The 55598-nt window shown below is 59.5% G+C and carries 63 protein-coding genes and 1 tRNA gene (1 of these 64 running past the window's edge); 37 read left to right on the forward strand and 27 right to left on the reverse strand.

The features are described from left to right. Positions 1-455, reverse strand: partial view of an acyl-CoA carboxylase subunit beta gene (locus tag FY152_17285; GenBank protein UXS33920.1) — the beginning only. The gene continues 1078 nt to the left of window position 1, outside the view; 455 of the gene's 1533 nt are visible here — the first part of the coding sequence; the start codon lies at positions 453-455; the stop codon falls past the left edge of the window. Between the two features lie 118 nt (positions 456-573). Here FY152_17285 and FY152_17290 point away from each other — a divergent pair, with 118 nt between their 5' ends. Continuing rightward, complete coding sequence (locus tag FY152_17290) at positions 574-1992, forward strand: XRE family transcriptional regulator (GenBank protein UXS33921.1); 1419 nt, start codon at positions 574-576, stop codon at positions 1990-1992. A gap of 6 nt (positions 1993-1998) precedes the next feature. Here FY152_17290 and FY152_17295 read toward each other — a convergent pair whose 3' ends face one another. Beyond that, entirely contained in the window at positions 1999-2655 is a 657-nt protein-coding gene (locus FY152_17295; GenBank protein ID UXS33922.1) for a DNA-3-methyladenine glycosylase 2 family protein, read from the reverse strand. 38 nt (positions 2656-2693) lie between these two features. On the opposite strand from FY152_17295, the gene FY152_17300 reads away from it, so the two are divergent. Then, positions 2694-3593, forward strand: a complete 900-nt coding sequence (locus tag FY152_17300) for a tRNA glutamyl-Q(34) synthetase GluQRS (GenBank protein ID UXS33923.1) — start codon at positions 2694-2696, stop codon at positions 3591-3593. Here FY152_17300 and FY152_17305 read toward each other — a convergent pair. Next, positions 3561-4478 (reverse strand): YihY/virulence factor BrkB family protein, encoded by a 918-nt coding sequence (locus FY152_17305; GenBank protein ID UXS33924.1) that lies wholly within the window; start codon positions 4476-4478, stop codon positions 3561-3563. The two genes, FY152_17300 and FY152_17305, sit on opposite strands and share 33 nt — an antisense overlap. Before the next feature lie 180 nt (positions 4479-4658). Between FY152_17305 and FY152_17310 the strand changes: the two genes are divergently transcribed. The 7 genes from FY152_17310 to FY152_17340 all read left to right on the forward strand — a co-directional run bounded on the left by FY152_17310 (position 4659) and on the right by FY152_17340 (position 9979). After that, entirely contained in the window at positions 4659-5492 is an 834-nt protein-coding gene (locus FY152_17310; protein ID UXS33925.1) for an SDR family oxidoreductase, read from the forward strand. 16 nt (positions 5493-5508) lie between these two features. Beyond that, positions 5509-5706 carry a twin transmembrane helix small protein gene (locus FY152_17315; GenBank protein UXS33926.1) on the forward strand — a complete coding sequence of 66 codons (198 nt, stop codon included), beginning with the start codon at positions 5509-5511 and terminating at the stop codon, positions 5704-5706. A gap of 1 nt (position 5707) precedes the next feature. Beyond that, positions 5708-6289 carry a cob(I)yrinic acid a,c-diamide adenosyltransferase gene (locus tag FY152_17320; GenBank protein ID UXS33927.1) on the forward strand — a complete coding sequence of 194 codons (582 nt, stop codon included), beginning with the start codon at positions 5708-5710 and terminating at the stop codon, positions 6287-6289. Between the two features lie 32 nt (positions 6290-6321). After that, entirely contained in the window at positions 6322-7092 is a 771-nt protein-coding gene (locus FY152_17325; GenBank protein UXS33928.1) for a rhomboid family intramembrane serine protease, read from the forward strand. A 186-nt stretch (positions 7093-7278) separates the two neighbouring features. Then, positions 7279-8025, forward strand: coding sequence for an electron transfer flavoprotein subunit beta/FixA family protein (locus FY152_17330; GenBank protein ID UXS33929.1), 747 nt, complete (start codon positions 7279-7281; stop codon positions 8023-8025). A gap of 25 nt (positions 8026-8050) precedes the next feature. After that, positions 8051-8980 carry an electron transfer flavoprotein subunit alpha/FixB family protein gene (locus FY152_17335; GenBank protein ID UXS33930.1) on the forward strand — a complete coding sequence of 310 codons (930 nt, stop codon included), beginning with the start codon at positions 8051-8053 and terminating at the stop codon, positions 8978-8980. A 117-nt stretch (positions 8981-9097) separates the two neighbouring features. Beyond that, positions 9098-9979 carry a 3-hydroxybutyryl-CoA dehydrogenase gene (locus FY152_17340; GenBank protein ID UXS33931.1) on the forward strand — a complete coding sequence of 294 codons (882 nt, stop codon included), beginning with the start codon at positions 9098-9100 and terminating at the stop codon, positions 9977-9979. A 69-nt stretch (positions 9980-10048) separates the two neighbouring features. Here FY152_17340 and FY152_17345 read toward each other — a convergent pair whose 3' ends face one another. After that, entirely contained in the window at positions 10049-10717 is a 669-nt protein-coding gene (locus FY152_17345; protein UXS33932.1) for a TlpA family protein disulfide reductase, read from the reverse strand. Between the two features lie 24 nt (positions 10718-10741). Here FY152_17345 and argH point away from each other — a divergent pair, with 24 nt between their 5' ends. From argH to FY152_17365, 4 genes are all read left to right on the forward strand, one after another. Then, a complete protein-coding gene (gene argH / locus FY152_17350) occupies positions 10742-12142 on the forward strand; it encodes an argininosuccinate lyase (protein UXS33933.1) in 1401 nt (466 codons plus the stop codon). A 94-nt stretch (positions 12143-12236) separates the two neighbouring features. Next, positions 12237-12440, forward strand: a complete 204-nt coding sequence (locus FY152_17355; protein UXS33934.1) for a hypothetical protein — start codon at positions 12237-12239, stop codon at positions 12438-12440. Between the two features lie 13 nt (positions 12441-12453). Beyond that, complete coding sequence (lysA, locus tag FY152_17360) at positions 12454-13722, forward strand: diaminopimelate decarboxylase (protein ID UXS33935.1); 1269 nt, start codon at positions 12454-12456, stop codon at positions 13720-13722. A gap of 178 nt (positions 13723-13900) precedes the next feature. Beyond that, entirely contained in the window at positions 13901-16588 is a 2688-nt protein-coding gene (locus FY152_17365; GenBank protein UXS33936.1) for a TIGR02302 family protein, read from the forward strand. Positions 16589-16851: 263 nt separating this feature from the next. Here the strand turns inward: FY152_17365 and FY152_17370 are convergent, their stop codons facing one another. The 3 genes from FY152_17370 to FY152_17380 all read right to left on the reverse strand — a co-directional run bounded on the left by FY152_17370 (position 16852) and on the right by FY152_17380 (position 18636). Then, entirely contained in the window at positions 16852-17211 is a 360-nt protein-coding gene (locus tag FY152_17370; protein UXS33937.1) for a response regulator, read from the reverse strand. Between the two features lie 142 nt (positions 17212-17353). After that, on the reverse strand, positions 17354-17896 hold the full coding sequence (gene hpt, locus FY152_17375) for a hypoxanthine phosphoribosyltransferase (GenBank protein UXS33938.1): 543 nt from the start codon (positions 17894-17896) through the stop codon (positions 17354-17356). A 68-nt stretch (positions 17897-17964) separates the two neighbouring features. Continuing rightward, positions 17965-18636, reverse strand: a complete 672-nt coding sequence (locus tag FY152_17380; protein ID UXS33939.1) for a DUF3426 domain-containing protein — start codon at positions 18634-18636, stop codon at positions 17965-17967. A gap of 200 nt (positions 18637-18836) precedes the next feature. Between FY152_17380 and ftsE the strand changes: the two genes are divergently transcribed. The 4 genes from ftsE to FY152_17400 all read left to right on the forward strand — a co-directional run bounded on the left by ftsE (position 18837) and on the right by FY152_17400 (position 22254). Next, complete coding sequence (gene ftsE / locus FY152_17385) at positions 18837-19496, forward strand: cell division ATP-binding protein FtsE (protein UXS33940.1); 660 nt, start codon at positions 18837-18839, stop codon at positions 19494-19496. Further along, positions 19489-20496: an ABC transporter permease gene (locus FY152_17390; protein UXS33941.1), complete on the forward strand. Its 1008-nt coding sequence runs from the start codon at positions 19489-19491 to the stop codon at positions 20494-20496. Before ftsE ends, FY152_17390 begins: the two co-directional genes overlap by 8 nt. 127 nt (positions 20497-20623) lie before the next feature. Then, positions 20624-21340: a YdcF family protein gene (locus FY152_17395; protein UXS35092.1), complete on the forward strand. Its 717-nt coding sequence runs from the start codon at positions 20624-20626 to the stop codon at positions 21338-21340. A gap of 116 nt (positions 21341-21456) precedes the next feature. Beyond that, positions 21457-22254 (forward strand): 1-acyl-sn-glycerol-3-phosphate acyltransferase, encoded by a 798-nt coding sequence (locus tag FY152_17400; GenBank protein ID UXS33942.1) that lies wholly within the window; start codon positions 21457-21459, stop codon positions 22252-22254. Here the strand turns inward: FY152_17400 and FY152_17405 are convergent. Further along, positions 22227-22778: a gamma-glutamylcyclotransferase gene (locus FY152_17405; GenBank protein ID UXS33943.1), complete on the reverse strand. Its 552-nt coding sequence runs from the start codon at positions 22776-22778 to the stop codon at positions 22227-22229. The genes FY152_17400 and FY152_17405 overlap by 28 nt on opposite strands. A gap of 49 nt (positions 22779-22827) precedes the next feature. Between FY152_17405 and FY152_17410 the strand changes: the two genes are divergently transcribed. Then, on the forward strand, positions 22828-23829 hold the full coding sequence (locus tag FY152_17410) for a DUF2125 domain-containing protein (GenBank protein ID UXS33944.1): 1002 nt from the start codon (positions 22828-22830) through the stop codon (positions 23827-23829). A gap of 181 nt (positions 23830-24010) precedes the next feature. Here the strand turns inward: FY152_17410 and FY152_17415 are convergent, their stop codons facing one another. From FY152_17415 to FY152_17425, 3 genes are all read right to left on the reverse strand, one after another. Further along, positions 24011-24940: a prephenate/arogenate dehydrogenase family protein gene (locus FY152_17415; protein ID UXS33945.1), complete on the reverse strand. Its 930-nt coding sequence runs from the start codon at positions 24938-24940 to the stop codon at positions 24011-24013. Then, on the reverse strand, positions 24940-26046 hold the full coding sequence (locus FY152_17420) for a histidinol-phosphate transaminase (GenBank protein ID UXS33946.1): 1107 nt from the start codon (positions 26044-26046) through the stop codon (positions 24940-24942). The genes FY152_17415 and FY152_17420 overlap by 1 nt, the downstream gene beginning before the upstream one ends. Before the next feature lie 84 nt (positions 26047-26130). Next, positions 26131-26892, reverse strand: a complete 762-nt coding sequence (locus FY152_17425; protein UXS33947.1) for a methyltransferase domain-containing protein — start codon at positions 26890-26892, stop codon at positions 26131-26133. A gap of 106 nt (positions 26893-26998) precedes the next feature. Between FY152_17425 and gloB the strand changes: the two genes are divergently transcribed. Beyond that, the gene (gene gloB / locus FY152_17430; protein UXS33948.1) at positions 26999-27769 is read left to right on the forward strand and encodes a hydroxyacylglutathione hydrolase; all 771 of its coding nucleotides are present in this window, start codon (positions 26999-27001) and stop codon (positions 27767-27769) included. Beyond that, positions 27769-28209, forward strand: a complete 441-nt coding sequence (locus tag FY152_17435; GenBank protein UXS33949.1) for a cupin — start codon at positions 27769-27771, stop codon at positions 28207-28209. Before gloB ends, FY152_17435 begins: the two co-directional genes overlap by 1 nt. 208 nt (positions 28210-28417) lie before the next feature. Here FY152_17435 and FY152_17440 read toward each other — a convergent pair whose 3' ends face one another. Next, on the reverse strand, positions 28418-29191 hold the full coding sequence (locus FY152_17440; protein ID UXS33950.1) for a DUF3108 domain-containing protein: 774 nt from the start codon (positions 29189-29191) through the stop codon (positions 28418-28420). A 252-nt stretch (positions 29192-29443) separates the two neighbouring features. Between FY152_17440 and rpmB the strand changes: the two genes are divergently transcribed. The 3 genes from rpmB (at position 29444) to FY152_17455 (ending at position 30962) form a co-directional block, all read left to right on the forward strand. Beyond that, positions 29444-29734 carry a 50S ribosomal protein L28 gene (rpmB, locus tag FY152_17445; protein ID UXS33951.1) on the forward strand — a complete coding sequence of 97 codons (291 nt, stop codon included), beginning with the start codon at positions 29444-29446 and terminating at the stop codon, positions 29732-29734. A gap of 157 nt (positions 29735-29891) precedes the next feature. Further along, positions 29892-30536, forward strand: coding sequence for a queuosine precursor transporter (locus FY152_17450; protein ID UXS33952.1), 645 nt, complete (start codon positions 29892-29894; stop codon positions 30534-30536). 90 nt (positions 30537-30626) lie between these two features. Then, positions 30627-30962 (forward strand): pentapeptide repeat-containing protein, encoded by a 336-nt coding sequence (locus tag FY152_17455; GenBank protein UXS33953.1) that lies wholly within the window; start codon positions 30627-30629, stop codon positions 30960-30962. A 2-nt stretch (positions 30963-30964) separates the two neighbouring features. Here the strand turns inward: FY152_17455 and FY152_17460 are convergent, their stop codons facing one another. The 4 genes from FY152_17460 to FY152_17475 all read right to left on the reverse strand — a co-directional run bounded on the left by FY152_17460 (position 30965) and on the right by FY152_17475 (position 35685). Then, entirely contained in the window at positions 30965-31990 is a 1026-nt protein-coding gene (locus FY152_17460) for a hypothetical protein (GenBank protein ID UXS33954.1), read from the reverse strand. After that, positions 31980-33884, reverse strand: a complete 1905-nt coding sequence (gene cobT / locus FY152_17465) for a cobaltochelatase subunit CobT (GenBank protein ID UXS35093.1) — start codon at positions 33882-33884, stop codon at positions 31980-31982. Before cobT ends, FY152_17460 begins: the two co-directional genes overlap by 11 nt. Before the next feature lie 107 nt (positions 33885-33991). Then, positions 33992-34981 (reverse strand): cobaltochelatase subunit CobS, encoded by a 990-nt coding sequence (cobS, locus tag FY152_17470; protein UXS33955.1) that lies wholly within the window; start codon positions 34979-34981, stop codon positions 33992-33994. Between the two features lie 68 nt (positions 34982-35049). Further along, the gene (locus FY152_17475) at positions 35050-35685 is read right to left on the reverse strand and encodes a J domain-containing protein (GenBank protein ID UXS33956.1); all 636 of its coding nucleotides are present in this window, start codon (positions 35683-35685) and stop codon (positions 35050-35052) included. Positions 35686-35799: 114 nt separating this feature from the next. On the opposite strand from FY152_17475, the gene FY152_17480 reads away from it, so the two are divergent. Next, entirely contained in the window at positions 35800-36081 is a 282-nt protein-coding gene (locus tag FY152_17480) for a BolA family transcriptional regulator (GenBank protein UXS33957.1), read from the forward strand. A 25-nt stretch (positions 36082-36106) separates the two neighbouring features. Here FY152_17480 and FY152_17485 read toward each other — a convergent pair whose 3' ends face one another. Further along, positions 36107-37240, reverse strand: coding sequence for a 3-dehydroquinate synthase (locus FY152_17485; protein ID UXS33958.1), 1134 nt, complete (start codon positions 37238-37240; stop codon positions 36107-36109). Between the two features lie 5 nt (positions 37241-37245). Then, entirely contained in the window at positions 37246-37827 is a 582-nt protein-coding gene (locus FY152_17490) for a shikimate kinase (GenBank protein ID UXS33959.1), read from the reverse strand. 189 nt (positions 37828-38016) lie between these two features. Here FY152_17490 and FY152_17495 point away from each other — a divergent pair, with 189 nt between their 5' ends. The 5 genes from FY152_17495 (at position 38017) to FY152_17515 (ending at position 41918) form a co-directional block, all read left to right on the forward strand. After that, the gene (locus FY152_17495; protein UXS33960.1) at positions 38017-38190 is read left to right on the forward strand and encodes a histidine kinase; all 174 of its coding nucleotides are present in this window, start codon (positions 38017-38019) and stop codon (positions 38188-38190) included. After that, complete coding sequence (xerD, locus tag FY152_17500) at positions 38187-39182, forward strand: site-specific tyrosine recombinase XerD (protein ID UXS33961.1); 996 nt, start codon at positions 38187-38189, stop codon at positions 39180-39182. The genes FY152_17495 and xerD overlap by 4 nt, the downstream gene beginning before the upstream one ends. A gap of 62 nt (positions 39183-39244) precedes the next feature. Further along, positions 39245-40198, forward strand: coding sequence for an acetyl-CoA carboxylase carboxyltransferase subunit alpha (locus FY152_17505; protein UXS33962.1), 954 nt, complete (start codon positions 39245-39247; stop codon positions 40196-40198). Between the two features lie 191 nt (positions 40199-40389). After that, positions 40390-41685, forward strand: coding sequence for a hypothetical protein (locus FY152_17510; protein ID UXS33963.1), 1296 nt, complete (start codon positions 40390-40392; stop codon positions 41683-41685). Beyond that, positions 41682-41918 carry a sulfurtransferase TusA family protein gene (locus FY152_17515; GenBank protein UXS33964.1) on the forward strand — a complete coding sequence of 79 codons (237 nt, stop codon included), beginning with the start codon at positions 41682-41684 and terminating at the stop codon, positions 41916-41918. Before FY152_17510 ends, FY152_17515 begins: the two co-directional genes overlap by 4 nt. Before the next feature lie 241 nt (positions 41919-42159). Here the strand turns inward: FY152_17515 and FY152_17520 are convergent, their stop codons facing one another. Beyond that, positions 42160-43317: a GTP-binding protein gene (locus tag FY152_17520; protein UXS33965.1), complete on the reverse strand. Its 1158-nt coding sequence runs from the start codon at positions 43315-43317 to the stop codon at positions 42160-42162. Positions 43318-43507: 190 nt separating this feature from the next. Beyond that, a complete protein-coding gene (locus FY152_17525) occupies positions 43508-44566 on the reverse strand; it encodes a D-alanyl-D-alanine carboxypeptidase (GenBank protein UXS35094.1) in 1059 nt (352 codons plus the stop codon). Positions 44567-44790: 224 nt separating this feature from the next. Between FY152_17525 and FY152_17530 the strand changes: the two genes are divergently transcribed. From FY152_17530 to FY152_17565, 8 genes are all read left to right on the forward strand, one after another. Then, positions 44791-45954, forward strand: a complete 1164-nt coding sequence (locus tag FY152_17530) for an amidohydrolase (protein ID UXS33966.1) — start codon at positions 44791-44793, stop codon at positions 45952-45954. 312 nt (positions 45955-46266) lie between these two features. Next, a tRNA-OTHER gene (locus FY152_17535) sits at positions 46267-46363 on the forward strand. Between the two features lie 235 nt (positions 46364-46598). Further along, positions 46599-46838, forward strand: a complete 240-nt coding sequence (locus FY152_17540; GenBank protein UXS33967.1) for a hypothetical protein — start codon at positions 46599-46601, stop codon at positions 46836-46838. 265 nt (positions 46839-47103) lie between these two features. Continuing rightward, on the forward strand, positions 47104-47583 hold the full coding sequence (locus tag FY152_17545; GenBank protein ID UXS33968.1) for a hypothetical protein: 480 nt from the start codon (positions 47104-47106) through the stop codon (positions 47581-47583). Between the two features lie 2 nt (positions 47584-47585). After that, positions 47586-48248, forward strand: a complete 663-nt coding sequence (locus tag FY152_17550; GenBank protein UXS33969.1) for an SOS response-associated peptidase — start codon at positions 47586-47588, stop codon at positions 48246-48248. A 12-nt stretch (positions 48249-48260) separates the two neighbouring features. Further along, positions 48261-48674 (forward strand): hypothetical protein, encoded by a 414-nt coding sequence (locus tag FY152_17555; GenBank protein ID UXS33970.1) that lies wholly within the window; start codon positions 48261-48263, stop codon positions 48672-48674. Between the two features lie 322 nt (positions 48675-48996). After that, positions 48997-49752, forward strand: a complete 756-nt coding sequence (locus FY152_17560) for a DNA-processing protein DprA (GenBank protein ID UXS33971.1) — start codon at positions 48997-48999, stop codon at positions 49750-49752. 162 nt (positions 49753-49914) lie between these two features. Then, positions 49915-50424, forward strand: a complete 510-nt coding sequence (locus tag FY152_17565; GenBank protein ID UXS35095.1) for a phosphoribosyltransferase — start codon at positions 49915-49917, stop codon at positions 50422-50424. A 111-nt stretch (positions 50425-50535) separates the two neighbouring features. On the opposite strand, the gene FY152_17570 is transcribed toward FY152_17565, so the two are convergent. From FY152_17570 to FY152_17600, 7 genes are all read right to left on the reverse strand, one after another. Then, positions 50536-52185 (reverse strand): hypothetical protein, encoded by a 1650-nt coding sequence (locus FY152_17570; GenBank protein UXS33972.1) that lies wholly within the window; start codon positions 52183-52185, stop codon positions 50536-50538. Next, the gene (locus tag FY152_17575; GenBank protein ID UXS33973.1) at positions 52182-52853 is read right to left on the reverse strand and encodes a hypothetical protein; all 672 of its coding nucleotides are present in this window, start codon (positions 52851-52853) and stop codon (positions 52182-52184) included. The genes FY152_17570 and FY152_17575 overlap by 4 nt, the downstream gene beginning before the upstream one ends. A gap of 83 nt (positions 52854-52936) precedes the next feature. Further along, on the reverse strand, positions 52937-53215 hold the full coding sequence (locus FY152_17580; GenBank protein ID UXS33974.1) for a hypothetical protein: 279 nt from the start codon (positions 53213-53215) through the stop codon (positions 52937-52939). Between the two features lie 100 nt (positions 53216-53315). After that, positions 53316-53651 carry a hypothetical protein gene (locus tag FY152_17585; protein UXS33975.1) on the reverse strand — a complete coding sequence of 112 codons (336 nt, stop codon included), beginning with the start codon at positions 53649-53651 and terminating at the stop codon, positions 53316-53318. Next, positions 53626-54096: a hypothetical protein gene (locus tag FY152_17590; protein ID UXS33976.1), complete on the reverse strand. Its 471-nt coding sequence runs from the start codon at positions 54094-54096 to the stop codon at positions 53626-53628. The genes FY152_17585 and FY152_17590 overlap by 26 nt, the downstream gene beginning before the upstream one ends. A gap of 138 nt (positions 54097-54234) precedes the next feature. After that, complete coding sequence (locus FY152_17595) at positions 54235-54489, reverse strand: hypothetical protein (protein ID UXS33977.1); 255 nt, start codon at positions 54487-54489, stop codon at positions 54235-54237. After that, the gene (locus FY152_17600; GenBank protein ID UXS33978.1) at positions 54489-55490 is read right to left on the reverse strand and encodes a glycoside hydrolase family 19 protein; all 1002 of its coding nucleotides are present in this window, start codon (positions 55488-55490) and stop codon (positions 54489-54491) included. Before FY152_17600 ends, FY152_17595 begins: the two co-directional genes overlap by 1 nt. Positions 55491-55598 lie beyond the last annotated feature (108 nt).

The following is a 55598-nucleotide window of genomic DNA, read 5'->3' on the forward strand; positions in this document are numbered from 1 at the left end:
ATGACATTGCGCTTGAACACATCGGCATAACCGCCAAGCGACGCCACGCCCTCCTGAATACGCGCGCCGCCGCTGTCGTTGAGGCCGATCACCGGCGCCCCGTTGCGCACCGCCATATCCATGATTTTGCAGATTTTCTGGGCATGGGTTTCCGAGAGCGAACCGCCGAGCACGGTGAAATCCTGCGAAAACACATAGACCTGCCGGCCATTGATGGTGCCCCAGCCGGTAACGACGCCGTCGCCCGCCACCTTCTGCTCCGCCATGCCGAAATCCACCGCACGGTGGGTGACGTACATGTCGTATTCTTCAAAGGAACCTTCATCCAGGAGCACATCGATACGCTCGCGCGCCGTCAGCTTGCCCTTGCCATGCTGCGCTTCGATGCGCTTAACGCCGCCGCCGAGCCGCGCTTCGTCGCGGCGCGTCTGCAATTGCTCCAGAATGCTGGGCATGTTTCCTCCATGCGTTTCCCCAAAATCAATAGCTTAGAAAACATTCGCCTAGAAGCCTTGATCGTGCGCGTATGCGTGCCATAAATATTTGCAATGTTTAATTTTGCAAAGTTGCAACATGGCGACGGAAAAACTCTTCATCGGCCGCAAGGTTCGCGGCCTTCGCGAAAACGCCCGCGCCACGCAGGCGCAATTTGCTGAACGGCTTGGCATTTCCGCGAGCTACCTGAACCAGATCGAGAATAACCAGCGCCCGGTTTCGGCGAGCGTTCTGGTGACCCTGGTGGAAAAATTCCAGCTCGATATGGCGGAACTGGCGACCGGTGAAAGCGACCGGCTGGTTTCCGCCGTGCGCGAGGCGCTGAAAGACCCGCTGTTCCTGAATTACGAGCCGGGGCTTCAGGAGTTGAAGCTGATTGCCCAGAACGCGCCGGGTTTTGCCCATGCCCTCCTGCGCGCCCATCAGGCCTATCGCCAGAACAGCGAGCAGCTGGTGCAGCTGGATGACCGGCTGGGCCGCGGCACCGCGCAGGTGGAAAGAACCCCCTATGAGGAGGTGCGCGACTTCTTCCACTTCGTCGACAATTACGTTGCCGAGATCGATCTTCTGGCCGAGGAGCTGGCGGAAGAACTGGAGATAGAAGGCGGCGAGACATACGGCATTCTGGCGGCGCATCTGAAGAGCCGTTACGGCATCCATATCACCCGAACCGAGGCGGCGGGCGGTCTGATCCGGCACTTCGATCCTGCCAGCAAGACGCTCGCCCTCAGTTCCTACATGGCCGCGCCGACCCGCTGTTTTCAGCTTGCATTGCAGATCGCCCAGCTTCACGCCAGCGCAACGGTGGACAGAGTGCTGGCCGGTGCCGGTTTCCGCAATGCGGAAGCCGCGGAAATCTGTCGTATCGGGCTGCACAATTATTTCGCCGCAGCCCTTATCCTGCCCTATGGCCGCTTTCACCGGGCGGCGCAGGAACTGCGCCACGACCTCGAACTTCTGGCCGTTCGTTTCGGCGCGAGCCTTGAGCAGGTGGCCCACCGGCTGAGCACCTTGCAGCGGCCGGGCATGAAGGGCGTGCCGATCTTTTTCGCCAAAATCGACCGCGCTGGCAACATCACCAAACGCCACAGCGCCACGCGGCTGCAATTTGCCCGTTTCGGCGCGGCCTGTCCGCTGTGGAATATCCATCAGGCCTTCGAAAGCTCCGACAGGATCGTGAGGCAGCTCGCCGAAACGCCTGACGGCGTACGCTATCTTTCCATCGCCACGCAGATCGAAAAGGCCGGCGCCGGTTTCAACACGGAGAGACCGCGTTATGCCATCGCGCTCGGCTGTGAAATTTCCCATGCGCAGAATTTCGTTTATGCCGATACGCTCGATCTCGGCAATGCGGCCTCCTTCAAACCGATCGGCATTTCCTGTCGGGTCTGCGAGAGGGTGGATTGCGTGCAGCGCGCCGTGCCGCCGCTGAAACGCAAGCTGCATTTCGACCATCTTTCGCGCGGAGCGCTGCCCTACAGTATCGCCGATTTTTGACCCCGCTCAGGGCAGCGGCACCATGGCGCGCCGCATGATATTGGCATAATAGCCCCAGAAAAGCCGGGCGGCCACGGAGCGCCATGGCGACCAGAGCGCCGCGCGTTCCGCCAGCCATTTCGCTTCCGGCCTGACCTCCAGGGCAAGCGCATGAGCCACCGCCGATCTCAGCGCCACATCGCCGACGGGAAAAATATCCGGATGCCCGCCGCAGAACATCAGATAGACCTCCGCCGTCCACGGGCCGATACCGCGAAGCGCAACCAGCTCGGAAAGGGCCGCGCGCCCCTCCTTGCGCACCACGCCGTCAAGATCGATCTGCCCTTCCGTGACGGCGCGCGCCAGCCCTTCCAGCGTCGTCGCCTTGGCGCGCGAAAGACCGAAAGTGGCACGCGATTCCTCCGGGACGCCGAGATAATTTTCCGCCGTGACCACGCCGCCGGTGCCGGCAAGGATACGCGCCCATATGGCATTGGCGCTGGCGCGCGACACCATCTGCGAAACGACGATATGGGCAAGGCCGGAAAAGCCGGGCTCATGAATGCGCAGTTCCAGCGGACCGGCTTTTTCGATGACGAGGCCGAGAGCCGGATCGAGTTGGGCGAGATGCTCCAGCCCTTCGCTGATGTCATCCATCCCGGTAATGATTTTCATGTCCGTCATTCCATATGCCGCCAGCCGCTGGCGGGGTGCTTTAAAACATGGCAGAAGAAACCATGCCTTCGCCTCTCCGTCAAAAACCGGTTTACCGTTTTGCGCCAAGCCCCAATGGCCTGCTGCATCTCGGCCACGCGCTTTCCGCCTTCCTGAACCACGATATGGCGCGAGACAATGACGGCCGCTTTCTGCTGCGTATCGAGGATATCGACCAGACGCGCTGCACACCGGAGCTGGAACAGGCGATCTATGACGATCTTGGCTGGCTGGGTCTCGACTGGGAGAAACCGGTGCGGCGGCAATCGGAGCATTTCGATGAATACCGCATGGCGTTGGACAGGCTGATCGAGGCAGGGCTCGTTTACCCTGCCTTTTTGAGCCGTGGAGAAACCAAGGCAATCGTTCGTATTTTCGAGGCGGAGGGAGGGCTCTGGCCGCGCGATCCCGATGGCGCGCCGCTTTACCCGGCCATCGACCGGAAGAGGCCAAAGGCGGAGCGGGATGCGCTGCTCGCCTCCGGCCGCCCGCACGCCTGGCGGCTCGACATGGAAAAAGCAATCCGCGCCGCCGGCATCCCTCTGTTCTGGGAAGAGAGTGGCGATGGTAAGTCGGGGCAGATCGAAGCCCTGCCCGCGCTTTGGGGCGATGTGGTACTGTCGCGTTCCGACGCGCCTTCGAGCTATCATCTTTCCGTTGTGGTGGATGATGCGCTGCAGGGCATAACCCACGTGGTACGCGGTATGGATCTCTACCACGCCACCGCCATTCACCGGCTGCTGCAGCACCTGCTGGACCTGCCGCAACCGGCTTACCACCATCACCGGCTGATCTTGGGCGCGGACGGACGCAAGCTCTCGAAAAGCGAAGGCAGCACCGGGCTTTCCGCGCTTCGTTCGGAAGGTGAAGCGCCCTCAGATATCCGCCGGCTTGTCGGGCTCCTCTAGAACCTGCTCGCGACGCGCGCTGTTGCCGCCGATATTGCGGCGGATGATCTGCCGGACCTTGTATTTCATCAGGGCGGCATTCATCTCAGCCCCCAGCATGAAGATGACGCCGACCATATAAAGAAACACCAGTACCACCATCACCGAGGCGAGACCGGCATAGGTCGCGGCATAATTGGCGAAGGTGGAGAGGTAATAGGCGAATATGGCCGCACCGATGACCCAGAAGATCATCGTCAGCAGAATACCGGGCCAGACATCCCAGATGCGGCGCTTGCCGGCCGGAAGCCACAGATGCGCCGCCACCAACCCCGCCGTCAGAACCACGATGGTGCCGTAAAGACCGAGGCTGGAGACGGTGTTCAGAACATCCGTCAGCCAGGGAAACTTCTCCTCCGCAAAGGACATGGCGACCGGCACCGCGACAAGCACGATACTGATGCCGGTGAAGACCACAACGGCGATCAGCACGTAAAGCAGGCTGAGCAGACGGGTGACATACCACCAGCGCGTTTCCGTGACTCGATAGGCGCGGTTCAGCGAAATACGCAGCGCTTCCACACCATTGGACGCAAAATAGGCGGCCGCCAGCACCGAAATCGTCAGCAGCCCGCCGCGCGGAATGGTCAGCACCTGCTGCACCTGCGCCGCGAGCGGCCCGGCAATCGCTTCCGGCCAGGTGTCGAAAATCAGATGCACCGCCGTTTCGGAAAACTGATCCGCTCCCAGAAAACCGGCGAGAGCCGTGCCGAAGATCAGGAACGGAAACAGGGCCAGCAAAATGGACAGCGCCATATGGCTCGCCATCGCCCAGCCGTCATCCTCGGCGAAATGGGAATAGGCATCGAAGGCAACCTTGCCTGCCAGGCGCACTGCGGCAACCATGTCACCTCCATTCATCGGCATTTCATTTGTAACTTCGAGCCGAATATGGGAAATCAGCTTCGCTTTGTACAGCGCGCAAGGTCGGCTTTCGGTTCCGTCACCGAGAAGGATTTTGCGCAATGCGATTTTCACGGACCGGTCAACCGGGCCAGAGCAATAGTCGGTTTCCCGGAGCGGCATATGTCTGAAAAGCCCGTCATCATCATCACAGGCTGCTCCTCGGGCATCGGCGCCCATTGCGCCGGCGCCCTCCACCGCGACGGTTGGCGGGTCTTCGCCACCGTGCGGCGCATCGTTGATATGGCCGCGCTGGAAAATCAGGGCATCGAAACACTGATCATGGACTATACCAAGCCGGAAACCATCGCCGCCCTGGTGGAGACGGTGGCAACGCGCACGGGAGGCCGTATCGACGCGCTCTTCAACAATGGCGCCTATGGCCAGCCGGGAGCGGTGGAAGATCTGCCTGTCGAAGCGCTGCGGGCGCAGTTCGAAACCAATGTCTTTGGCTGGCACGATCTGACACGGCAGGTCATTCCCTTCATGCGTGCCCGCGGCGCAGGCCGGATCGTGCATTGCTCCTCCATTCTCGGCCTCGTCCCCTATCGTTATCGCGGCGCCTATACCGCATCGAAATTCGCGATCGAGGGGCTGGGGGTGACGCTGCGGATGGAACTTCAGGGCAGCGGTATTCACGTGAGCCTGATAGAACCGGGGCCGATCACCTCTAAATTCACGGCGACCGCGCTTGCCCATATCAAGGGGAATATTGATCTCGAGAATTCTGCCCATGCGGCGGAATACAAACGGCAGCTGGCGCGGATGGACGGTTCCGGCCCTGTCAGCCGCCACAAGCTTGGCCCCGATGCCGTCTACGCCGTACTGAAACACGCCTTGACCGCACCAAGACCGAAGCCGCATTATCCCGTTACCGTTCCCGCCAAACAGGGGCTCCTGCTGAAACGGCTCTTGCCTGCCGGACTGTTCTATCGTCTGTTGCGCAGGTTCGATTGAGGAGGAATCACCCCGCATGTCCGGCTTCACCACCGTTCTCGCCCTTATTGTCATGGGCCTTGTCGTCATCGTGCTGATACGCGGCCTATTCAACATGCTGAAGGGGCAGGACGCCAACCGTTCCAACAAGCTGATGCAGCTTCGCCTTCTCCTGCAGGCCATCGCGATCGCGCTGATCATGCTCACCCTCTGGCTCACCGGCGGCGGCCGTTGACATGGTGAAGCTGAACAAAATCTACACCCGCACCGGCGACAAGGGCACGACGGCGCTGGTGTCCGGCCCGCGGCGCCTGAAGCACGATCTTCGCATCGAGGCCTATGGCACGGTGGACGAGACGAATTCGGCCATCGGCGTGGCGCGGCTTCACACAAGTGGCCTTGATAAGAAGCTGGATGAGATGCTGTTTCGCATCCAGAACGACCTCTTCGATCTGGGCGCCGATCTCGCCACGCCGGATAGCGGCGAACCACTCTCCTATGAACCGCTGCGTATCGTTGAAAGCCAGGTGACCCGGCTGGAAAACGAAATCGACGAACTCAACGCCACACTCGAACCGCTGACCTCTTTCGTGCTGCCGGGCGGCAGCGCCGCGGCGGCCAATCTGCACATGGCGCGCACCATCTGCCGCCGGGCGGAACGGCTGATGGTGGAACTTTCGGTCTCCGAAAACGAGATCGTGAGCGCGGCTGCCCTGAAATATGCCAACCGCCTGTCTGACTTCCTGTTCGTCGCCGCCCGTTTTGCCAATGATGCGGGCAAGGCCGACATATTGTGGATTCCCGGCAAGAACCGCTAAAGCGCGTCAATTGCGCAACCAAAGGGCATTCGATGTTCATACCGCTGCACGATGCGAATTCCCTCAAACACATCCGGCTGCAATATGTCACGATCGGCCTGATTGTGGTGAATGTGCTGGTCTGGTTGTTTACCGGTGTGCTTGCCAGCGACACGCAGGCCAATGCCGCCGCACTCGGCCTCGGCTTTATTCCTGCGGTGGTTTTCGATTACGCCTATCTCGAGCCGGCCCTGCAGGTGGTGCCAGACGATGTGACAGTGATCACCTACGCGTTTCTGCATCTGGATTTCTGGCATCTGGCCGGCAACATGCTGTTTCTCTGGGTTTTCGGTGACAATGTCGAAGATGCGCTCGGCCATTTCCGTTTCCTGATCTTTTACATCGCCTGCGCCATTGCCGGTGCGCTGTTACACGGTTTTGTCGCTCCCACTTCGGAAGGGCCGCTGATCGGCGCATCCGGTGCGGTTTCCGGCGTCGTCGCGGCCTATTTCCTGCTGCACCCAAAGGTGCGTGTCTGGGTGCTGGTCTTCATGCGCATTCCGCTTCCTCTGCCCGCCTTCATTCCGCTGGCGCTGTGGATCGGCCAGCAGTTTCTGATGCTGGCGCTCGGGCTGGAAGAGAACGTATCCTGGGGCGCGCATGTCGGTGGCATAGTAGCCGGCGCAATCATGGTGATTTTCATGCGCAGGCCCGATGTTCCGCTGTTTGACCGCACCATTGTTCCGCCCAAGGCGGCGCAGTTCAAGAATCCGTCGCAAACGGCAGGGTTGTCGCAAATCGAACGGGGCTATGACGGGAGCTGATGAGCCCATGGCGAAGAGATAACGTATTTACGTTAACGTCAACGTAAGATATGCCTTGCGTGCATGTGATAATGAACATTGCTCCGTTGTAATTGCGGGAAAAATGCTTATCCATGTCGCCAACCTGTTTTTGGAGGTCCGCGCGGTCTACTTATCTCGCGGACAGGAGTTTGAGGAAAGCCGCCGATGAAGATCCTTGTCCCCGTCAAACGAGTCGTCGATTACAACGTGAAGATCCGCGTGAAATCGGACGGTTCTGGCGTTGAGCTTGCCAATGTGAAGATGTCGATGAACCCGTTCGACGAAATCTCCGTGGAAGAGGCGCTGCGCCTGAAGGAAGCCGGCAAGGCCGAAGAGGTTGTGGTGGTCTCCATTGGCCCGGCCAAGGCGGAAGAAACGCTGCGCACCGCGCTCGCCATGGGCGCCGACCGCGCCATCCTGATCGAGACCGACGAGACGGTCGAGCCGCTGGCCGTCGCCAAGCTTCTGAAGGGCGTGGCGGAAGCCGAACAGCCCGGCCTCGTCATCGTCGGCAAGCAGGCGATCGACGACGATTCGAACCAGACCGGCCAGATGCTGGCAGCATTGCTCGGCTGGGGCCAGGGCACCTTCGCCTCCAAGGTCGAGCCTTCCGACGGCAAGGTCGCAGTCACCCGTGAAGTCGATGGCGGTTTGCAGACCGTTGAGCTGAAGCTCCCCGCCGTCGTCACCACCGATCTTCGTCTCAATGAGCCGCGTTATGCTTCGCTGCCGAACATCATGAAGGCGAAGAAGAAGCCGCTCGACAAAAAGGCTCCGGCCGATTTCGGTGTCGATGTTTCGCCGCGCCTGAAGGTATTGAAGACCGAGGAGCCGGCAGGCCGCAAGGCTGGCATCAAGGTCGGTTCGGTTGCCGAGCTGGTCGAAAAGCTCAAAGCCGACGGCGTCCTCTAAGGTTTCGGAAAAGGGAGATATTTTTATGGCCATTCTTCTTCTGGCAGAACACGACAACGCAACCCTTTCCGACCTGACGGGCAAGACGCTGACAGCGGCAACCCAGATCGGCGGCGACGTCCACATTCTGGTTGCCGGTTCCGGTGCCAAGGGTGCCGCCGACGCTGCCGCGAAACTCTCCGGCGTTTCCAAGGTGCTGCTCGCCGACGACGCATCCTATGCCAATGCGCTCGCCGAGCCGCTGGCGGCGCTGATCGTCTCGCTTGCCCCTTCTTATGACGTCATCATCGCGCCGGCGACCGCCTCCGCCAAGAACGTCACGCCGCGCGTTGCGGCCCTCCTCGACGTGGCCCAGGTCTCGGAAATCATCGAGGTCGTCAGCCCTGATACCTTCAAGCGCCCGATCTATGCCGGCAACGCCATCCAGACGGTGCAGGCGACCGATGCGAAGAAGGTGATCACCGTGCGTCCGACCGCCTTTGCGGCCGCAGCCGAAGGCGGCTCGGCAGCAGTTGAAACCATTGGCGCTGCCGCAAACCCCGGCCTTTCCAGCTTCGTTTCCGACGCGCTGGCCTCGTCCGACCGTCCGGAACTGACATCGGCCAAGATCATCATCTCGGGCGGCCGTGCACTCGGTTCGTCGGAAAAGTTCAAGGAAGTCATCCTTCCCGTCGCCGACAAGCTGGGTGCAGCCGTCGGCGCCAGCCGTGCGGCCGTCGATGCGGGCTATGCGCCGAACGACTGGCAGGTTGGCCAGACCGGCAAGGTGGTTGCGCCGCAGCTTTACATCGCCGCCGGTATTTCCGGCGCCATCCAGCACCTGGCCGGCATGAAGGACTCGAAGGTCATCGTCGCCATCAACAAGGACGAGGAGGCGCCGATCTTCCAGGTCGCCGATTATGGCCTCGTCGCAGATCTGTTCGTGGCGCTGCCGGAACTCGAAAAGGCGCTGTGATTTTCAACAGCTATCGGGGGCGGTGCGTTTTTTAAACGCACCGCCTTCTCTTTTGCGGCGATATGCGTAACATCGCCGACCAGAACGCAGATGAAATCCCCAAGAGGAGACCAGCATATGACCGCCCCCTTTAAGAATATCGGTGTCATCGGAGCCGGTCAGATGGGTTGCGGCATCGCGCATGTTTCCGCCTTGGCGGGTTACAAGGTTCATATTTACGACCTTTCCAAGGACGGCATTGAAGCCGGTCTTGCCACGATCAATGGCAACCTCGCCCGCCAGGTTACCAACGGCAAACTTTCGGACGACGCCCGAAAAGAGGCGCTGGCGCTCATCAGCGGCTCGACGGATATCAACGACCTCGCACCGATGGATCTCGTCATCGAGGCGGCAACCGAAAACGAAGAGATCAAGCGCAAGATTTATGCGCAGGTCTGCCCCGTGCTGAAGCCCGAGGCGCTTTTGGCCACCAACACCTCGTCCCTCTCCATTACCCGCCTTGCATCCGCCACCGATCGCCCCGAACAATTCATGGGCATCCACTTCATGAATCCGGTGCCGGTGATGAAGCTGGTGGAACTGGTGCGCGGCATCGCCACCAATGAAAAGACCTTCGACGCGGCCAAGGATTATGTGCGGACGCTGGAAAAGGCGATCACCGTCGCCGAGGATTTCCCGGCCTTCATCGTCAACCGTATCCTGCTGCCGATGATCAACGAGGCGATCTATACGCTTTATGAGGGCGTCGGCTCGGTGGAGGCCATCGATACCGCCATGCGGCTCGGTGCCAACCACCCGATGGGACCGTTGCAGCTTGCCGATTTCATCGGTCTCGACACCTGTTTGTCGATCATGCAGGTGCTGCATGACGGCCTCTCCGACAGCAAATATCGCCCCTGCCCGCTGCTGGTCAAATATGTCGAGGCAGGCTGGCTCGGCCGCAAATCCGGCCGCGGCTTCTACGACTATCGCGGCGAGACGCCGGTTCCGACGCGCTAAAACCCAAGGGACACGTCTTGAAGGCCGCCGGATGAGGGAGGGAGCCCCCTCCCCTACGGATCAGCAAATTTATTTGGCCTTCATTGCCGACACCAGCGCCTTGGCATCTTCACTGTCCCAGGCGGCCGGGCCATTCATGGCGGCAAGCAGACAGCCGTTTTCGTCCAGAAGCATGGTCGCGGGCAGGCCGAAAGCGAGGCCTTCTTTTTTCAGCGTATTGAAGACGCCCATGGAACTGTCGCGGTAGAGCTTCAGCGCGTCGATCTTGTATTCGTCCATGAAGGCCTTCGGCTTTTCGTCCGCGCCAATGTCGATATTGACGGCCACCACCTCGAAATCATTGCCGCCCTTTTCATGTTCCAGAGCGTTCAGCGCCGGCATCTCTTCCCGGCAGGGTACGCACCATGTGGCCCAGAGGTTGAGCAGAACCGTCTTGCCCTTGAGATCGGCAAGCGTCATCTCCTGTGCCTCCGGCCCCTTGAAGGAAATCGGTATGACGCGCGGCCTGTCTGTGCCCGACATGGCCGCAACCTGCCCTTTCAGAAACGGCTTCAGCGAGGCAATGCGGTTTGCCGCGCCCTCACATAAACCGGCGTCAGTCACCGCTGCCCCTTGAACCGGGCTCTCAGACCCAATATGCCTGAACCAGACCGCGCCCGCGCCGCTTAAGACACCGGCAACGGCAGCAATTGCAACCAACTTGGCGGAAGGAAGCCTGAACGGCCTTTTTTCTGTCATCGAATACTCCAGGGCACTGCGAACATGGCTGACGGCACAGATCAGAAATCCTCCAACCAGATGTGGGGCGGGCGTTTCGCTTCCGGGCCGTCTGCCATCATGGAAGAGATAAATGCCTCCATCGGCTTCGACAAGAAGCTTTACGCCCAGGACATCCGCGGCTCTATGGCGCATGCCGCCATGCTGGCGGAAAAAGGCATTATTTCGCAGGAAGATAAAGACAAGATCACTCACGGCCTGAACACGATCCTGTCAGAGATCGAAGCCGGCACCTTCGAATTCTCGCGCAAGCTCGAAGACATTCACATGAACATCGAGGCGCGGCTTGCAACCCTCATCGGCACGGCCGCCGGCCGCCTGCACACCGCCCGCTCGCGCAACGACCAGGTGGCGCTCGATTTCCGCCTGTGGGTCAAGGAAGAACTGCAGAAGACCGAGGGTATGCTGACGGCCCTCATCGCCGCCTTCCTCGACCGCGCCGAAGAAAATGCCGATACCGTGATGCCGGGCTTCACCCATCTGCAGACGGCGCAGCCGGTGACCTTCGGCCATCATTGCATGGCCTATGTGGAAATGTTCGGCCGTGACCGCGCCCGCGTGCGCCACGCCATCGAGCATCTGGATGAAAGCCCGATCGGCGCAGCCGCACTCGCCGGCACCGGTTATCCCATCGACCGCCATATGACGGCCAAGGCGCTCGGTTTCCGCGAACCGACCCGCAACTCCATCGACACTGTCTCCGACCGCGATTTCGCGCTGGAATTCCTGTCGATCGCTTCCATCTGCGCCACGCATCTGTCGCGCCTCGCCGAAGAAATCGTCATCTGGTCGACGCCGCAATTCGGGTTCATCCGCCTCTCGGATGCCTTTTCCACCGGCTCATCGATCATGCCGCAGAAGAAGAACCCTGATGCCGCCGAGCTGGTGCGCGCCAAGACCGGCCGCATCAACGGCTCGCTGATCGCTCTTCTGACGGTCATGAAGGGCCTGCCGCTCGCCTATTCCAAGGACATGCAGGAAGACAAGGAACAGGTTTTCGACGCCGCCGAGAGCCTGGAACTGGCGATTGCCGCCATGACCGGCATGATCCGCGACCTTGAAGTGCGCAAGGACCGCATGCGCGCCGCCGCCGGTTCGGGTTATTCCACCGCCACCGATCTCGCCGACTGGCTGGTGCGCGAAGCGGGCCTGCCCTTCCGCGATGCCCACCATGTGACCGGCAATGCCGTGGCGCTGGCGGAGAAGAAGGGCTGCGACCTCGCCGATCTTTCGCTTGAGGAATTGCAGGCCATCCACCCCGGCATCACCAAGGGTGTTTTCGACGTTCTTTCGGTGGAAGCATCGGTTGCCAGCCGCACCAGCTTCGGCGGCACCGCACCTTCGGAGGTGAAGAAGCAGATCGCCTGGTGGCGCGGACGTAACTGATAAAATCGCGTTACGCTGCGATCACAAGAAACAGGGTGCACAAGCGCCCTGTTTTTCGTTATCAGAGAGGCACATATTTCCTTTGGACAGGCCCATGCTTTCAAAAACCGCGCGCAAACTTATCGTTCCCATCGGCATGACGCTCGCCGTCAGCCTTGTTCTCAGCGCCTGCGGGCGTAAGGGCGACATCGACCCGCCGAGCACGCCGGTCGAAATGCGCAACAAGCGCAATGCCGACGGAACGGAGACAAAGCCGGCGACGGCGGAACGGCCGTTCATTCTCGACAAGCTTCTCTGACGGATAAAAGCCTGTGAACCATTTTGGCTATATCGACGGCGTGCTGCACGCCGAAAACGTGCCCGTGCCTGAGATCGCCCAGGCGGTCAGCACGCCTTTCTACGTCTATTCGACCGCGACGCTGGAGCGCCATTATAAGGTGTTTTCCGGCGCCTTTGCGGATGTGGACGCCATGGTCTGTTACGCCATGAAGGCCAATTCCAACCAGGCAGTGCTGAAGACGCTGGCAAAGCTCGGCGCTGGCATCGACGTCGTCTCGGGCGGCGAATTGCGCCGCGCACTCGCAGCCGGCGTTCCGGCAAGCCGCATCATGTTTTCCGGCGTCGGCAAGACGGTGGCGGAAATGGATTACGCGCTGGAAGCCGGCATCTACTGTTTCAACATCGAATCCGAACCTGAACTGGAAGTCCTCAACCTGCGCGCCGTGAAAGTGGGCAAGCGGGCGCATGTCTCCTTCCGCATCAATCCGGATGTGGATGCGCGCACCCACGCCAAGATTTCCACCGGTAAGAAAGAGAACAAGTTCGGCATTTCCTATGAGCGCGCCCGCGCGGTCTATGCCCATGCCGCCACCCTGCCCGGCATCGAAGTCACCGGCATCGACATGCATATCGGCAGCCAGATCACCGAATTGCAGCCTTTCGAGGACGCCTTCCGGCTGCTGCGCGAACTTGTCGAGGCGCTACGCACCGACGGCCACACGATCAGCCATGTCGATATTGGCGGCGGCCTCGGCATTCCCTATCGCGAGGACAATAATCCGCCGCCGCTGCCGGATGCCTATGCCCATATCGTCAAGAACGAGCTGAAGAGCCTCAACTGCAAGATCGTCACCGAGCCGGGCCGCCTGATCGTCGGCAATGCCGGCATTCTGGTGACGGAAGTGATCTATGTGAAGGACGGCGGCGAAAAGACCTTCGTGATCGTCGACGGCGCGATGAACGACCTCATCCGCCCGACGCTTTACGAGGCCTATCATGGCATCCGTCCGGTGGTGCAGCCCGCCGCAGACGCGCCGCGCATCAAGGCCGATATCGTTGGACCTGTCTGCGAGACCGGCGATTATCTGGCGCTCGACCGGGAGATGGCCGCGCCGCAGCCGGGCGACCTGATCGCCGTCAGTTCCGCCGGTGCTTATGGCGCGGTGCAAGCCGGCACCTACAACTCGCGCCTGCTGGTGCCGGAAGTGCTGGTGAAGGATGACAAATTCCACGTCATTCGCCCGCGCGGCACCTATGAAGAGCTGATCGCGCTCGATTCCGTGCCCGCCTGGCTCGATTGATCTCGCCCGCATCACCGGTTGGTCGATCACAATCAAGCGAAGCTGCCTAAAAAATGGGGGTGAGGGCTTAGGTGCCCTCGTCTTCGCCACAAAGAATGTTATCCTTGCTCCGTGACATGAAACAGCTCGCCGTTCCGGGAATGGCGTTCGACGTGGCCAGAACCGGGAGAACGGATTGATGACCACAGCCGGAGAGGACAGGACAGGCAGAAAGCGCCCGACCGGCGCGTTCGCGCAGCGGCCGGACCTTGCCCGCCGGGTTGCCGCCAAGCGCTTCTTCGCTAAAATCGTACTGCTTTCGGAAAAAATTGCGCCGAAAACGCTGTGGCCGCTCTCCATCGCCGCCGTGTTTCTGGCGCTTGCCTGGTTCGGTCTCTACCGGCACATGCCGGATTTCCTGCGGCTCGGCGTTGTTTTCGTGCTGGTTTTCAGTTTCATCGCCACGCTTTTGCCAATCCTGCGGCTGAAATGGCCGACGGATAATGATGCATCCCGCCTGCTTGAAGATCGCAACGGTCTGGCGCACCAGCCGGTTGGCGTGCAGGAGGACGAACCGGCCTTCGATACGCCCTTTTCGCGAACGCTGTGGAAAGAACATCAGATCCGCATGGCGGAGCGCATCGCCGCGCTGAATGCCGGCCTGCCGAAACCCGATATCGCCCGTTATGACCGCCTCGCGCTGCGCGCCCTTCCCGCCCTTCTTCTGGCGGCCGCCTTCGGTTTTTCCTATTCCAACGGTGCGGGCACGATTGCCGATGCCTTCCGCAGCCGACCGGCCGTCGGTCCCCTCAATCCCGATATCCGTCTCGATGCCTGGGTCACGCCGCCATCCTATACCGGCCGCGCGCCGATTTTCCTGACCGGACGCGACGCAACCAACCGTGACGCGGTTTCCGTGCCGCAGTCCTCCAAGCTGACGATCCGCATGACCGGCGGCGATGGCGGCGAGGAAGTGACTTTCGAGCCTGAAATGGCAGGCGCGCTGCAAAAGCTTGCGCCGGAAGCGGCGCGTGCCGATAGCGCAAGCGGCGATATCGCCGTTCAAACGCCGGTTCGTTCGGCAGACCAGCCCGTCGCGCCGCGCACTTTCGCCATGGATGTTACCGAAAGCGGTATGATCACCGCCAATGGCGAACAATGGGTGTTCAACGTCATCCCCGACCAGCCGCCCAGCATCGCCTTCGACAATATGCCGCGCCGGGCCGTTAACGGCGCGCTGGAAATCGGCTTCACCGCCAAGGACGATTATGGGCTGAAGGAAGCTCACGCCATCATCGAGCCGATTGGCGTTGCGGAAGGTGCGACCGCGCTTTATCCGCCGCCGGAATTCAAGCTCGATCTGCCGCGACAGAATAATCGCGAGATCAAGGGCCTGACCAGCCGCAACCTGACCGAACATCCGATGGCGGGAAAACGCGTGCGCATCACGCTGGTGGCGACTGACGGCGCCGGCCAGACCGGCCGCAGCCCCGCGCATGAAATGGTGCTGCCGGGCCGCAACTTCTCCGAACCGCTGGCGGCCTCCATTGCCGAGCAGCGGCAGATTTTCTCGCTCGACACACGCCAGATGCCGAAGGCGATTGCCTATAACGAGGCGGTGGGCATGCGCCCCGAAGAGACCATTCCCAACACCACCCATTATCTCCTGCTGCAATCGGCGCAGACCCGCATGCGGCTCGCCTATAATGAGGAAATGCTGAAGGACACGGCCGATTATCTCTGGGAAATCGCGCTCGGCATTGAGGATGGCGACCTTTCGCAGGCCGAAAGACGCCTGCGCGATGCGCAGACTGCGCTTTCCGAAGCGCTTCAGCGCAATGCCTCCGACGAGGAAATCGCCAAGCTGATGCAGGAATTGCGGGAAGCCATGCAGCAATTCATGAGCGAGCTAGCGCAGCGCATGCAGAATGCGCCGCAAGCCAACATGAACAGCCAAGCACAAAACGTGCTGCGCCAGCGCGATCTGGAAAACATGATGAACCAGATCGAAAACCTCGCCCGTTCCGGCAATCGCGACGCGGCGCAGGAAATGCTCTCGCAGCTGCAGCGCATGATGAACAATCTACAGGCCGGCCGGCCGCAGCGTCAGGGTCAACAGGGGCAGCAGCAGAGCAGCAAGATGCGCCAGCAGATCGACAAGCTGGGCGAAATCCTGCAGCAGCAGCAAAAGCTGATGGACGAAACCTTCAAGCTCGATCAGGCGCTGCGCGACCGGATGCAGCGCGGTGACCCGCAGCAGGGCGACGACGAGCAGCAGATGGGTGAAAACGGCCAGCAACCGCAAGAGGGACAGCAGGGTCAACAAGGCGAAAATGGCCAGCAGGGCGGACAGCCAAGTGACCAGATGACCGCCGAACAATTGCGTGAAGCGCTGAAAAACCTGCGGGCGCAGCAGGATGCGCTCGGCAAGCAGCTCGGCGAATTGCAGCAGGGGCTACGCGATCTCGGCATGGAACCGGGCGAAAACTTCGGCAAGGCGCAGCAGGAAATGCAGGGCGCCGGCGAGGCGCTGGGCAAGGGCCAGGGCGAGCAGGCTGTCGAAGGTCAGGGCAATGCGCTCAATGCGCTGCGTCAGGGCGCGCAGGACATGATGGGCCAGATCATGCAGGCCATGCGCCAACAGGGCCAGCAGCCCGGACAGGGTCAGGAGGGCATGGCGGGCCAGGGCGGCCAGAACGGCCGCGACCCGCTCGGCCGTCCGCGCAGCACCACCGGCCCGGATTTCGGCGATCAGGTGAAGGTGCCTGATGAGATCGACGTGCAGCGCGCCCGCGAAATCCTCGAAGCCATCCGCGAAAAACTCGGCAACAATCCGCCCGGTGAAATCGAACGGCGGTATCTGGAGCGATTGCTGGACATACAGTGAGGGTTACGCACAGGCAATGCTGCGGCTCATTATGTCTTCAACGCCTGAACTTTTCCGTCATGCCGGACTTGATCCGGCATCCAGTCGACGCGCGTCTGCGCGGCGGAAAGAATCCTTTCAGCCCAAGGACTTGGGCTGGCTATATTCCGGCTCAAGGCCGGAATGACGGAAGGTGGGAATAGCGCAACGACGACTGCGGTGATGTCCGGCCAACAAAAAAGGCGGCCCGAAGGCCGCCCTTTAAATCTCTTCAATCTCGACACTCAGGCTGCAAGCGCCCGCGCTACAGCCTTGCGGATATCCGGAAGCGCAAAGGGTTTGGAAACCACATCGACGATCTTCTCCGCAAGATCGTCAGCCCGTTCTCGCTGCTCGGCATAACCCGTCATCAGCAGGATGCGCATGGCCGGGAAGCGTTCAGCGGCGCGGTGCGCCAGCTCGATGCCATCCATGACCGGCATGCGGATATCCGAAAGAAGAAGATCGAAACTGGTTTCCTGAAGCTTTTCCAGCCCCTGCTCGCCGTCTGCCGCCTCATGGGTCTCATGACCGTCGAGACGCAGCGCGCGGGCGACGAAAGCCCGCAATGCATCCTCGTCTTCGGTAATCAAAATCTTCGCCATCAATCATTGCTCCTGGGCATCATTTCCAGCCGTGAGCAACATCGCAGGCTCCTCTTTTCAAGAGGTAAACACCCAGCCTTTCGCTGGGTGGATGGTTAACGAGGCGTCTCCGCAATGTGCCATCCCGGCACGGCGAAAAAGCTCAGGCGTCGCCGGTCACGACGCCGACGAAAGGCAGTTCGCGGAAGGCATAAGCCACATCCATGCCGTAACCCACGACGAAATAGTCCGGACATTCGAAACCGACATAATCGGCCTCCAGATCTTCCTTGCGCTTGACCTTCTTGTCCAGCAGCACGGCGATGGTGACGTTGCGGGCGCCGCGTTCGTAAAGCAGTTCCTTGGCGAAACGCAAAGTGCGGCCGGATTCGAGAATATCGTCGATCAGGAGGACATCGCGGTCTTTCACATCGCTGTCGATATCCTTGACGATCCGCACCCCTTGCGAAACCGTGCCGGCGCCATAGCTCGACAGCGTGATGAATTCGACTTCGGGCGCAAGACCGCTGTCATGCAGCGCGCGGATAAGATCGGCCGCGAAAATGAACGATCCCTTGAGCACGGCAATGACCAGCAAATCCTTGGTCGGGCCGCTGGCGATGTGCCTGGCCATGTCGCGATTGCGCTCGGCGATCTGCTCGGCGGTGTAAAGCGGCTCGATATTTTTTCCACGGACGACGGGCATTCTTACTCCTGTGCTACGCCTTGCCGATTTTACCTTTCAGTAAAAATACAGGAGACGCGTTAGCACAGTCAGCGTTCGGACGCACCCGCCTCGACGAAGGAAAGCTTGATGTCAGGCATTTTTCCACCGGGATGGCGCAACTTTGCCGAAAAACCATGGCTGAAGCCAGGCTGCATCTGCCTGACCGGCGGCTCGATGACCATGCTGGCCAAGAGCTGTCCCTTGGCAATGAAGAGGTCGGCGCGAAGCGCGGGCACGTCCTCAACCGCTGTTCCGTTGTTTTCAACGATGCCGTTGATGAGCAGGACCTCCATGCCGCCCGCCTCCTGCGGGGTAACGGTGACATGGGAGATGGCAAGCGGGTTAACAGGCGCGGCAACAGCCGATTTTTCCGGCACGACGACCGACAGGCCGCCCGAGCAGATGAAAACAAAAATGGCGAGCCCCGCGACCAGCGCCGAATAGGCATCCGCAGACAGTCGCGACAATTTGCGATCCACCCAGCCGACGAATGCCAAACCGAGCACGCCCGCGGTGACGGGTGGTTTTTGCTTCTGCCGACGCGCCGCACCACGGTTGTCGTTTCCGGGCCGAGGCGAACGGTTTTCCTTGATGGTGACAAATTCCGCGTCTACCACATCGCGATCGGGATTTGCTGCGCGCGCCGAGCGGCGCACCGGCGTTTCCGGCATCAGGAGGTCGAAATCGAATGCCGCTTGCCGGCGAGATGAACGGAACATAGCCATAGAATTCCCCGGTCAGGTTTTCCGGCCCGCAAAACTGGGCATTGCAACGAATCCTGCCAAGTTTTAAATTTAAATGGTTAATGCTTCGCAAAAACGGCTCGCGCAGGCCACCGGATCCGGGTTAGACCCCGACATCCGAACCCCACGCGCCAGCGGCTTGCGAACCACCACGAAACGAAGAGACTGGAAGTCCGTTGATCCATTTCGAAAATGTCGGGTTGCGTTACGGCATGGGACCCGAGATCCTGAGGGACATGACCTTCGACATTCCCAAGGGCTCGTTCCAGTTTCTGACCGGCCCTTCTGGTGCCGGCAAGACCACGCTGCTCCGCCTGCTTTTGATGTCGCTGCAGCCGACCCGTGGCAATATCCGCATGTTCAACCGCGATGTGTCGCGCATTCCGCGCAGCGAGCTGCCGATGCTGCGCCGCCGCGTTGGCATCGTGTTTCAGGATTTCCGGCTGCTCGATCATCTGACGACCTATGAAAATGTCGCCCTGCCGCTGCGCGTGCGTGGCAAGGAAGAGAGCGCCTATCGCAACGACGTGATCGAGCTTTTGAAATGGGTCGGGCTCGGCGAGCGTATCAACGTGCTGCCGGCCATCCTCTCCGGCGGGGAAAAGCAGCGTGCCGCCATTGCCCGCGCGCTGATGGACCAGCCGGAAATATTGCTGGCCGACGAACCGACCGGCAATGTCGATCCGCCAATGGCCAAGCGCCTTCTCAACCTCTTTCTGGAACTCAACCGGCTGGGCACGGCCGTCGTCATCGCCACCCATGATTTTGGCCTGATGGACCAGATCGATGCGCGCCGGATGATCCTGACCGAAGGGCGGCTCGATATCTATGAATGAGATCAACCGCAAACCGTTGAAGCCTGAAGCGGCACAGCCGAAGCGCCCACCCATGCGCATCCGCCCCATGGCGCCCATCCTGCCGCCCTCCAACATTCAGGGCAATGCGCTGATGGTGGTCATCGCCATCATGGCCTTTCTTGCGTGCCTCACACTCGGTGCGGTCTCCATGGTGCGCGCCACCGCCGCCACCTGGCAGAGCCAGATTTCCCGCGAGATCACCATCCAGATCAAGCCCGAGGACGGGCTGGACATGACGGCGGCACTTAACAAGGCGCGCAATCTGGCGCTCACCTTCGTCGGCACGCGCGACGGTACGATCCTCGACGATGCCGCCACCTCACGCCTGCTGGAACCGTGGCTCGGCAGCGGTCTCGACCTTTCCGAACTGCCGATCCCACGCCTCGTCGTCATCACCATCGACGAAAACAACCCGCCCGATTTTCAGGCAATGCGCGACATGCTGAAGGCCGAACTTCCGCAGGCGTTTCTCGACGACCACCGCACATGGGTGGACAGGCTGGTCTCCATGGCCAGAACCACGGTCATGATCGGCGTCGGCGTTTTGATTCTCGTCTTCACCGCCATGGTGCTGACGGTGGTTTTTGCAACCCGCGGCGCACTTTCCGGCAACCGGCACATCGTCGAGGTCCTGCATTTCGTCGGTGCCGAAAGCAGCTTCGTGGCGCGGGAATTCCAGAAGCACTTCCTGAAAATCAGCCTCAAGGGGGCAGCGGCGGGCAGCGCGCTGGCGGCGACGGTTTTTCTTGCAGCCGGTTTCTGGCAGTCGAGCACTGTCGCCACACCGCAGAGCGATCAGGCAAGCGCGCTTTTCGGCTCTTTCTCGGTCGGTCTCGGCGGTTATATCGGCATCGCGACAACCATGATCATCATCGCGCTTCTCACCACCATCACGGCGCGCGTAACAGTTATTCGCACGATTGACGATATCGACCGGGTGCGTTCCGATCCGTCGAAAAGCGATGGTCTTGCGTCTTAAATGCCGGACCGGATTTCCCGAGTAAACTGAAACCGTTGCAAGCCGGATGTAACCTGCGGACGGTGGACAAAAATGCCTGTTCCTTGCCTTAATCGGCGAGTATTCAGGAGGAATGTTTGTGAGTCGGATGGACCAGGATCAGACAGGCACGCGACCGGCAAAAAAGAGCCTGCTGTCGCGGCGCGGTCGTTTGCGCCGTTTTATTCGTGGCCTCATCTTGCTTTGCGTCATCGCCCTCGGCGCTTTTTCCGGCGGCTTCCTGTGGTTTGCCGATTCCGTTGCCTCCATGCGCCCACCGGAAGGCGCGAAGGGCGACGCGATTATCGTTCTGACCGGTGGTTACCAGCGCATTGAACAGGCAGTCGGCCTGCTGCGCGACGGCGTGGGCAAGCGCCTGCTGATCTCCGGCGTCAACCCAGCGACCACCCGTTCGCAAATCCGCAAGATGACCCAGGGCTCTTCGGACATGTTTTCCTGCTGCGTGGATATGGGCTATAAGGCCATGGATACGATCGGCAACGCCAATGAGGCGGCAAGCTGGATACGCGATCACAACTATTCCGCCATCATCGTCGTCACCAACAATTACCATATGCATCGCAGCCTGCATGAATTGCGCAATGCCAGCCCGCAAACGGAGTTCATTCCTTATCCCGTCATCAGCGCGGACCTTGCCCGGACCAACTGGTTCTCCGAGCCGGATGTGGTCAGAACCATGCTTTATGAATATTTGAAGTTCGTAGCGGCGGCGGGACGCGACCTGACCGGCTTCGGCAAGGGTGACGGCCTGCGCAAGGCCTCTGCCGATCATTCCGCGATGAAGGCTGCGAGCACTTCGCCCTGAAAGGGGAGAGAAACGCGCTTGCTGCTTGGCCTTGTTTTCGTGTAGGCGTCTGGCATCGGCATCCGGCATCGAGGCGCTCAAAGTTTCGGAACGGCTGCATCCCGGGAAGGCTGTTGATGCTCAAGCTGCGCTCTTTTCTTTTCAATACGCTGTTTTATCTCAATCTCATTGTCCGCATGATCGTGCTGACGCCGATCTATTTCATCCTGCCACGCAAGATCGCCTTCGAAATTCCCAAGAACTGGGCGCGATCCAACCATTGGCTGATGAAAACCATCGTCGGCACCACCTTCGAGATCGAAGGGCTGGAAAACATTCCCGAGACCGGCTGCATCTTTGCGCCCAAACATCAGTCCTTCTGGGATACCTATGCGCTGCTGCCCAATCTGCCAGACCCCGTCTACATTCTGAAACGGGAGTTGATGTGGATTCCGCTGTTCGGCTGGTATGTGATGAAACAGCGCATGATCCCGGTCAACCGCGCCGCACGCGGCAAGGTGATGCTGAAGGTCATGGAGCGGGCGAAGGAGGAAATGGCAGCCGGCCGCGAGCTCATCATCTATCCCGAAGGCACACGCCGTCCACCTGGTGCCGAACCCGAATATCGTTATGGCATTGCCCGGCTTTACCGCGATCTGCAGGTTCCGGTCATTCCCGTCGCCATGCATCCCGGCCTCTTCTGGCCACGCCGCTCGACCATGCGCTATCCCGGCCATTTCAAGGTGCGTATCCTGCCGGCCATCGAGCCGGGGCTGGACCCCGACGTGTTTTTCAAGCGCCTGATCGACGTGACGGAAAAGGCGAGCGACGAGTTGCTGCTGGAAACCGCGCGCAACAACCCGCACCTGCCGCTGCCGCCGACCGCCATCAAGCGCATCGCCGAACTTCAGGGCAAGGATACAATCGCCGGCTGAGCCGCGAGCGTGCCGACATTGGCGGCAATGCTTTCCAGCAGCGAGTCGCGAATGCCCATATCCTGCAGATGCTGCACGGTATTGAAGACGTAGTCCGTATTCGGCCCGGACCGGCCCGATGCGGCCGCGACGATGACCGCCGCCTCGGTCACGCCCAGACCGCCAATATATTGCTCATGCGCGGGATCGGCCACATAGGTCACCGCGCTGCCGCGCCGGCCATCGGCAAAGGCAATTGCAACAACACGTTCCTTGTAGACATTCGTTATGAGTTCACGTTCACGCAGATAGGTCATGACGGGGTCGTAGTCTTTTCCCCTGACGCGGAAGGCGACGCCAAGGCAGGAACCGCCGCGCTCCAGCCCCAGCACGAGGCCCGGCTTTTCCTCCGTGCCGCGATAGACGCTGGAACTGATGCAGAGCGAGCGACGATAGCCATGCAGCCGCGCCTGCTGCCTCTCCTCAAAGGCGAAGCCGGGGTTCCACATCAACGAACCGTAGCCAAAGACCCAAAAATCGTCCATATCCCAAGCCAAATCAAAATTACCTGAAGTCTGTTCATCGGAGATCAATATGGCAGCGTCAAGCCAATCCGGCACCTCCAAAAAATTCCTCTGGCTTGGCATCGCCATTGTGCTGGTCATCGGACTTTACACGGCCGGGTGGTTTTATGCCGCCGACAGGCTGAAGCAGACGGTGCTGAACGCGATATCCCCCTCACAGGCCAGAAATGTCAGCGGTGAATGCGGCGATATCGCCTTCAAGGGTTATCCCTTCCGCATCGGCCTCTTCTGCTCGAAGGTGATGGTGGACGACAAGCAGAACGGCGTTTCCGCTTCCTTTGGCGAATTGCGCTCGGCAGCGCAGGTCTACAATCCCGGCCACATCATCTGGGAACTGGATTCGCCCGCGGAAATCCGCACCGCCCATGGCCTGACGGTTTCTGCCGCCTGGCAGAACATGCAATCGAGCATTGTCACCAAGCTGAAGGGCATCGATCGCACATCGCTCGTCATCGACGGACTGAAAGCGCAGGCCATTTCTTCCGTCACCGGCCAGACCATCGACTTCGATGCCGTAAAGACGGAAATGCACCTGCGCCAGAACGGCGCCGATCTCGACGGTGCAATCACGCTTACCGACTCGGCGACCGTCATCAAGGACTGGCCGCAGGTTCTTCCCCGCCTCGACGCCATCGTTGATGTCACACTTGCGGGCAAGGCGGGCATGGTCGACGGCAGCGACAGTTCCGGCCTGTACGGCGCAAGCGGCGAGCTTCGCCGGCTGGTGGCCGATATCGGCGAGGGCCGCACGATGCGCATCAGCGGCCCCTTCTCCTTCGACAATGAGGGTTATCTCTCCGGTCAGTTCAAGCTGGAGATCGAAAAACTCGGCGCCTGGTCGGACAATGCCAAGCAGGCGTTCCCACAGCTGCAATCCACCATCGACACGGCCCGCAAGCTGCTCGGCGCGCTTGCCGGCGGCGGCGACAGGGCGTCCGTCGATCTCGTGGTCGATCGCGGTCGCGCCACCGTCAGCGGTTTCATTCCGCTTGGCAAGATCCCGCCGATCTGAGCGGGTGCCCCATATTCAACGTCATCCTCGGGTTTGTCCCGAGGATCTGCAACCGATTGATTGTATCGACGTGTTTAGATCCTTGGGACAAGCCCAAGGATGACGAAGGAAAGAGTTGGTAATTTGCCAGCGAGTCCGATGGCCGGATCAAATCCGGCCATGACGGTACGTCAGAAGCGACTTACTTCTTCTGATCCAGAGCATGCCGTCCAAAGTCCGGCGCGTCGACGTCCTGACCGGCCTGGACGATGGAGCGGCGGATGGCGCGGGTGCGGGAAAACAGCTCGAACAGCTTGTCGCCTTCGCCCCAGCGGATTGCCCTTTGCAGGGAGGCGAGGTCCTCGGAAAAGCGCGCCAGCATTTCCAGGATGGCATCCTTGTTATGCAGGCAGACATCCCGCCACATAGTCGGATCGGAGGCCGCCAGACGGGTGAAATCGCGAAAACCGGAGGCCGAATATTTGATGACTTCCGATTCGGTCACCGTCTCCAGATCATCCGCCGTGCCGACGATGTTGTAGGCGATGATATGCGGCAGATGCGAGACGATCGCCAGAACCTTGTCGTGATGTTCGGCATCCATTTCATCCACGCGCGAACCAAGCGCCCGCCAGAAATCCTTCAGCTTCTCCAGCGCCTCGGCGTCCGTGCCGGGCAGCGGCGTGAAGATGCACCAGCGCTCGCGGAAGAGGCCGGCAAAACCGGCATCCGGGCCGGATTTTTCCGTACCCGCCAGCGGGTGGCCGGGAATGAAATGCACATTGTCAGGCATATGCGGCGCCATCTGCGCGATGACGGAGGCCTTGGTGGAGCCTACATCGGTAACGATGGCGCCGGGCTTCAGATGCGGCGCGATCTGCTGCGCGACGCTTTCCGAAGCCCCGACCGGCACCGAGACGATGACGAGATCGGCATCCTTCGCTGCCTCCGCCGCCGAGACCGTGTAATCCGTGCCGAGCGCCAGTTCCTCCGCCCGTTTCAGCGTGTCTTCGCTGCGGGTGGAAATCGTCACATGCCGGGCAAGTCCCAGTTCCCTGATATCGCGAGCAATCGACGAGCCGATCAGGCCGATGCCGATCAGCGCGATGCGGTCGAACATGATTTCACCCATCACGCCTGCCCCATAAACTCGCCAAGCGCCGCGATGACGCCGAGATTGGCTTCTTCCGACCCGACGGTCATACGCAAGGCATTGGGGAACCCGTAACCGCGTACCGCGCGCAGAATGTAACCGCGGCGGCTCAGGAACTCATCCGCATCCGCCGCACGCCTGCCGTCCTGATCCGGAAAATGGATGAGGATGAAATTGGTGACAGAGGGTGTGACGCTAAGGCCGAGACCGGTGAAGGCGGTCACCAGCTTTTCCATCCACAGGGCATTATGTGCCACGGCCTTTTCCACGAATGCCTGATCACGAATGGCAGCGGTGCCCGCCGCTATTGCCGGCGCACTCATGTTGAACGGTCCGCGAACACGGTTCAGCGCATCGATGATGGCGGCCGGAGCATACATCCAGCCGACGCGCAGCGCCGCAAGACCATAGACCTTCGAGAAGGTGCGGGTCATCACCACGTTGCGGTTACCGGAAACCAGTTCGAGACCAGCCTCGTAATCGTTCTTGCGCACATATTCGGCATAGGCCGCATCCAGCACCAGCACGACATGTTTCGGCAGACCGGCTTGAAGGCGACGGATTTCCGCAACAGGAACATAGGTGCCGGTGGGGTTGCCGGGATTGGCAACAAAAACCATCTTCGTCTTGGGCGTGACGGCGGCGAGGATCGCATCCACGTCCACCGCGCAGTCCTTTTCCTTCACCGTCACCGGGGTCGCGCCTGCGCCCATGATCTGGATCTTGTAGACGAGGAAACCGTGTTCGGTGATGATCGCCTCATCGCCTGCACCGAGATAGACATGGCAAAGCAGGCCCAGAAGCTCATCCGAACCGTTGCCGCACATGATGTTTGCGATGTTGAGACCATGCACATCGGCAATAGCCTGGCGCAGCGCGATGGCCTGACCGTCCGGATAGATTTCCAGATGGCTGGCAGCCGTGCCGAAGGCTTCAATCGCCTTCGGGCTCGGGCCGAGCGGTGTTTCGTTGGAGGAGAGCTTATAGACCTTCGCAACGCCGTCCACATGTTCCTTGCCGGGAACATAAGCGGCGATATCCAGGATACCCGGACGCGGAACAGGTTGGCTAAGCTCTGCACTCATTTGATCGACCTTTGGAAAAACGCCGGAGAACCCGGCAACAGCAATGCCGGAGGCATTAGACCGGAATGGGCGTTTTGTCGAGGGTCAGCGCGGCTTTCCGTGCTTTGCGGCGGTGCGGGTGGTGGGAACACCCTGCGGCGCGAGCACGGGTACAAAAACCCGGCGCGATGCGCGCTGGGTGACGGGCAATCCCTGATAGAGACGTTTCTGCGCCTCCACCACGATGACGCCCGAGAACAGGGGCCACAGCCTGCGGCCGGTGAGTTCGAGGTAACGACGGAATTTCAATACCGGGCGGCTGGTGGTCGGCGGAAAGAACAGCGCCTCGGCGGAAGCCCCCGGCGTGAAGTTGGTTTCACGCAGCAGCGCTGTCAGCTGGCCGCGCGAATAGGGCCGCCCCGAGCCGAAGGGCGTATGTTCCATGCGCGCCCAGACACCGCGCCGGTTCGGCACCACGATCACCAGACGTCCGCCGGGCGCTAGTACCCGCCACAGTTCCTTCAGGCTCTCGCGCGGATTTTCGGCAAATTCCAGCGCGTGCACCATCAGCACCCGGTCTATGGACGAATCGGGAAGCGGCAGTTCCTCGTCAAACACCAGCGCCGTGGAAGACAGCTCGCCAGCCGGCCAGTTCACCGCGCCCTGCCCCGCCGGCATGAAGGCGAAGGTGCGTTCGGTATCGTGGCGGAACCGGTCCAGAAACGGCACCGCATAACCGAGGCCGACCAGTCGCTCTTCCGGCAAAGGCGGCCAGAGCGTCGAAAGCGCCATGGTGATCGCCTGCTCGGCCGAGCGGCCAAGCGGGGAATGATAGAATTCGCGCAGATCGACGATATCAGTGTTCATGGGCGAGAATGTAGCATCAGGCGGTTGGACTTCAAGGCGTCTGCCCCTACATTGAAACCCAGGCGGATAAATGCGTCGGCTCCGGCCGGCAAATGGAGAGGATGAGATGAAACCTTTGGAAATAGACGTCTTTCTTTGCCGCAGCGACAATTTCGGGGTTCTGCTGCACGATCCCGAAAGCGGGGCGACCGCCGCCATCGACGCGCCGGAAGAAGGCCCGATCCTGCAGGCTCTCGATGGCCATGGCTGGAAACTCACGCATATCTTCACCACCCACCATCATCAGGACCACGTTGAGGCCAATCTGGCGCTGAAGGACAAGTTCGGCTGCGAAGTGCACGGGCCTTACGACGAGGCTATCGCGATCCCCGGTCTCGACCGCTCACAGGCAGATGGCGACGAGTTCGAATTTGCAGGACGCCGTGTTCAGGTCATTTCCACGCCCGGCCACACCGCAGGACACATCTGTTATTATCTTCCCGATGACGGGTTGCTGTTTGCCGCCGATACGCTGTTTGCCATGGGCTGCGGCCGGCTGTTCGAACGCCCGGCGGCGGATATGTGGCATTCCTTCCAGAAATTGATGGCGCTGCCCGATGACACAAAAGTCTATTTCGGCCACGAATATACACTCGCGAATGCCCGTTTCGCCCTCACCGTCGATCCCGACAATGCGGTTCTGAGCGAGCGTGCGGCACGCGTTGAAAAGGCGCGGCAGGCGAATGAATTCACCATTCCCACCACCATCGGGCTCGAAAAGCAGACCAATCCCTATATGCGGGTCGCCGATGCCGGTATCCGCCGGCATCTTGGCCTGGAGACCGCCGCTGACGCGGATGTTTTTGCGGAAATCCGCACGCGCAAGGACAATTTCTGATGGGCGCCGTTCTGTCTGCGGAAGCGATCATTCGCGAACTGGGTCTCGAGCCGCATCCCGAGGGCGGTTTTTATCACCAGACTTTTCGCGACAAGGCGGGCGGCGAACGCGGCCATTCAACGGCGATCTATTATCTTCTCGAAAAAGGCGTTCGCTCGCACTGGCATCGGGTCACCGATGCCGTTGAGGTCTGGCATTATTATGCGGGCGCACCCATCGCGTTGCATCTTTCGGACGACGGCCGGGAGGTGCAGACCTTCACGCTCGGTCCCGCCATTCTCGACGGCGAGCGCCCGCAGGTGATCGTGCCGGCCAATTGCTGGCAATCGGCGGAAAGCCTCGGCGATTTCACCCTCGTCGGCTGCACCGTCTCGCCGGGATTTGCCTTTTCGAGCTTCGTCATGGCCGAACCCGGCTGGTCGCCGGGGGATGCGCCCTGAACCTAGAGCAGTCGCCTGCGGAGTGAGTGAGTGCCCATTGTTTCTTCTCCCCGAGGGGGAGAAGTCCGCGGCAGCGGGATGAGGGGGCAAGGGTAGAGATATTCGGAGAGGGTGCCCCCTCATCCGACCCTTCGGGCCACCTTCTCCCCGAACGGGGAGAAGAAATACGCCGCAACCTCTGCTTTTCTTACGCCAACGTCAGCTTCGGTCAGCCGCCGTATTTCGTCGCCGTGATGTAGACCTGCCCCACCCGCGTCGGAATGATGGCGTAGACCGGCGCATAAACATCCATATTGTTCGACTTGGCGAACCAGATCTCCATTGAGATGGATTTCAGATATTCGATATCCTTGCGCCCCTGCCGGTAGCCCGACTTTGGCACGTACCGCGCCTTGCAAACGATCGCATCACCACTAAAACCGTTGGTCTTGAAGGGCTTGGTACCACTGGAACTCAAAACCAGATCGAGTCGCGATTCGCCGTCATAGATCGGCAGGCGGGTCGGGCAGATACGGCCGCCGGAGGGAATGATCAAACCGGAAATAGGGTCGAGAACCGAGCGCAGGTCGCGGTCCTTTACGTCAACCCAATTGTCCGGCCGGGCCTTCGGCTCGGGTTTTACCGTCGTCGATGTGACGTTGCCGTTGCGATAGACAACGTCATAGGTCCGTACCCGCTTGCCGTCCTTGTAGACCAGCGAATATTCGTTGGCCTGCAGTCGGTGGCCGCGCTTGGCGCCGGAAACAGTCGTCTTGCCGGAAATATCCTTGAGGATGCTGGCAAGGCCGGCGGCGCTGAAGGAACCGGAGATCGAATAATTCGGTCCATCCATGCGAGTCGAAAAACTCGCCCGGGCAATCGGCAAAATACCGAGATTGATGCTGTATTCGCTTGTGTGGCGCGCTTCGGCGGCGAGCGAGGGGGAAACGCCCGTTAACGCCATTGTCGCGGCCACGAAAATGCTTTTTCCTCTGGCAATCATTCTGATATCACCTTAAAAGAGGCGCGGAAGCGGCCTTATCTGGCGATGATATACGCCGACTTGTGGCAATAAAAAAGCGGACGACGGTTGAAAACGCCGGAATTTCCTTTCATTTGCTCGCGAGCGGCTTGACTGTTAAGTCTCGTCTGACTATAGAACCGCAACTTTCCAATCATGGCCAGTTGGATTGCCACCCCGGTTTTGCCGGTGGCGAGCCAGTGGTGAAACAGACGAAACGAAATAGGTGTACCCATGTCCCGTGTATGCGAATTGACCGGCAAGGGCGTCCAGACGGGCAACAACGTCAGCCACGCCAACAACAAGACCAAGCGCCGGTTCCTTCCGAACCTCTGCCAGGTCACGTTGATCTCCGATGCTCTCGGCCAGCGCTTCCGCCTGCGTGTTTCCGCAGCAGCTCTGCGCTCCGTTGAACACCGTGGCGGCCTCGATGCTTTCCTTCTGAAGTCCGGCGAAAACGAACTGAGCATGCGCGCTCGTCTCCTGCGCCGCCAGATCGCCAAGAAGACGGCCGAAGCTGCTTAATAGCGGTTTCGACATCATCGATATTCAGAGGGCTTGAATGGCTTTTGCCGCTCAAGCCTTTTGTTTGTTCTCGGTTGCATTGGATTTTCCGAAAACCGGTCAAGGCTTTTCGGTCCGATGTTTGGCTCTAACTGGTGGCATCACCCAGGATAAAAAAATGCCCTATCTGCGCTTTACGCTTATCTATGTCCTGCTGATGACACTGGTGGTCGTCGCGTCCAATATTCTGGTGCAATACCCGCTTTCCGGCTCGTTGTTCGGCGTCAATCTCGGCGACCTTCTGACCTGGGGCGCCTTCACCTATCCGATCGCCTTCCTCGTCACGGACCTGACCAATCGCCAGTTCGGCCCGTCCATCGCGCGCCGCGTCGTGCTTGCCGGCTTCGTCGTTGGTGTCACACTGTCCTTCTGGACATCGATCCCACGCATCGCGGTCGCCTCCGGCACCGCCTATCTGATCGGCCAGTTGCTGGATATTTCCGTTTTCAACCGCCTGCGCCGCCAGCGCTGGTGGCATGCGCCGCTTGCCGGCTCCATGCTGGGTTCGGTGCTGGATACGGCCCTGTTCTTCTCCATCGCCTTTGCCGCAAGCTTCTCTTTTGTCGGCCCCAACGATGCCTTCGCCATCGAAAACGCGCCCATCCTCGGCGTCTTCGCCATGGAAGCACCTCGCTGGATTTCCTGGGCGCTTGGCGATCTGTCGGTGAAGGTTCTCGTCGGCCTTGTCATGCTCCTGCCTTACGGTGCGCTGATGAACACGCTGAAGCCGATGCCTGGCGCCGTCAAATCGAGCCGCGTTTGAGGCCGGGCAAGCGTGGGTCAAATCACGCTTGCAAACCAGCCGTCAGCATTGCAGTCTGCGGTCCGTGGCACAGCACGGAGGCGGGTCGACATGCAGATCAAGGACGTTATTGACATCGTGGAGGCTGCCAGCGCCACGCTTTCAGGCTCAACCTTCAACGACGTCAATCTTTCCGGCACGGTCTTTGACAATGTCAATCTTTCCGGGGCGAGCTTCAATAATATCAACCTATCAGGTGCGTCGTTCACGGATAACAACATGTCCGGCTGGTCGATCGACGACGTCAATTTTTCCGGTCTGAAACTGAGCAACTCAAACCTGTCCGGTGCGCAGATAACGTCATGCCGAATGACCGGCATGAAGATCGACGGCATTGCCGTCGAGGACCTGATGGCTGCCTACAAGGCAGCACAGCAGCAGGCCTGATTCTACTCCACCAGCTTGAATTCCAGCATCAGGTTGCGCTGGAGGAACGAGTGATTGTCATCGGAAACGATGATGAGACGTGTGGAGCCATCCGGCCCCTTCACCACATCCATGCCTTCCATATTGTCGATCTGGTAGGCCATGCCCGCTTCCATGAGGATTTCGCCATCCACCACCGCGCCCGGCCTGATATCGGCACCACGGATGCGGCGGATGCGCATGCCCACACCTTCGGCGAAGTTGAAGCGGCGCTCAAGAAGCAGCAGGTCGCCATTGGGCAGGAAAGCGCCATCGGTCACATCGAATGAGGGGTGATGGGTAACGGCGAATGTGCCCTTCAAAGGGCCTTCCAATATGGCGGCGAGAAGATTGCCATCCGTATCGATGCTTTTTTCAGCCACCACCACAAGAGCCCCGGCAAGTGGCGAATCGGCCGGCGATACCGCCAAAGCCTCCATGCCGCCATTATGGCGCAACTCGTTATTGGGGATAAGATGCGGCAGGCGACCAAGCGGCTTTGCTGTTTCGAAGCCCGGATCGGGATAGATGTCGATCCTGTGCCGCTGCTCATAGCTGACAAACACCTTGCCGTCACGCAGCGCCAGCCCTTCGGCATCCACTTCCATCTTGCGGGTCGGTTCGCGGCCGCCAGCATCCAGCATGGCCGTAATGCGGACGTCCTCCAGCCCGGACAAAGCACCGGCCGCATCGCGCGTGACCCTGCCCGTCAGCCAGTGGCCGGTATCCAGCACGGAAACGAATTCCTCCCCGTCAGGGCGGAAGCGGATGGAGGACATAGCACCGAACAGCTTTTCCGGCGCGCTCATCACCATACCGCCAATGAATTCCAGCTTGCCGAAACGTTTTACGCTGGTGCCGACCTCGAAGCCGGACAGCTGGCGAACGCTCACCGGCACATCGATGGTGGAGGCGCCAATCGGAACAGGAACAAGCGACCCGACCGCCAGAGCTGTGGCAACAACCAGAGACTTGCAGGAGAAGGAAGCCCGGCTCCGCTTATCCCGCACGGCGAACCCTGCGGGACGAACCGGAAGCGCTGCTCGTATCCTCGAAGAGCGCCGCGAGCTGCTCGGTCATCGCGCCGGCCAGCTCGTCCGCATCCACGATGGTTACGGCACGACGATAATAACGCGTCACGTCGTGGCCGATACCGATTGCCAGCAATTCCACCGGCGAGCGCGTTTCAATCTGCTCGATAACCGCGCGCAGGTGCCGTTCCAGATAGTTACCCGGATTAACCGACAGGGTCGAATCGTCCACCGGCGCACCGTCGGAGATCATCATCATGATCTTGCGCTGCTCGGGGCGGCCGATCAGGCGGTTATGCGCCCACATCAGCGCCTCGCCGTCGATATTTTCCTTCAGCAGGCCTTCGCGCATCATCAGGCCGAGATTGCGCCGCGAACGCCGCCACGGAGCGTCCGCAGATTTGTAGATGATATGGCGCAGATCGTTGAGACGGCCGGGCGACGCAGGCTTGCCATTGGCAAGCCACTGTTCGCGCGACTGTCCGCCCTTCCAGGCCTTGGTGGTGAAGCCCAGAATTTCGACCTTCACGCCCGAGCGCTCCAGCGTGCGCGCCAGAATATCGGCGCAGGTGGCAGCCACGGTAATCGGACGGCCGCGCATCGAACCGGAATTGTCGATGACGAGCGAAACCACGGTATCACGGAACTTGGTGTCGCGTTCCTTTTTGAAGGAAAGCGGCTGCATCGGGTCGATAATGAGCCTGACGAGACGGGCCGGATCGAGATAGCCCTCTTCCAGATCGAAGTCCCAGGAACGGTTCTGCTGCGCCATCAAGCGGCGCTGCAGCCGGTTCGCCAGACGCCCGACGGCGCCCTGAAGGTGAGCGAGCTGCTTGTCGAGGAAAGCGCGCAGACGGTCCAGCTCGGCTTCGTCGCACAGTTCCTCGGCGTGGATTTCCTCGTCGAATTCCTGGGTGAAGATGCGGTAATCGACCTTCTCGTTGAAATCGTCGAAGGGGCTGTTGGGACGGCGGGTTTCGCCGGGCGTTTCGGAATCCTCGTCGAGATCGTCGGACATTTCCTCGTCCGACATCTCGGCGCCGTCCATCTCGCCTTCTTCCATTTCCTCCTGCGAGGCCTCGTTTTCATCGGCGGGGGTCGCGTCGGAGCCAGCCTCTTCCTCGACCTGTTCTTCTTCGGTCTCGTTGGTGCGCGGCTGGTCCTCGTTGGATTCCGCTTCCTGGCTGTCAGGCTCGTTATCCTCGTCGCCGAAATCCTCCGCCATCTGCATGGAGGTCAGCATCTTGCGCACCAGCCGCGAAAACGCCTTCTGGTCGGTGATGACGCTGGAGAGATCCTTGAGGTCGCCAGCCGCCTTGTCCTCGATGAAATCGCGCCACAGATCAACAACCTTGCCGGCGCTTTCCGGCGGTTTCTCACCCGTCAGCTTCTCGCGCACCAAAAGCGCAACGGCTTCTGCAAGCGGCGCATCATCCTTGTTGTTGATGCCGGCGAAATTGGCCTTGGCGTATTTTTCCGTATTCATGGCCTGGATATTGGAGGCCATACCCGGCATACGCAGCGCGCCGATGGATTCCACGCGAGCCTGTTCCACCGCATCGAAGATCAGCCGCGCTTCGGCGCCCTGCGGCGACATTACCGCATGGGTATCGGCATCATGGCAGGCAAGGCGCAGCGCCATGGAATCGCCGAGGCCACGCGTGATGGCAATTTCCTGTTGAGTGGGCTTCTTGGAAATTTCCGGCAGCCGCATGCGCTCGCCGGCAAGACCCGGCCGCTCATTGGCGAAGACGACCTCGACTTCGGCATCACCGGCAACGGATCGCACGCATCCGGCAATCGCCTGACGCAACGGTTCCGTATCGACCGCCGTACCCGGTTTCGCTCTGGAATTGTCGCCGCGCGCTGCCATTGTCTTTCCTGTCATTTGTCGGCGCCTGCGGCACGCGATCAGAAGATCGCGCGCCCCACCGGCGTCTTCAAGTCATGGGTGATCTTCCCCGGACGAGCCGGGGACTATCAGGCGCTGAGAACGATGTTCGCAGCGCTTTCCTTCAGCTCGACGCCGAAAGCCCGCTGATATTGCTCGGCCACAAGCGTGCGCTCCAGCTCGTCACACTTGTTGAGGAAGGTCACACGGAAGGCAAAGGCGAGATCGCCGAAGATTTCCGCATTTTCCGCCCAGGTGATGACGGTACGCGGGCTCATGACCGTGGAAAGATCGCCGTTGACGAAGGCCGAACGGGTCAGATCGGCAACACGCACCATCTTGGAGACGGTTTCGCGGCCCTTCGGATTATCGAGGCTCTTCACCTTGGCGGCAATGATGTTCACTTCCTGCTCATGCGGCAGGTAGTTCAGCGTGGTGACGATGGACCAGCGGTCCATCTGCGCCTGGTTGATCTGCTGCGTGCCGTGGTAAAGGCCGGTCGTATCACCGAGGCCGACCGTGTTGGCGGTCGCAAAAATGCGGAAGGCCGGGTGAGGACGGATGACGCGGCTCTGGTCGAGCAGGGTCAGGCGGCCGGACGATTCCAGCACGCGCTGGATGACGAACATCACGTCCGGGCGGCCGGCATCATATTCATCGAAGACGAGCGCGACATTGTGCTGGTAGGCCCAGGGCAGAATGCCGTCCTTGAATTCGGTAACCTGCTTGCCGTCCTTCAGAACGATGGCGTCCTTGCCGACGAGGTCGATACGGCTGACATGGCTGTCGAGGTTGACGCGCACGCAGGGCCAGTTCAGGCGGGCAGCCACCTGTTCGATATGGGTGGATTTACCCGTGCCGTGGAAACCGGAGACCATGACACGTCGGTTGTGAGCAAAACCGGCAAGGATCGCAAGCGTCGTGTCGCGATCGAAAAGATAGTCGGGATCAAGGTCAGGCACATAGGCGTCGCCCTGGGAATAGGCGGGAACCCGCAGATCCGTATCAATGCCGAAAACCTCCCGTACGGACACCGTCGTGTCGGGCAGGTTGGAAATATCAAGGTCGATTTTGCTCATCACGTCTCCAAGGCGGGCGGCAGCCACCCGGCCACATCATCAATCAGGCGGTAAACACGTAAGTTGGCTTAGCAGAAACCTGACTGCTTTAACAATTGATATGCTTGAACAACAGCCCGAAAACGTTCTTCCGAACCACGATCGCCACCATTAGCATCAGGATGGTGCTTTTTGACAAGCTCCTTATAGCGCCTTTTTATCTCTTCCTGCTTCGCACTGGCGGCAAGACCGAGCGTATCGAAGGCTTTCGCCTCCAGCGTCTTCAATTTGCGGTCCTGCTGCAGGCGCTGTCCGCCTGCCCTTGCACCACCCGCAAAGCCGCCGGCGAAGCCGAAGGGATCGCGAATGCGGGCATTACCGCTGGCCGTGCCGGATCGAAGTGTGGAGTGCAAAGGGCTGTCGCGCGCCGTCTTGTTGACGCCCACCGTCCAGGTGGGACGATGACCGGTGATCGCCTCTTTCTGATAACGGGCGATCTCGCCGTCGGACAGGCCCGAGAAATAATTATAGCCCTTGTTGTATTCCTTCACATGCTCAAAACAGAACAGGAAGAATTGCCCCTCGGCATTGCGGCCGACGGGTGCGCGGTGAACGCCCGGCTTGTCGCATCCGTCCCACTGGCAGGTGGGGGCCTGAACCTCAGGTTCCCTCTCCCTTTTCCGGCGCGTGCGGATGCGGTCGAAATATTTCGAATCCAGTTTCATGATGCCCTGATTATGGGGTGCGAAAAGCCGCACAACAAGAATTGACAAAACGGAATGTTACAGGCTTTTAGGTAGCCCCCTTCAAGACCAGCCAACGAGAATGGAGCCCGTCGCATGTCCCTGCGAGAACGCATAGAAACCAAGCTTCGGGAGAGCTTTTCACCGGAGCGCCTGAGGGTCGTCGATGAAAGCCAGATGCATGCGGGCCACCAGCCTGACATAACCGGCACGGGCGAGACGCATATGCGTGTTCAGATAGTGTCGGAAAGCTTTTCCGGCAAGTCTCGCGTCGAGCGCCACCGGGCGATCAACGCGCTTTTGAAGCCGGAACTCGATGCCGGCCTGCATGCGCTGGCGATAGAGGCGGCGGCGCCGGGGGAAGCGGTGCGGTTCTAGGCACGACTTCCCTTGTCTCGCGGGTTTACCCCGGATGCTTTTCCGACAGGAAGGACTGCACCTCGGACGCCGCAACATCATCCGCCACGAAGGACTGGCCGATGCCGTGGGTGAGGATGAAGGTGAGCTTACCGCCCTTGACCTTCTTGTCCTGCGCGATTGCCGTCATCAGCGTCTCGACCGGCGGCAACTCGCCGGGAATATCCTTCATCGTCGTCGGCAGGCCGACGGCCTTCAGATGCGCTTCAACGCGCGCGGCATCGTCCGGGCTTGCGAGGTTGAGGCGGGCGGAGAACTGGTGCGCCAGCACCATGCCGATGGCGACGCCTTCGCCATGCACCAGCCGCTTGCTATCGTAATTGGTCGCCGCCTCCAGCGCATGGCCGAATGTATGGCCGAGATTGAGGAGGGCACGCACGCCGTTTTCCTTCTCATCCGCCACCACCACATCGGCTTTCGCCTGGCAGCTCGTTGCAATCGCCTGAATGCGGGCGGGGCCGCCGGTGCGGATGTCATCCCAGTTCTTTTCCAGCCAGAAGAAGAAGTCCGGCTTGTCGATCAATCCGTATTTGACCACTTCGGCATAACCGGCGCGGAATTCACGCGGGCTCAGCGTATCGAGCACCGCCGTATCCGCCAGCACCAGATCGGGCTGGTGGAATACGCCGATGAGGTTCTTGCCATGGCGGCTGTTGATGCCGGTCTTGCCACCGACCGATGAGTCGACCTGCGCCAGAAGCGAAGTCGGTATCTGCACGAAGCGCACGCCCCGGCGCACAATACCGGCCGCAAAACCGGCGAGATCGCCGATCACGCCGCCGCCGAGCGCGATCACCGCATCGTTACGCTCCACCCTTGCTGCCAGAACCGCATCGCAGACGGTGACCAGATGTTCGAAGCTCTTGGTCTTCTCGCCGGCCGGCAGCGTCAGCGAGACGGCCTCGATGCCATCCGTCTGCAGCCCGTCCATCAGGCCTTCGAGGTAAAGCGGCGCGACATGTTCATCGGTGATGATGGCCGCGCGCCGGCCCTTCAGCCGCGCCGAAATCTCGCCGCCCGCCCGGCCGATCAGGCCCGGCCCGATCAGAATGTCATAGGCGCGCTCGCCGAGCGGCACATGGACGAGACGTTCATCGGCGTGGATTTCGGAAGGCGTCATGGGAATCAGTCTTTCTGTTCGATGCCGGCTATGGCGGCCAGCACTTCTGTCACGATGATTTCCTTGCGGACATCGCGGGATTCGATGGTCAGATCCGCTTCGGCATAGATCGGATAGCGCTTCTCCATCAGGGCCGCGAGCGTGGCCTTGGGGTTTTCGGTCTTGAGAAGCGGGCGGTGGTCACGCTTGTTGACCCTTTCCCAGAGCACCTCGAGATCGGCCTTCAGCCACAGTGAAATACCGCCGCGCGTGATGTGCCGGCGGGTATTGTCGTTGATGAAGGCGCCGCCTCCGGTGGAAATGACCTTGGGGCCGCCGCGCAGCAGCCGCTTGATGACCCGTGTTTCCAGCGCCCGGAATTCCTCCTCGCCATAAGTGGCGAAAAGTTCGGCTATCGTCATGCGCGAAACCCGCTCGATTTCGACATCCGTATCGATGAAGGAGACCTTGAGCTGCTGGGCGACCATGCGGCCTATCGCGGATTTTCCAGCCCCCATCAGCCCGACAAAGACGATGTTGCGCCGTCCGAGCTTTGCCCGCGCTTGTTCCCCGAGTGTGGCCGGGACGGATAAATTCGTTTCATTCATAAATTTGAAAGCCCGTTTGGCATGGATATCTGCAAATGTTTACGAAGCGTCAAGCCAAATTGCTGACTGAATTGCGTTGAATCACAATCAACGCCGCATGCGGCGCGGAGTAGACGTCGGCTTTTTGATCTTGCTGCCGCTATCGCCGCACCGCATATAAGTTTCGATCGCCACCTTCACGGAGCCGCCATGCCCACCCTCTTCCGCTTCACGATGATACTGGCGACCATTGCGGGGCTGGTCTATGGCGGCATGGTGCTGCTTGTCATGTTCGTTCAGCCGCGCGACCGCGAAGTGACGGTGCGCATTCCTTCCGAGCGGCTGAACCCACCGGCGGCTGAGCCGGCCAGACGCACCCCATGAACGCTCAGGCGGCAGGAGGGCGCGATGGCGCGCGGCTGGAAAGCTTTCTGGAAATGATGAGCGCCGAGCGCGGCGCCGCCACAAACACACTCTCTTCCTATGAGCACGATCTTTCCGATCTGCGCGAATTTCTCGGCCAGCGCGGCCAGTCTTTGACGGAAGCGGGCACCCCGGACCTTTCCGCTTATCTCACCCATCTTTCCGCTCAGGGCTTTGCCGCCACTTCACAGGCAAGACGCCTGTCCTCCATGCGGCAATTCTATCGTTTTCTCTATTCGGAAGGGCTGCGCAGCGACGATCCGACCGGCATCATCGACGCCCCGAAAAAAGGCCTCACCCTGCCGAAAACAATGAGCGTCGACGATGTGAACAGGCTTCTTGCCCTTGCCGCGCAGGAAGCCGCCACATCCGGTCCCGGCCAGCTTGCCCGCATCCGCATGCATCTGCTGCTCGAGCTTCTTTATGCCACCGGCATGCGTGTGAGCGAACTTGTCTCCCTGCCCGCCAAGGTGCTGCGTCAGGAAGGCCGCTTTCTGATGATCCGCGGCAAGGGCAACAAGGACCGCATGGTTCTTCTTTCCCGCGCCGCCATCGAGGCGATGGAAAAATACGAGACTGCCAGAAAGGCGCTCGCGCCGGAGAAAAGCAGGGCGGCCGCTACGCAGAAAAAACCGGAGACACAGGAGAGCCCGTGGCTGTTTCCTTCGAACAGCAAGGAAGGTCACCTGCCCCGCCAGGTCTTTGCCCGCGACCTCAAGGATATTGCCATTCGTGCGGGTCTGATCCCATCTGCGGTATCACCGCACGTCCTGCGTCATGCCTTTGCCAGCCACCTTTTGCAGAACGGCGCTGACTTGCGCGCCGTGCAGGAACTGCTGGGCCATTCCGACATTTCCACGACACAAATCTATACACATGTGCTGGAAGAACGCCTGCAAGAGCTGGTACAAACACATCACCCCCTTGCCAAACAGGGCAAAAACCTTGATTAGAGCGACCGGAACCGCCGGATAATCCGGTCAAACCTTGCGCAAAACGATCGGAAACGGATCTCATGCACAATTATCTCGACTTCGAAAAACCTATCTCGGACCTTGAAGGCAAGATCATCGAGCTGAAGAAGCTTGCCGATGAAGACGAGAGCATAGACACCTCGGAGGAGATCAACCGCCTGGAATCGCGCGTCAACGATGCGATGCAGGACATCTATTCCAAGCTGAACGCCTGGCAGAAAACGCAGGTCGCGCGCCATCCGCAGCGCCCGCATTTCGTCGATTACGCCAAGGCGTTGTTCACCGATTTCACGCCGCTTGCCGGCGACCGCAAATTTTCCGAGGACGCGGCTATTCAGGCGGGCCTTGCCCGCTTCAACGGTCAGCCCGTCGCCATCATCGGCCAGGAAAAGGGCAACGACACCAAAAGCCGCCTGAAGCACAATTTCGGCAGCCCGCGTCCGGAAGGTTACCGCAAGGCGATCCGCGTGCTGGAGCTGGCCGACCGTTTCTCGCTGCCGGTGATCACCCTCATCGATACGGCAGGCGCCTATCCCGGCGTTGGCGCGGAAGAGCGCGGCCAGGCCGAAGCCATCGCCCGTTCAACGGAAATGTGCCTCAACGTCAAGGTGCCGATCGTCTCCGTCGTCATCGGCGAAGGCGGTTCGGGCGGCGCCATCGCGATTGCCACCGGCAACCGCGTCTACATGCTCGAACATGCGATCTATTCGGTGATCTCGCCGGAAGGTGCAGCCTCCATTCTCTGGCGCGATTCGACCCGCGCCAAGGAAGCTGCAACCAATATGAAGATCACCTCGGAAGATCTGAAATCGCTTGGCGTTATCGACGGAATCATTCCCGAACCGATCGGCGGCGCACACCGTGCTCCGGAAACCGTGATCGGCGCGACCGGCGGTGTGATCGCCAAGGCGCTGGCCGATCTCTCCCAGCGTTCCGGCACACAGCTGCGCGCTGAACGCCGCCAGAAGTTCCTGGATATTGGCCGGAATCTCTAACGCCGGCCTTATTTTCCTTGAATATCGCCCCAACTCGGCCATAGTCCGGTCACATCAAAAGATGTATCGGCGGCCGCGGGGCGGGTCCGATTTGAGTTAAGAAGATGTAAACGGTTAATACCGTATTTAAAATACACACGTGCTGGTGTAGAACTTGCGCCGCTTCGTGCCATCGTCTTTCGGATCAGATCATGCGTTTGACACATTTTGCCCTTCTCGCCTGCACCGCGCTCATTCTTACCGGCTGCAACGATACGCTCGAAACCGTGGAACGCGACGTTTCCCACGTCAAGAACAAGGTCGATTACCCGCTGTCTCCGTCCATTCTGGCCGAGATCGACAAAAGGGGCATGGACCGCACATCGCCGATCATGATCCGCATCTTCAAGGAAGAAGGTGCCTTGGAAATCTGGAAGGCCAGACGCGACAACCGCTTCGAAAAGATCGCCGGCTACGAGATTTGCGCATGGTCCGGCAAACTCGGCCCCAAGGTGAAGGAAGGCGACCGGCAGGCGCCGGAAGGTTTCTACAACCTGACGCCCGCGCACCTTAATCCAAACTCGAAATATTATCTCGCCATCAATACCGGCTTCCCGAACCGCTACGATGCCGCCAATGGCCGCAACGGCACCAATCTGATGATCCATGGCGCCTGCTCATCGTCAGGCTGTTATTCGATGACGGATGCGCAGATTCTTGAAATCTACGGTTTTGCCCGTGACGCCTTCAAGGGCGGCCAGAAGACCGTGCAGCTGCAGGCCTTTCCGTTCCGCATGACGGCGGAGAACATGGCCCGCCATCGCCAGAGCGAGCATCTCGAATTCTGGAAGATGCTGAAGGTCGGTTACGACAATTTCGAAGTGACCAAGCGCCCGCCGGAAGTGAATGTCTGCGAGAAGAAATACGTCTTCAACCAGCAGACGGAAGGCGGCAGCTTCAACGCCTCCGCCCAATGCCCGGCCATGAGTACACCGCCGGCGCTCGTCAGTGCGCTTTCGAGCTACGAGAAGACCTATGATCTCGCCTATGAAAAGGCGATGTCGAAATATGACGGCATGGCCTGGTACGACCCGAGCGAAGCGGAGCGCAAGGCGCTGGTCGCCGAAAAGCGCAAGGGTCGTGAGCCCGCCTATGCCCCGACCGGCTCCGCGCTGAAGGCCGGTAAGCTGATGAAGGAAACGGAATATGCTGCGCTGATGGAGAAGAAGGCGCAGCAGGTGACGTCTTCCTCTCCGGCCACGACCGCAACCGCCTCTTCCCTGCGCGGCCCGCGCCCTTCGGCGGCGCAGCCCGCGGCACCGCAATCGAACCCGGCGCCTGCAGCGCCGACAATGGTTGCCTCGGCCGCTCCCGCAGCAGCCGGTCAGACTGGCGCTGCCGCCCAGAGCGTTCCGGTTCCGACCATGAACCCGCTTGCCTATTCCGCAGCACCTGCACCCGAAGCGCCGGAGAAGAAGCCGTTCTGGAAGTTCTGGGCCAAGGAATGAGCGACACGGTCGAGACCGTCTATGATTTGAGGGGGCTTAAATGCCCCCTTCCGGTTTTGAGAAGCCGCAAGAAACTCGCAAGCCTGAAGGCAGGCGATATTCTGACTGTCGAGACGACCGATCCGCTGGCGGTGATCGATATTGCCCATATGTGCAGTGAGGATGGGCATAGGCTGGTGGAAACCACTGCGCTGGATAAGGGGCATCGGTTTCGGATTGTGAAGGGCGGGTAACCGACGTTCCACGCTGGCGGCTGTGGTTACCCCCCTCTGCCCTGCCGGGCATCTCCCCCTCAAGGGGGGAGATCGGTCGCGGCGACTGCTCGTTTTCTCACAAGGTCTGCACTTCGGGCTGCTGTCCCCATAAAGATGTTCGGAGCAAGCCGCTTGTGGATCTCCCCCCTTGAGGGGGAGATGTCCGGCAGGACAGAGGGGGGTGAACCACACCCACCAACCTAGACCATCACGACACGCCCTAAAACCGCAACCCCGAAACCGCCAGCGGGTTATCCGTCATCGCCTGCCTGTCCGGCCGGTCGATGCCCGGTGCGCTTGTGAAAGCCGCGAACAGGTCCTGCACGAAAGCCTCCGGTAAATCCTTGGTAATCAGCACCATGCGCGTGCGCTGATCAGCCGGGTCCGGCCACGCTGAAAGGCGTTCAGGCGCGTGGAAAATATTCTGCACCCCATGCAGCACCAGCGGCCGAGCCGGATTATCCGACAGCTTGACGATGGCCTTCATGCGCAGGAGCTTCTCCCCATGCGCAGAGCGCAGCAGATCCACGAACATGTCGATCGCCATCGGACTGATCGGCTGATCGTGAATGATCGAAAAGGAACGGATAGAGGCGTCGTGCCGGTTCACATCGTGATGATGGTGATGGTCGTCGTGATCGCCATGATGGTGGTGATGATGGCCATGGTCGTGACCGTGATCATGATCATGATCGTGGTGATCGTGTGCCGCCTCTTCGCCCAGCCAGCGGCCGACATCGGCATTCTTGCTGCCGGCATCGTAAAGGCCGTTGTCGAGAAGCCCCGCAGCGCTCCACTCGGTTTTGTCACCATCCTCGATGGTCGCACGCGGATTGAGCGCTTGCAGACGGGCTGTCAGCGCGGAAATCGTGGCGGCATCGGCAAGGGCGCGCTTGGTCATCACCAGACGGTCAGCCACGGCGGCCTGTTTCACTGCTTCCTGATGATTGTCGAGCGTGGAAAGGCCGTTCACGGCATCCACCACCGTAATCATGCCGTTCAGGACGAAATTCTGCGCGATGACCGGGTTGCCCATGATCGATTGCATGACCGGCGCAGGATCGGCAAGACCGGTGGTTTCAATCACCACCCGTTTCACCGCCTTCAGCTTGCCAGTCTGTATGCCATCCATCAGTTCCGCCAGCGTGTCCACCAGCTCACCGCGCACCGTGCAGCAGAGGCAGCCTTCCGCCAGCTCGATGATGCCCTCGCCGGCGCTCTCCACCAGGAGGTGATCGATACTGACATCGCCGAACTCATTGATGATGATCGCGGCGTCGTTCATCTCCGGATCCTTGAGAAGCCGGTTGAGAAGCGTCGATTTTCCGGCGCCGAGAAATCCGGTGATGATGGAAACCGGTATACGATCGCGAAACATGCCTTGCCTGTATGTTGAGGGCCGCTCCGATAGATCGTCGGACGATCGTCGACCCGGAACCGCGCGATAAAACAGAAATCGCCCGGAGCCGGAAGCTGCGAGCGACATTGTAATATCATAACAGATCGGACCTGCGAATACCCAATCCGCAAAGCGCATCCGCCCTCATTGAAGAGGGCGGCCCCGACGATCAGAATGTCGGGCGCGGAATAGGGATCGGCACATTGGCGAGTTCGCCCTTGGCCGAGGCACCCTTGGTGGTATTGACCGCCACGGTCTCGCTGCCAGGAATGAGGCCGGCGAAAGAATATTCCGGCGGGCGGGTCATTTCCGTGACGTAGGGAGAATGGATGACCATGCGGCCGGCTTCGTCGCGGCTTTCGCTGCGCACTTTGGCGGCCTTCGGATTGCAGATTTCAGCGCTGACATCGTTCACATCACCGGTATCGCCATAAGGCGCCAGCGACGCGAGCGAAACGCCCTGGCCCGACGGCGCGGTCAACCCCATCTGCAGCAGATCGGCCGACTGGTCGGTTCGCCCGGCCAGGCTGTCCGCCCCCAGAACGACGGTGATGACCGAGCGGCCGTTGCGCACGGCGGATGACACCTGGTTGAAACCGGAGGCACAGATGAAACCGGTCTTCATGCCATCGGCGCCATCGAAACGGCCGACCAGCATGTTGAAGTTGGCGTAATTCTTCTTGCCGGTTGTAACGCCCTCCAGCGAGAAATAATCGGCATATTCCGGGAACTCACGCTTGATGATCAGCGCCAGCAGCGCAAGGTCGCGCGCCGTCGTATATTGCCCCTTGCCGGGCAGGCCGTTGGGGTTGACGTAACGCGTGGAGCTCATGCCCAGCCGCTGCGCCTGCGCATTCATCTGCGCCACGAAATTGTCGCTGGTGCCGCCGATGGTCTCGGCAATCGCAACAGCGATGTCATTGGCGGATTTGATCAGCAGCAGCTTCAGCGCGCTGTCCATGGTCAGTTTCTGACCGGGCTTGAAATACATTTTCGAGGCCGGCTGGTCGGCGGCCTTCTTGCTCATCACCACTTCCGTCTGCGGGCTGATCTTGCCGGCCTTCATCTGCGAAAAGGCGATATAGGCGGTCATCAGCTTGGTCAGCGAGGCGGGATACCACTTGCGGAACGCTTCCTGATGGGAAATCACCTTGCCGGTTTTGACATCCACCACCATTTTCGGATTGGCATTCGCCACGGGTGCTGCGGCAACAAGGCCTGCAGTCATGATGGCAACGGCTGCGGAGAGCCGCCGGGCGGCGTTTGGCGATTTAAATATCTGTGGCAAGGCTTGTCCTCGAATTCCCGTCTTCGGTCGGGGAATGGCAATATTCACCATATATGTCCTAGCAATGGCAAAGTACATTGATTACGTCAATTATGCGGCGCACTATCCACCACGGAGGATAGGATTTTACGACATGCCGCACCGATGAACCCAGGAATGAATGAATGCCGATTTTAAACAGAGCCGCCGAACTCCAGCAGGAAGTCAGCGAATGGCGGCGTCACCTGCATGAAAACCCGGAGATTTTGTATGATGTCGACAACACCGCGGCCTTCGTTGCGGAGAAGCTGAAATCTTTCGGCGTTGACGAAATCGTGACCGGACTTGGCCGCACGGGTGTGGTCGGCATCATCAGGGGCAATCTTCCGGGTAACCGCACCATCGGCTTTCGGGCGGACATGGATGCTCTTCCCATCTTCGAGGAAACCGGCAAGCCCTGGGCCTCCAAAACGGCAGGTGCGATGCATGCCTGCGGCCATGACGGTCACACCGCCATGCTGCTTGGCGCCGCCAAATATCTCGCCGAGACCCGCAACTTTGCCGGCTCCGTCGCGGTCATCTTCCAGCCGGCGGAAGAAGGCGGCGCGGGCGCTCTCGCCATGGTCGAGGACGGCCTGATGGAGCGTTTCGGCATTAACGAGGTCTATGGCATGCACAATATGCCGGGCATTCCGCTTGGCGCCTTCGCCATCCGCAAGGGCGGCATCATGGCCGCACCCGACAAGTTCTCGATTACCGTCAAGGGCCGTGGCGGCCACGCGGCGCAGCCGCACCGCACCATAGACCCGATCACCATCGGCGCGCAGATCGTCGGCAACCTGCAGATGATCGCCTCGCGCAACGCCGATCCGATCCGTTCCGTAGTCGTCTCGGTCACCCGCTTTCACGCCGGCTCCAGCCACAACATCATCCCCAACGAGGCATTGATCGCCGGCACGGTGCGCAGCCTGGATGAAACGGTGCGCGATCTGGCGCAGGATCGCATCAAGCAGATGGCTGAAGGTATTGCCCTTGCCAATGGCGCGGAAGCGGAAGTCGTCTATGAGCGCTACTGCCCGGTGACCTTCAATCACGCCGCCGAAACCGACCACGCCATCCATGTGGCGCGCGATGTGGCGGGCGAACCGAATGTCGATCCCGATGTCGATCCTTCCATGGCAGGAGAGGATTTCTCCTTCATGCTGAAGGAAAGACCAGGCTGCTTCATCTTCATCGGCAATGGCGATTCGGCCGGGCTTCACAATCCGGGCTATGATTTCAACGACGACGCCATCGCTTACGGCATTTCCTACTGGGTAAAACTGGCCGAACAGCGCCTGACGAGCTGATTGCCGGACAACGCGAAGAAAGCCGAGGAAGAGATCGACCGCGATGAAGAACGCGGTTGATCCGCAGGCACCGTCAGGTTAAAGAGCAATTCAGTGTCCACGTAGCTCAGCAGGATAGAGCACAGGATTCCTAAGACAAATTGGGGGTTGCGCCCGGAAACGGCGCAATCGATCTGCTCAAAGTCGGGGAAAGCTTCGCTGGTCTTCCAGCATGCCAATCCCGAGCCAAGCTCCGGAGAAATCCGGTGAAGGTGTAGAGACTGGATGGGTAGCACCTAAAGGCCTGATGGCCCATGGTGAAGGGACAGTCCAGACCACGAACGTCCTGTCCGATGACGACGGGACGGCTGCGAAAGCCGAAGTGGTATGAATCCTGGGGTCGGAGGTTCGAATCCTCTCGTGGACACCAAAAATATTCATAAAAATCCTTTTAATTCGTTGTATTTAAAGGGATTTTTTATTCTGAGGTCCGCAGTAAATCCCTCACCGTATGGCCGGCTAAGGCTATTGATTTTATTATTTAACCCGCAACGCGCCCCTCACCTTGAATGAAGTTTCCAGCAAGTTGAGGCTTCTCTAAAGACATATTATTGACTCTTTTCTAAAATGAGAACATTTATAGAACAAACGAGAGGTCAATAGACATGTCGGACGCTGAAAAAATCATTGTCGTGCAGTTCAAAAACGGTCGCGGCGGCGTTATTCCGGGCGAGATGCGGCAAGCGTCCAATCAAGCCTCCGCCGAGAAAATCGCCAGCGCAATGGCCCCTCGTCATGTGGGCGTTGCCGCTTATGCTGTCACTGTGGATGAGGAAAGCGGCACCATGGCAAACCCGCGCCTGCTGGTTTCGCACGGGCAAATTGCCGACTTGATGCCAGACTGAAATTTAACAGCGCGGGGGCGCGCGCCATTCAAAACAGGGAAAGATTTTGACACTCTGAAATAGGAGAATGAGAACGTGCGCCCACTACCAAGAGAACCGGAAGCCGATCCGGTAGACCACATCATTGCATGGCACGATGGCGACAGCCGCGCTGCAATAGAGACCCTGATGGAAGACATACAGCATTTGCGGATGCAGCTTGCATTAGCGACCGCCGCGATGGGCAGAGGATTTACCAGGGGGTGGAAGCCGGACGCTGATCGAGATGCCACTTAAAGAAGCTTATTCTTTATCCGACTACGGCGGAGAGCCGGTAGGTGTGTTGTGCGAGGATTGCGAGCTCTTGAAGTTCATCTGTTCAGGTGAACTGATGATCGAGTACGGCGATCATTCTATGCCAGGGCTCATAAGCAAGATTGCGAAAGACATACTCAAATGCCCTAGACCGGTCGAAGGTTTCTCAGGCCGTTGCAGGCTTAAATACCACACTCGATCCGGCAGTCTCATGGAGGCTTTGAAACAAGCGCCACCGCCACCCGTTAAGGTGAAGGAAATACGGAATTGGGAAATTGTCGTTGCCAAGTGCAACTACTGTGGCCACGTTTCGAATGTCCCGCACTGGCAACTTAATCGAGCGGCTAAAACGGCCGATATCACTGTAGACGATATTGCCAAGCGGCTGAAATGCAAACGGTGCAACGTCAAAGGTGATGTGAAGATCACCATAGCCAAGATGCCGAGGTGAGTATGTGTAATCTGTACCGCGTGAAAACCAATCAGGAATCCATCCGCGACATCGCGGGCATCATGCAGGAGCGGCTCAACCTCGAGCCAGACGTTGAGGTCTATCCAGACCGGCCCGCGCCAGTGGTACGCAACGGAGAGAGTGGCCGGGAGCTTGTCGGCCTGACATGGGGCATGCCCTCGCCTCAGTTCGTGACACAGGGTAAGCCAGATACCGGCGTCACCAACATCCGCAATGTCACTTCCCCGCATTGGCGTCGGTGGCTACGGCCGGAGAACCGGTGCGTGGTGCCGTGGACCACCTTCTGCGAATGGGAAGACACAAAGCCGCGGAAGACGAAGCGCTGGTTTGCGCTGAACGAGGAAGCGCCCCTCTCCTTCTTCGCAGGCATATGGACGGACTGGCACGGCGTGCGTGGCTCGATGAAGAACCCGCGCGAAGGAGATCACCAGCTTTTCGCCTTCCTGACGACAGAGCCGAACAGCATCGTGAAACCAATCCACCCGAAGGCTATGCCGGTCATTCTGACAAACAAGGATGAGGTGGAGACGTGGCTGACCGCGCCATGGGAGGAAGCGAAAGAGCTTCAGCGGCCATTGCCTGATGACGATCTGGTGCTACTGCCTGTTGAAGAAGAGGGCAAGCCAGCCGATCTATTCGGATAGAGGAGAAGGAAGATGCATATCCGCCCTTACATTCTCGAAAATCATGGTGTCTACCCAAAGGGATTTCTGGAAGATGGCGATTTCTTCGGAGTGGAGAAAGCCATTCACGAAGATTTAGATAAGCGCCTGGTCGCCGAAGTTGATAGGGAATCCGACCTCACCGCCTATTCGGGATATGTCGCCATGGAACTCTGGGCCGATGACGACGACATTCCGACCGGAGCGAGGATTCAGGTGTTGTTCAGTGAACGCAAAGGCATCGCCGCCATCCTCTATGACCACCCCAACATTTCTGATGCCTTCATCGAGTGGGTGTTTTGCACATCTCCTGACGAAGCTTTGTCAGAGTGGAAGAAGAAAGTCCGCTGGCCGCTGATTGAGACGTCGCGGGGACCAGTGGACATAACCGGAGACGCCCACCTGTGAGCGACCAATCAAGCAAAGCCGGCGACGGCATCCACGAGAACCACTGGTGCGAGCATCCGGGCTGTAAGCAGTGGGGCGGGTTCGGCTACAGCCGGTCGAAGGCCGAGAAGTCATCCTGGCACTGCTGGGAGCACTATCCGCAGCGGAATTACGTCGGAAAGATGCCAGTAAAGGCATAACAAGATTTTCTCATCGTTGCTGAGCAGCGCAATAGTTGTGATAAACGCAAATACCGGTGGACCAACAAGCAAACGTGCTTGTAGGCGTTCGTTACGAATCACAGTACGATTCTACGTAGAGCGCAGCACTCAGGGGGCCGGGGATGCTTGGAGATGTAAGCGTGCAACATGCACTAGGATCTAGTGGGGCGAAGGCGAGCCGCGGAAACGGCTATACATCACCTGTGCACATCCAAGAATGGCATCTGTCGGAACTACTATCCCTTGCCAAGCGCACAATCAACGAGGATCAGAGATCCCTTTTCAGTCGTCCTGAAGAGCGTGACCCTGTTATCTACTGCGCCGGAAATATTGATCTACTGACAAAACCGTGCATTTCCGTCATCGGAGCGAGATCTGTCTCGGACGATGGTAGAGCTAGAGCATTACGCATCGCAAAGGAACTTGCGAAGGCCGGCGTGGTCGTGACGAGCGGGCTCGCAAAAGGCGTAGACACATCAGCTCATCGCGGAGCGATCGAGGCAGGCGGAGGGACCATTGCCGTCATCGGAACGCCACTCGATAAGGTCTACCCTGCTGAGAACTCAGGACTGCAGCAGACGATATACAGCAAGCATCTGCTCGTGTCCCAGTTCAGGCGAGGCGAACGTACATTCCAATCCGATTTTCCGAAGAGAAACAGGCTCATGGCGGCCCTGTCCGATGGCAGCGTCATAGTTGAGGCCTCAGACACATCAGGAACGCTTCATCAGGCCGCAGAATGCATCAGGCTTGGTCGGTGGCTGTTCATCATGCAGTCGGTCGTTGACAACGACAAACTGAGCTGGCCGGCAAGGTTTCTGAATAACCCACGAACGGTTGTTCTCAGCAAAGTCGACGACATATTGTCACGGGTGTAGTTTATGAGGGTCGACTTCATCAGTGCGTATTATTCTGACCTAGCTCATAAAAAGATAAAAAGGCCAGAGGACTACTGGGATGCACGAAACTACGTCTGGGCCGTGAAGACCGGTGAGTACAAACATAAATTTCTGGTTCATCGCCCAGCCGGCAAAGTCCGCATGACTGCTGCCAATATCAGCTTAGCTCGCAAGTGGTTCGGCGACTTCATCGCTTACCGCCTAAAGCAACAGGACGACCAAGCAACCGTATCATTGGTGCCAATCCCATCGAAAGACGCATTGCCGGTAGCTATGAGTTACCGGAGCCTGGATATGGTCAGAGACGCCATGGCGAAGCAAACCCAGCCGCATGAGGTGCTAGACGCGATACGATGGACTGAGCAATTGACCAAAGCTCACGAAGGAGGAGACCGAGGCCGCCAGTTCATGAGGCAGAGATTGAAGCCGCATACGAATATAAAGGCCAAGACAGTCATTCTTGTTGATGACCTTATTTCTACAGGGAGCTCAATGCTCGCTGTCAAGGACGTATTGGAAGACGCAGGAGCTACAGTACTGGGCGGAATTGCGTGCGGAAAAACCGTATATGATTTTCACTTTAAGCCGTTTGGGATGCAGCACTTCGAGTTCGACAAAGAGATGCACGAGTATCAGCCCGCTGAAATTTAGGTCGCGGCTTCGTCTACGGATTTGCACCTTCGGCAAGGAATTCTATTTCCGTCTATATCCTTTTTCTGATCATCTCTTTCTGCCCCCGTACCCTTGGCGGGGTTTTGTTACCTATAGAACAGCATTGGCAATCGTGCCGTTGTTGGTTGGGCGGACGGTTGCGGCAAGTACGGACCCTATAGCGTTTCGAGCGTCCCATTCCTCCACCAGCCCGGCAGTGATGTCCGCTTCTGTCGAGCCAAGGCCTGCCCGGGCAAATCGGCTTGCAACCTCTTCCGGCGTTAGGGCGCGACTGTAGAGCCTGCCGAGAGCAAAACGCTGCCTCTGCATGTTGTTGACCGCAACGCCACCGTTCATCATGCCGCCGATCATCATTCGATGTCCGGAGACGCCGTCGATGTTTGGCATGTTACCGTCGCCAATGAGATTGAGCGCCCGCTGACGGATCAACCGGCCGTTCTTGTAGAAGTTCCAGCCACCGGCACCATCGTGCGTTGCCATGAGATGGGCGAGCTTGCCAAACTCCAGCAACAGACCCGTGCGCCAACTCGACCGGATGCCGATAGATGCCGTGGATAGGTCAAGCCTGTCGCCACAACCAATGCAAAGCGACGGACCAGACCAGTTCCCCGGAGACCCGACGAAACCGTTGGCATAAAGCGCGAGTGAGCAGGTGCCGGCCGTATTGGTCGTTGCGCTGCCTCTCCAGAGGAAAGGCACCGGCGTTGCACGGCCGACAGGCTCGATACTGCCCATCCACTCCAGTGTGATTGCGCCGTCGATGACAAGGCTGTCGTCAGTGCCGCAATCGATGTGCGATCCTGCCGTGCGTCCCGGCAGAAGAATGGATCGGGACGCCGCCTTTTTTACGGCAGGGGCGCCGATTGCATCTTCGGTATGATCGCGGAAAGCGATGACGACGAAGGTGTCGCCAGACGTGTTGGCAGGACTTGCCGCCGTTAGCTGAAGACCGCCCGCCACAAAGGTCATGCCAGCGGATTGCAGCGCGGCTCCGTTGCTGACCACCTTGGCTTCGTCGGAACCCATGGTGTCGGTTTTGATGCGACCGGTGGTAACAACAGAACCCGTCAGTTTCGCATGCAGCAGAGCTTTCGGACGAAACGGCAGCGCGACGGTCTGCGCAGCGCCGGTCCCGGTGTAGTTTGCTACGGCAAAGTTGCTGCCGGCTTCGAAGGCGATGAAATCGATCCCTTCGCCGAGTTCAGCGGCAGGATTGTATTCGTTGACGAACACTGAACTGGAAACCGTGAACTGCCCCTGCGCAAGCCCGGTAATCGCGCCTGCTTCCGTGAGAGCGACACCACCGAGACGGGCGGATGTTAAGGCCCCGACCTGCAAGATGGCGTCACGCGGACTGTCGCGCTTTGCAATCACCGCCGCCGGCGTCAGTGTCGCGTCGTCCAGCTTCACGACGCGGTTGTTCTGGCCGTTTCCCTGCAAGCCGGCAAAGCCGATCTTGAGGGCCGCTGAACGGGAAAGAGCAAGGTAATGATAGGTGGTGCCGAGCTTGTTCCACGTCGCGGCCGGCCCAACGGTGAAACCCTTGTCTGTGAACTTGGCCCCGCTGATATAGCTGTCGCTTGCCGAAAGGACGTTCGAACGCCCACACCAGAAATCCTCGATCTTGATTCCGCACTGCTCCAGCGTGACAGCGCAGGCGATAACGACTTCGGGACGGAAACCGACTTCAATCGCCTGATGGTCATCGTTGCCGATGTAGGTTCCTGTCTTGATGCTCATGCCGCAAGTTCCAGTTCGATGGAGCCATCCGCGGCGGCGGCGGCTTTGAGGGAAATGCTGTCCGCCTGTACCACGAGGTTTGCACCGGCCAGCACGGCAAGGGTCACACTGGTGGCGGTGGCAACAAAGCTCGTCATGAACGTTGCCGAACCGCCGATGCTGACAGGTGAGGACTGATAAATCTGGCCGGTCGCGCCTCCATCGGTGGCCGTGGTGATGCGGAAAGCTGCGGTGTTTCCTGCGGTGCCTGCGACAGATGCGATGGTGACTGCGAAGATGTACGATTGGCCCACGATCAGACCGTTGATCGTCTGGGTCGCACGTCCGGAGCCGGTCGCCGTCAGGCGAAGGCGGCCGGGGGCGATCCAGTCCACCACGGCCCCGGCAAGCTGGGCCGCCCATCCGGAAACGTCAGTATCGAAGTTACCGTTTTGAACCAGCTCCGGAGCGCCAGACTGAGGTATCAGGGCTTCAACATAGACGCCGTTGACGCATTCCAGCGGAGAAGGAAGCCGGACCATATCGCCTGCACTCATGACTTGCGAGAAATAAGCCTTGCCGTTCGGGCCGAAAGCGTTGTCGTAGAGTTGGATGGTCTCAGGCGATCCTGAAACACGCCGGATTGAGCGGACAGAGATAGGGCCGATCGCGAGCACTTGTGCACCCATGAAAGAGGCCTTAGCAAGGCTTTCCGTTTCCGCATCTCCATGAAGGAGGCTAAATTGCATACCGAACCCAAGAGAGAAGCTACTCATGTCCTGCTCTCGCGAAAGCCGCGGATCGCGACATCGGTGGTTTTCCCGGTTCGCATGTAAACCTTGTCGGCGGACACCAGGTTGACGACGATCTCACGGGTTCCATCAGGAGACATCGACACAAAGTCTTCAGTGTCGACGGAAGGTGCTGCCGTCCCGATAAAAATGGAAACCGGATAAACCGTGACCACCTGCAGACCGACACGGCCATAAAGCGAACCGTCTGCGATCATTTGATAATTCGTGGACCCGGCCACACAAAACGTGCTTGTCATTTCGACCTCGTTAGAACATCGGTGAATAGAGATAGTTCATGGCTCAAGAGCCAACATGATGCTCGCGCCATAATTTTGATCCGAAGGGTGTGAGATCGCATCAGGCCTTTCGGCGGATCATCTCTTTTTGAAGATCGTCAATCTGATCGCTCAGCCGGTCGACGGCGTCGCAAATCTTTTCGGTACCGCGCTCAAAGGACTTCCTCATGTTGACGGCTTCGGCTGTATGCGCCCTCACAGCCTCCGTGGCATTGTTAAGAGCCGTCGGATCGACAATGACCGCAGCGACTTCGGCGGATGATTGCTTCTGCGGCCGCGCTGCATTCTCTCCGGCCTTCAGTCCGAAATGCCGGACATAAAAAATAACAGCAAGAGTGGCCCCAAACATCAGGACGGCAGGGAACGGAAGTTTACTTAGAAGTTCTACTTGTTCCATGCCTTGCCTCTCCCTGGTCATGAGCAGCGCGATTGATATTGACTAGCTCGCTGACCGCAAAAAGCGGATAGATAGCGAGCCAGGTGCTGATGACACCCGAGGACGCGAAACCGTATGAGATGCCAGTCCACAACAAGCAGCCAACTGTCGCAGAAAACTGCCGGATCTGCGGTGTTACATTCTTACGTGCGCCATTGATCACAAGGCCAATGATGCGCAGGCATCCGATGAGCGACATCAACCAGCCAAGGAAGGTTTCGGACGGAACCAAGGCGACGAATGCCGAAAAGGCAGGTTGATTAAAGGTCTGTGAGGGGAGAAGCAGGACATATCCGAACAGGATCATATGCCCTGCTAGAAACCACTCCATCATTCTAGGGCCAAAACGATGGCGAATTCGGACCCACATCCCCGTGCCGCAATACCCGCTTTCCATTGATGTCACCGCCGTCATTTCCGGCAGGCAGCATCTTGGCTGCACTGCCTGTTATTAGAGTTAATTGCCGGCCCGGCCCTTTCATCCTGCGAAGCGAGGCGCGCGGCCTGCGGGTCTGCGAACTGGATAAACTGGTATCCTGCTCCGTCAGTCGCAGGCGCTGTCCGGCAGGCCGCTATCGCGCATGAAAACAAGGCAACGATGGCGATCCGACATATTGCGGAAAGAGGCATTGTTTTTCTCCAGAGTGTTGATGCGGTTGACCGCTTCTTTCGCTGCAGCGATCTCTGCATCAGATTTCCCCTCGCGTTTGCCAATCTGAAAAGAGGCAAAAGATAGAAGTGCGGCGCCGACAATTACCGCCGCGATCAGTTTTATCCAGCCGGGAATGAGCTTCCACATCAGGCCATCTCCCTGACCTGGTCGGACACAGCCTTCGCGTCGGTCTTCTTACGCCAAAGAAGGAAACCGCCGGCGATGCCGAAGGCGAGAAGAACAAGAGCGAGGTTTTGCCAGGGCATCGAACCGACGGCAGCCAGACCAGAAGAAAGCCCACCGCCCGTTACGACAGGCACAATAACTTCCTTCGATTTCCACCAGGGAGCGTTGAGGCTGGGTGGCGTGACAGCAACCGGCTTCTCTTCCGTCACTGGCGCAGCCTTTATTTGGACCTGCGCGACCTGCGCTTTAGGCGCAAGGTCGACAAGCATCAGGTGGATGGCGGCGCGCGTCTGCTGACCATCCAGTCCATCCAGATTGCCCTTGTAGTAGCCTGCCTTCTTCGCGGCGCCCTGAAAGCCGCGAAGATCTTTGACGTCGAAACCCAGCACCACGAGACCGAGGCGAGTATAATAGTCGAGCCGGTCGGCGTATCCGTTCAGGCCGCCATTGATGCGCCGCGTGATCATCTCAGCGTCGTTTCGATCAGCGTAGCGGTTGAGGCTTTTGCGATCAGGATTGCCTTCGTCCCAGTACCAGATTGCGGAAAGCCCCTCCCAAGGATCCGTATTGATCAGATCGGGATTGGACACGAAGTCAGGCGGGTTGAGGCCTTTGCGCCGGCACCACTCATAAAAGGTGCGGATGTTATATCCGCCTGTCACCTGGATGGGGCCGCGCCCACGGTTTTTGTAGCCGTCACCGTCTTTGGCGGGCGTGTTGCCAAGATCTGTGCGGGTGTCATACCGCTCCTGCGCCGGGGTCGGACCCCAGATCTCGCGATCGTACTGGAATGAACCACTTTCATGCATCAACTGCGGGAGGAAGGCGACGACACGGTGAGGCAGATCGAGGCCAAATTCTGCCCCGTATTTACCCAGCGCCATCATCACCGAATTGAGATTACTTTCATTCACGCGCGTTTTCGCGGCCGCGCGCACTTGCGCGGCGGTTACAGCCGTCATGAGGCTTCTCCTGATTGCGGGTTATGGTTGCCGGGATGCGCTACCGGCCCAGCGATTAAAGATATTTCAGCGCTTTAGAATTCAACATTCGGATGCAGCAATTATCTC

Origin of the sequence: Agrobacterium tumefaciens, assembly GCA_025560025.1 — a bacterium.
Lineage (GTDB): Bacteria > Pseudomonadota > Alphaproteobacteria > Rhizobiales > Rhizobiaceae > Agrobacterium.

Coding starts and splice junctions, on each gene's coding strand:
- FY152_17510 (UXS33963.1), top strand. CDS start 40,390: ATGCGTTTGACACATTTTGCCCTTCTCGCCTGCACCGCGCTCATTCTT.
- cobT (UXS35093.1), bottom strand. CDS start 33,884: ATGGCAGCGCGCGGCGACAATTCCAGAGCGAAACCGGGTACGGCGGTC.
- hpt (UXS33938.1), bottom strand. CDS start 17,896: ATGCCCGTCGTCCGTGGAAAAAATATCGAGCCGCTTTACACCGCCGAG.
- gloB (UXS33948.1), top strand. CDS start 26,999: ATGAAACCTTTGGAAATAGACGTCTTTCTTTGCCGCAGCGACAATTTC.
- FY152_17395 (UXS35092.1), top strand. CDS start 20,624: ATGGACCAGGATCAGACAGGCACGCGACCGGCAAAAAAGAGCCTGCTG.
- FY152_17570 (UXS33972.1), bottom strand. CDS start 52,185: ATGAGCATCAAGACAGGAACCTACATCGGCAACGATGACCATCAGGCG.
- FY152_17340 (UXS33931.1), top strand. CDS start 9,098: ATGACCGCCCCCTTTAAGAATATCGGTGTCATCGGAGCCGGTCAGATG.
- rpmB (UXS33951.1), top strand. CDS start 29,444: ATGTCCCGTGTATGCGAATTGACCGGCAAGGGCGTCCAGACGGGCAAC.
- FY152_17505 (UXS33962.1), top strand. CDS start 39,245: ATGCACAATTATCTCGACTTCGAAAAACCTATCTCGGACCTTGAAGGC.
- FY152_17555 (UXS33970.1), top strand. CDS start 48,261: ATGCATATCCGCCCTTACATTCTCGAAAATCATGGTGTCTACCCAAAG.
- FY152_17310 (UXS33925.1), top strand. CDS start 4,659: ATGTCTGAAAAGCCCGTCATCATCATCACAGGCTGCTCCTCGGGCATC.
- FY152_17330 (UXS33929.1), top strand. CDS start 7,279: ATGAAGATCCTTGTCCCCGTCAAACGAGTCGTCGATTACAACGTGAAG.
- FY152_17315 (UXS33926.1), top strand. CDS start 5,509: ATGTCCGGCTTCACCACCGTTCTCGCCCTTATTGTCATGGGCCTTGTC.
- FY152_17335 (UXS33930.1), top strand. CDS start 8,051: ATGGCCATTCTTCTTCTGGCAGAACACGACAACGCAACCCTTTCCGAC.
- FY152_17545 (UXS33968.1), top strand. CDS start 47,104: ATGCCACTTAAAGAAGCTTATTCTTTATCCGACTACGGCGGAGAGCCG.
- FY152_17435 (UXS33949.1), top strand. CDS start 27,769: ATGGGCGCCGTTCTGTCTGCGGAAGCGATCATTCGCGAACTGGGTCTC.
- FY152_17540 (UXS33967.1), top strand. CDS start 46,599: ATGTCGGACGCTGAAAAAATCATTGTCGTGCAGTTCAAAAACGGTCGC.
- FY152_17345 (UXS33932.1), bottom strand. CDS start 10,717: ATGACAGAAAAAAGGCCGTTCAGGCTTCCTTCCGCCAAGTTGGTTGCA.
- FY152_17490 (UXS33959.1), bottom strand. CDS start 37,827: ATGAATGAAACGAATTTATCCGTCCCGGCCACACTCGGGGAACAAGCG.
- FY152_17455 (UXS33953.1), top strand. CDS start 30,627: ATGCAGATCAAGGACGTTATTGACATCGTGGAGGCTGCCAGCGCCACG.
- FY152_17600 (UXS33978.1), bottom strand. CDS start 55,490: ATGACGGCTGTAACCGCCGCGCAAGTGCGCGCGGCCGCGAAAACGCGC.
- FY152_17325 (UXS33928.1), top strand. CDS start 6,322: ATGTTCATACCGCTGCACGATGCGAATTCCCTCAAACACATCCGGCTG.
- FY152_17520 (UXS33965.1), bottom strand. CDS start 43,317: ATGTTTCGCGATCGTATACCGGTTTCCATCATCACCGGATTTCTCGGC.
- FY152_17410 (UXS33944.1), top strand. CDS start 22,828: ATGGCAGCGTCAAGCCAATCCGGCACCTCCAAAAAATTCCTCTGGCTT.
- FY152_17300 (UXS33923.1), top strand. CDS start 2,694: ATGGCAGAAGAAACCATGCCTTCGCCTCTCCGTCAAAAACCGGTTTAC.
- FY152_17290 (UXS33921.1), top strand. CDS start 574: ATGGCGACGGAAAAACTCTTCATCGGCCGCAAGGTTCGCGGCCTTCGC.
- FY152_17550 (UXS33969.1), top strand. CDS start 47,586: ATGTGTAATCTGTACCGCGTGAAAACCAATCAGGAATCCATCCGCGAC.
- FY152_17530 (UXS33966.1), top strand. CDS start 44,791: ATGCCGATTTTAAACAGAGCCGCCGAACTCCAGCAGGAAGTCAGCGAA.
- FY152_17515 (UXS33964.1), top strand. CDS start 41,682: ATGAGCGACACGGTCGAGACCGTCTATGATTTGAGGGGGCTTAAATGC.
- FY152_17400 (UXS33942.1), top strand. CDS start 21,457: ATGCTCAAGCTGCGCTCTTTTCTTTTCAATACGCTGTTTTATCTCAAT.
- FY152_17415 (UXS33945.1), bottom strand. CDS start 24,940: ATGGGTGAAATCATGTTCGACCGCATCGCGCTGATCGGCATCGGCCTG.
- FY152_17365 (UXS33936.1), top strand. CDS start 13,901: ATGACCACAGCCGGAGAGGACAGGACAGGCAGAAAGCGCCCGACCGGC.
- FY152_17595 (UXS33977.1), bottom strand. CDS start 54,489: ATGTGGAAGCTCATTCCCGGCTGGATAAAACTGATCGCGGCGGTAATT.
- FY152_17575 (UXS33973.1), bottom strand. CDS start 52,853: ATGGGTGCACAAGTGCTCGCGATCGGCCCTATCTCTGTCCGCTCAATC.
- FY152_17565 (UXS35095.1), top strand. CDS start 49,915: ATGACTGCTGCCAATATCAGCTTAGCTCGCAAGTGGTTCGGCGACTTC.
- xerD (UXS33961.1), top strand. CDS start 38,187: ATGAACGCTCAGGCGGCAGGAGGGCGCGATGGCGCGCGGCTGGAAAGC.
- FY152_17380 (UXS33939.1), bottom strand. CDS start 18,636: ATGTTCCGTTCATCTCGCCGGCAAGCGGCATTCGATTTCGACCTCCTG.
- FY152_17580 (UXS33974.1), bottom strand. CDS start 53,215: ATGACAAGCACGTTTTGTGTGGCCGGGTCCACGAATTATCAAATGATC.
- FY152_17370 (UXS33937.1), bottom strand. CDS start 17,211: ATGGCGAAGATTTTGATTACCGAAGACGAGGATGCATTGCGGGCTTTC.
- FY152_17355 (UXS33934.1), top strand. CDS start 12,237: ATGCTTTCAAAAACCGCGCGCAAACTTATCGTTCCCATCGGCATGACG.
- FY152_17405 (UXS33943.1), bottom strand. CDS start 22,778: ATGGACGATTTTTGGGTCTTTGGCTACGGTTCGTTGATGTGGAACCCC.
- FY152_17420 (UXS33946.1), bottom strand. CDS start 26,046: ATGAGTGCAGAGCTTAGCCAACCTGTTCCGCGTCCGGGTATCCTGGAT.
- FY152_17425 (UXS33947.1), bottom strand. CDS start 26,892: ATGAACACTGATATCGTCGATCTGCGCGAATTCTATCATTCCCCGCTT.
- FY152_17390 (UXS33941.1), top strand. CDS start 19,489: ATGAATGAGATCAACCGCAAACCGTTGAAGCCTGAAGCGGCACAGCCG.
- FY152_17585 (UXS33975.1), bottom strand. CDS start 53,651: ATGGAACAAGTAGAACTTCTAAGTAAACTTCCGTTCCCTGCCGTCCTG.
- FY152_17480 (UXS33957.1), top strand. CDS start 35,800: ATGTCCCTGCGAGAACGCATAGAAACCAAGCTTCGGGAGAGCTTTTCA.
- FY152_17560 (UXS33971.1), top strand. CDS start 48,997: ATGCTTGGAGATGTAAGCGTGCAACATGCACTAGGATCTAGTGGGGCG.
- FY152_17440 (UXS33950.1), bottom strand. CDS start 29,191: ATGATTGCCAGAGGAAAAAGCATTTTCGTGGCCGCGACAATGGCGTTA.
- FY152_17525 (UXS35094.1), bottom strand. CDS start 44,566: ATGACTGCAGGCCTTGTTGCCGCAGCACCCGTGGCGAATGCCAATCCG.
- FY152_17450 (UXS33952.1), top strand. CDS start 29,892: ATGCCCTATCTGCGCTTTACGCTTATCTATGTCCTGCTGATGACACTG.
- FY152_17495 (UXS33960.1), top strand. CDS start 38,017: ATGCCCACCCTCTTCCGCTTCACGATGATACTGGCGACCATTGCGGGG.
- argH (UXS33933.1), top strand. CDS start 10,742: ATGGCTGACGGCACAGATCAGAAATCCTCCAACCAGATGTGGGGCGGG.
- FY152_17475 (UXS33956.1), bottom strand. CDS start 35,685: ATGAAACTGGATTCGAAATATTTCGACCGCATCCGCACGCGCCGGAAA.
- FY152_17305 (UXS33924.1), bottom strand. CDS start 4,478: ATGGTTGCCGCAGTGCGCCTGGCAGGCAAGGTTGCCTTCGATGCCTAT.
- FY152_17320 (UXS33927.1), top strand. CDS start 5,708: ATGGTGAAGCTGAACAAAATCTACACCCGCACCGGCGACAAGGGCACG.
- cobS (UXS33955.1), bottom strand. CDS start 34,981: ATGAGCAAAATCGACCTTGATATTTCCAACCTGCCCGACACGACGGTG.
- FY152_17485 (UXS33958.1), bottom strand. CDS start 37,240: ATGACGCCTTCCGAAATCCACGCCGATGAACGTCTCGTCCATGTGCCG.
- FY152_17295 (UXS33922.1), bottom strand. CDS start 2,655: ATGACGGACATGAAAATCATTACCGGGATGGATGACATCAGCGAAGGG.